The following is a 57671-nucleotide window of genomic DNA, read 5'->3' as shown; positions in this document are numbered from 1 at the left end:
ACACAGGCCTGCAGTGATGGCCGATTCTATTGGGAAGAAACCCATCAGCCAGCCACCGATCGCCGCGCCGAGCACCGCACCGATAACGATAATGGCGGCGATAACAACGTTAGCGAAGGTGATGGCGTTGATAATTTCCTGTAGGTCGGTGTAGCAGACGCCGACCCCGACCATCAGCACCCACAGCAGCTGTTTGGAGAAGAAATCAGACAAGCGTTTAGCACCGGCTTTGATTTCCGGTGAGCACAGCCCGGAGGCGTTCAGCGCGGCGACGATCAGCACCATCCACGCGAAATAGTGAATAGCCACACCGCCAATGCTGGGCAGAATTTTCTTCGCCACGACGTAGGCCAGCAGGAAGCAGGTAGTGGACAGCACCAGACCGACGGCGGTTTCGCGATGGGTGATTTGTCCCGCTTTCTCATCTTCTTCCACTTTGAACGAGGCTTTACGCACCAGTTCCCCTTCGCCGCTCAGCCAGGTGTGTTTTTTGCCGATGATATCGAGGACGGCGGCAAAGACGATGGCGAAGATGTTAGCGATGGTCAGAATAGCGATAGCGGTTGAGTAATACTCTTCGCGAGAACGACCGGTGACGGAGTGGTAAATCTCCGACAGGGGGACCGCGCCCGCGCCGTTGCCGCCACCCATGATCGGCAGGACGTACAGCATCATGATGCGATCCACTGGAATACCGAACACCAGGCCGATAGCGATGCCAAAAATAGACGCGCCGACAATGCCCATCAGGATAGTTGGAATATAGCCGAGCAGTGATTTCAGCAGCAGGCGGCGGTTTACCGACAGAATTGCTCCGGTAATTAATACCGCGATGAATAAGTTAAGGAAGTTACTCTTATCCATAACGTTGCTGATAGCATCGATTTCTTTCTGCGTAAAAATACCGGCATAGACAAAATAAGCCGCCACCAGGAAAATCATCACCGGAGCGCCACCGATATATTTGTTGAATATTGGCAGGCGGTTGCCAATTTCCCCGAATATAGCGCCGATAATAAACATGATGGCAAAGCCGCCGACGATATCGGTGGGTAAAGCGTTATAAAAATGTGAAAGTAATAGTGTAATTAACGCAAATGCGTAAAGGGGGAGCGGCATGCCGAAGATTTTAAATCCCAGCAGATCGCTAACGCCCTTTTTCTCCGTCGCCGGAGCCTGACTCATGTTAGTCATAAACGTTATCCTGTTTATTGATGGAGTAGTAAGACCGGCGCATAGTAATAAATAGATCCAGGGGTAAGGTGTGATTATCTTCACTGAATACTCGTGTTTTTTATTAATTTAATTGTTTTTATGATTCTGAATTAATTAACAACATAAAAACCATAAAGCCAATTAAGCCACGAGAAAAACTGTGACTTAAATACAAGAATCCATAGCCGAACGCTGGCGAAATACAGTTCGTTTTGAAATGACGAAGCGCTAAAAAATGACACTGATATTAAAACGCGTTCAGCTATTAAAAGATAAACCGCGGCGAGAGGCGATCGATCGGTTTCTCCGCCAGCATCAACTGTCGTTAGAGGCCGACTGCGAAATGGCGATTATCGCCGAGTATCAGCAGCGGCTGGTCGGCTGCGGTGCTATCGCCGGCAATGTGCTGAAATGCATCGCCATCGATCCCTCGCTGCAGGGGGAGGGGCTGAGCCTTAAATTACTGACCGAGCTCCTGACGCTGGCCTATGAGCTGGGGCGCAGCGAACTGTTTTTGTTCACTAAACCTTGCAATGCCGCGTTATTTTCCGGCGCCGGCTTCTGGCCGATAGCCCAGGCGGGCGACCGCGCCGTGCTAATGGAAAATAGCCGCGAACGGCTGACTCGTTACTGTCGACAGCTGGCGATGTACCGTCAGCCGGGAAGAAAAATCGGCGCTATCGTGATGAATGCCAATCCCTTCACCCTTGGCCACCGCTGGTTGGTAGAACAGGCGGCCAGCCAGTGCGACTGGCTGCATCTGTTTGTGGTCAAAGAAGATGCGTCCTGCTTTTCCTATCACGATCGCTTCAAGCTCATTGAACAGGGGATTACCGGCATCGATAAGGTGACGCTGCATCCCGGTTCGGCGTATCTGATCTCGCGGGCGACGTTCCCCGGCTATTTCCTGAAAGAGCAGGGGGTGGTTGATGACTGCCACAGCCAGATTGACCTGCAGCTCTTCCGCGAGCGCCTGGCCCCGGCGCTGCAGATTACCCATCGCTTTGTCGGCACCGAGCCGCTGTGTCCCCTGACCCGTAATTACAACCAGCGCATGAAGTCACTACTGGAAGCGCCAGGCGACGCGCCGCCCATTGAAGTAGTTGAGCTTGCGCGAATCGAAAAAAATGGTGGACCCGTGTCGGCCTCCCGAGTGCGCGAACTCTATCGACAGCGCAACTGGCAGGCGGTCGCGGCGCTGGTACCGCCGGGAACCCTCTCTTTTCTGATGCAACTGGCGGAAAGCGAACATCAAACCGCCTGATTTATACGCCCTAACTAAGGATTTTCCCCTATGGAAATGAAGATTGACGCCCTGGCCGGCACGCTGGAGTCCAGCGATGTGATGGTCAGGATTGGACCGGCGGCGCAGCCGGGCATTCAGCTGGAAATCGACAGCATTGTGAAACAACAGTTTGGCGCTGCGATTGAGCAAGTAGTGAGAGAAACGCTGGCTCAGCTTGGCGTGAAACAGGCCAACGTGGTGGTCGATGATAAAGGCGCGCTGGAATGTGTTTTGCGAGCTCGCGTACAGGCCGCGGCGCTGCGCGCGGCGCAACAGACCCAATTACAATGGAGCCAGCTATGAAACCACGTCGCAGTATGTTGTTCATCCCTGGCGCCAATGCCGCCATGTTAAGCACGTCATTCGTCTACGGCGCCGATGCGGTGATGTTCGACCTGGAAGATGCCGTTTCGCTGCGCGAGAAAGATACCGCTCGTCTGCTGGTGTATCAGGCGCTGCAGCATCCACTGTATCAGGATATCGAAACCGTGGTGCGCATTAACCCGCTGAATACGCCGTTCGGTCTTGCCGACCTTGAAGCGGTAGTCCGCGCGGGCGTGGATATGGTGCGTCTGCCGAAAACCGACAGCAAAGAAGATATCCATGAGCTGGAAGCGCATGTTGAGCGGATTGAACGCGAGTGCGGCCGGGAAGTGGGCAGCACCAAGTTAATGGCGGCGATTGAGTCGGCGCTGGGCGTGGTGAACGCGGTGGAGATCGCCCGCGCCAGCCCGCGTCTGGCGGCGATCGCGCTGGCGGCCTTCGATTACGTCATGGATATGGGCACCTCTCGCGGCGACGGTACTGAACTGTTCTACGCCCGCTGCGCTGTACTGCATGCCGCCCGCGTTGCCGGCATCGCCGCCTATGACGTGGTGTGGTCGGATATCAATAACGAAGAGGGCTTCCTGGCGGAAGCGAATCTGGCCAAAAACCTCGGTTTTAACGGCAAATCGTTGGTTAACCCACGACAAATTGAACTCCTGCATCAGGTCTATGCCCCGACGCGCAAAGAGGTCGATCACGCGCTGGAAGTGATTGCCGCGGCGGAAGAAGCCGAAACGCGAGGTCTGGGTGTGGTATCGCTGAACGGCAAGATGATCGATGGACCGATTATCGACCATGCTCGCAAAGTGGTGGCGCTCTCGGCTTCCGGTATTCGTGATTAAGGGGAATAAGATGAAAGAGACAGTAGCAATGCTTAATCAGCAGTACGTGATGCCGAATGGACTGACACCTTATGCCGGCGTAACGGCGAAAAGTCCCTGGCTGGCGAGCGAGAGCGAAAAGCGCCAGCGCAAAATCTGCGATTCGCTGGAAACGGCAATCCGTCGCTCCGGCCTGCAAAACGGCATGACCATCTCGTTTCACCACGCGTTTCGCGGCGGTGACAAAGTCGTCAATATGGTAGTGGCGAAGCTGGCGGAAATGGGTTTTCGCGATCTGACGCTGGCATCCAGTTCTCTGATCGACGCCCACTGGCCGCTGATCGAGCATATTAAAAATGGCGTGATCCGCCAGATCTACACCTCCGGCCTGCGCGGCAAGTTGGGCGAGGAGATCTCCGCCGGTTTAATGGAAAACCCGGTGCAGATCCACTCCCACGGCGGTCGCGTACAGCTGATTCAAAGCGGCGAGCTGTCGATTGATGTCGCGTTTCTCGGCGTTCCTTGCTGCGATGAGTTTGGCAACGCCAACGGCTTTAGCGGTAAATCACGCTGCGGTTCTCTGGGCTACGCGCGCGTCGATGCCGAGCACGCTAAATGCGTGGTGCTGCTCACCGAAGAGTGGGTGAATTATCCTAACTATCTGGCCAGTATTGCCCAGGATCAGGTGGATCTGATAGTCCAGGTAGATGAAGTCGGCGATCCGCAAAAAATTACCGCGGGTGCCATCCGTCTGACCAGCAACCCGCGCGAGCTGCTGATCGCCCGCCAGGCGGCGAAAGTCGTTGAGCACTCCGGTTACTTTAAAGAGGGTTTCTCGCTGCAGACCGGTACCGGCGGCGCCTCGCTGGCAGTAACTCGCTTCCTTGAAGATAAAATGCGCCGTAACGGCATTACCGCCAGCTTCGGCCTCGGCGGTATCACCGGGACGATGGTCGATTTGCACGAAAAAGGGTTGATCAAAACGCTGCTCGATACCCAGTCCTTCGATGGCGACGCGGCGCGTTCGCTGGCGCAGAACCCGAACCATGTCGAGATCTCCACCAATCAGTATGCCAGCCCGGGCTCCAAAGGCGCCTCCTGCGAGCGCTTAAACGTGGTGATGCTCAGCGCGCTGGAAATTGATATCGACTTTAACGTTAACGTGATGACCGGTTCTAACGGTGTGCTGCGCGGGGCGTCCGGTGGCCATAGCGATACCGCCGCCGGTGCGGATTTGACCATTATTACCGCGCCGTTAGTTCGCGGCCGTATTCCCTGCGTCGTGGAAAAGGTGCTGACCCGCGTCACGCCGGGGGCCAGCGTGGATGTGCTGGTCACTGACCACGGCATTGCGGTCAACCCGGCACGTCAGGACCTGATCGACAATTTGCGCAGCGCAGGCATTCCGCTGATGACCATTGAGGAACTGCAGCAGCGTGCTGAGCTGTTGACTGGCAAGCCGCAGCCGATCGAATTCACCGATCGGGTGGTGGCGGTGGTGCGCTATCGCGATGGTTCGGTCATCGATGTGATTCGTCAGGTGAAAAACAGCGACTAAACACAGAGGGGAAAGGCCATGAGCGACGTGTTAATTAATCCTGCGCGTGTGCGGCGCGTGAAGCCACTGAGTGCCGAAGAGGTGGTCAGCGCGGTAGAGCGCGCGCTGTTGACCGAAGTTCGCCTGACCCCAAAGCCCGGGTTGGTGGATATTCGTAACGCTGGCGCGCACTGGGATATGGATCTGGCCTCGTTTGAGGCCAGCACCGCGGTGGTGGCTCCGTGGATGGAGAAATTTTTCATCATGGGCCACGATACTGCGGCGGTCGCGCCGGAGCAGGTATTGATGATGCTGCGCCCGGTAGGGATGGCCTGTGAGAACGATATGCTGGAGGCCACCGGCGGGGTGAATACCCATCGCGGGGCGATCTTCGCTTTTGGCCTGCTCAGCGCGGCGGCGGGCAGGCTGGTGTCGAAAGGTGAGCCGATAGAGCAGCACCGGCTTTGCGACCAGGTGGCGCGCTTCTGTCGCGGCATGGTTATGCAGGAGTTGTCTTCTGCTGGCGGGGAACGGCTCAGTAAAGGCGAGGCTCATTTTCTGCGCTATGGTCTCTCCGGGGCCCGCGGCGAGGCGGAGAGCGGTTTCCTGACGGTGCGTACCCAGGCCATGCCAGTCTTTACCCGCATGATGGAAGAGACCGGCGACAGTAATCTGGCGCTACTGCAAACCCTGCTGCATCTGATGGCGTGGAATGATGACACCAACCTGGTCTCGCGCGGCGGGCTTGCCGGGCTGAACTTTGTCCAGCAGGAGGCGCAGCGACTGCTGTGGCAGGGCGGCGTGCTGGCGGACGGCGGCCTGGAGGCGCTGCGACAGTTTGACGATGAGCTGATTGCCCGCCATCTCAGCCCCGGCGGCAGCGCCGATCTGCTGGCGGTGACCTGGTTTTTATCCGCGTTTCCCGCCGGCGCGCTTTTCCCGCTGTAACCCACTGCAATACCGCCTTCGCCCGCACTGTACGGGCGAAGGCGCCATCATTAGCCTTCCCGGTTGTCATCCGGTAAACACGGAATCGCGGCACAATCGTATAGTTTTTACTGATATCGTCCGCCGTTTGTCATAAATTTCTAATTATCGGCGTTTTTGAGTAGCGGCCCGCTGACGGGCTGGTTACTCTGAAAACAATTTACGTAATGTTAACAAAAGAGAATAGCTATGCATGATGCACAAATCCGCGTGGCCATCGCCGGCGCGGGCGGCCGGATGGGACGCCAGTTAATTCAGGCTGCATTGCAGATGGAAGGCGTGGCGCTGGGCGCGGCGCTGGAGCGCGAAGGGTCAAGCCTGGTGGGCAGCGACGCCGGCGAGCTGGCGGGCGCCGGCAAAGCGGGCGTCGCGGTGCAGAGCAGCCTGGCGGCGGTAAAAGATGATTTCGACGTGTTGATCGATTTTACCCGCCCGGAAGGCACGCTGAACCATCTGGCGTTTTGCCACGAGCATGGCAAAGGGATGGTCATCGGCACCACCGGTTTTGACGACGCTGGCAAACAGGCGATTCGCGATGCCGCGCAGGACATTGCCATTGTCTTCGCCGCTAACTTTAGCGTTGGCGTCAATGTCCTGTTGAAGCTGCTGGAGAAGGCGGCGAAGGTGATGGGCGACTATACCGACATCGAAATTATCGAAGCGCACCACCGGCATAAAGTGGATGCGCCGTCAGGCACCGCGCTGGCGATGGGCGAAGCGATCGCCGGGGCATTGAACAAAGATCTTAAGGACTGCGCGGTCTACAGTCGTGAAGGCTACACTGGCGAACGCGTCCCGGGCACCATCGGCTTCGCGACCGTTCGCGCGGGCGATATCGTCGGGGAGCATACGGCAATGTTTGCTGACATCGGTGAGCGTATTGAAATCAGCCATAAAGCGTCCAGCCGCATGACCTTTGCAAATGGCGCCGTTCGTTCAGCATTATGGCTGAAAGACAAGAAAAATGGCCTGTTTGATATGCGTGATGTGCTGGATCTGAATAGTTTATAACGATTATTACCCATCGTGATGTGGTTATTGCTATCAATAAGTTATTGATGCAAAGGGCAATATTTTGTTGCCCTTTTTTATTTTTACGTATTAAGGTGGATGTTTTGAGTTTAACGCGTAAAAAATACAGTATTAGCGTATTTTTTAGTGAATGAAATGTAAATTTTGACCATCTGGTCCACTTTTTTGCCGAGCATCGCTCTGTTTTACACTCTTCCACATCCGCAAGCGTTTTCTCAGCCAGGTTTGTTGATCTTTTTGGCGTAAAAATCACGTGTTACGCACCAGTGGCGTAAAATGACATTAAAAATCTCCGCTTTAAGTTGACTTTTATCCGACATCTCTCCAGAATGCCGCCGTTTGCCAAAAATCTGCGGGCAACAGATTTGCATTGATTCAGATCGTGTTTATGAATTAATATGCAAATAAAGTGAGTGGATATTCTCTGGAGGATGTTTTGATTAAGTCAGCGCTATTGGTTCTGGAAGACGGAACCCAGTTTCACGGTCGGGCCATCGGGGCAACCGGCACGGCGGTTGGGGAAGTCGTTTTCAATACTTCAATGACCGGTTATCAAGAAATCCTCACTGATCCTTCCTATTCCCGCCAAATCGTCACTCTTACTTATCCTCATATTGGTAATGTCGGCACCAACGCCGCCGATGAAGAATCTTCTCAGGTACATGCGCAGGGTCTGGTTATTCGCGACCTGCCGCTGATTGCCAGCAACTTCCGCAGTACTGAAGACCTCTCTTCTTATCTGAAGCGCCATAACATCGTGGCGATTGCCGATATCGATACCCGCAAGCTGACGCGTCTGCTGCGTGAGAAAGGGGCGCAGAACGGCTGCATCATCGCGGGCGACAGCCCGGATGCCCAGCTGGCGCTGGAAAAAGCGAAAGCGTTCCCGGGCCTGAACGGCATGGACTTGGCGAAGGAAGTGACCACCGCAGAAACCTATAGCTGGACGCAAGGCAGCTGGACCCTGGCGGGCGACCTGCCGGAAGCGAAAGCGGAAAGCGAGCTGCCGTTCCACGTTGTGGCATATGACTTCGGCGCGAAACGCAACATCCTGCGCATGCTGGTTGACCGCGGCTGCCGCCTGACGGTGGTGCCGGCGAAGACCTCCGCCGCGGACGTGCTGGCGCTCAATCCGGACGGTATCTTCCTCTCCAACGGCCCTGGCGACCCGGCGCCGTGCGATTACGCTATCGAGGCGATTGAAAAATTCCTTGAGACCGATATTCCGGTATTCGGCATCTGCCTTGGCCATCAGCTACTGGCGCTGGCGAGCGGTGCCAAGACCATTAAGATGAAGTTCGGCCACCACGGCGGCAACCACCCGGTAAAAGATATTGATAACAACGTGGTGATGATCACTGCCCAGAACCACGGTTTCGCTGTAGATGAGGCGACGCTGCCGGCCAACCTGCGCGTGACCCATAAGTCGCTGTTCGACGGCACCCTGCAGGGGATCCATCGTACCGACAAACCGGCGTTCAGCTTCCAGGGGCACCCTGAAGCGAGCCCGGGGCCGCACGATGCCGCGCCGCTGTTCGACCACTTTATCGAGTTAATTGAGCAATACCGTCAGTCCGCGAAATAATCAGGAGTAAAAGAGCAATGCCAAAACGTACAGACATAAAAAGTATCCTGATTCTGGGCGCGGGCCCGATTGTTATCGGTCAGGCGTGTGAGTTTGACTACTCCGGCGCCCAGGCCTGTAAAGCGCTGCGCGAAGAGGGCTACCGCGTTATCCTGGTGAACTCTAACCCGGCGACCATCATGACCGACCCGGAAATGGCCGATGCCACCTACATCGAGCCGATTCACTGGGAAGTGGTGCGTAAAATCATCGAAAAAGAGCGCCCGGATGCGGTGCTGCCGACCATGGGCGGCCAGACGGCGCTGAACTGCGCGCTCGAGCTGGAGCGTCAGGGGGTACTGGCTGAATTCGGCGTGACCATGATTGGCGCCACCGCCGATGCGATTGATAAAGCCGAAGACCGTCGCCGTTTCGATATCGCAATGAAAAAAATCGGCCTCGACACCGCGCGCTCTGGTATCGCCCACACGATGGAAGAGGCGCTGGCGGTTGCCGCCGACGTTGGTTTCCCGTGCATCATCCGTCCGTCCTTCACCATGGGCGGCACCGGTGGCGGTATCGCCTATAACCGCGAAGAGTTCGAAGAAATCTGCGAACGCGGCCTGGATCTCTCTCCGACCAACGAACTGCTGATCGATGAATCGCTGATCGGCTGGAAAGAGTACGAGATGGAAGTGGTGCGCGATAAGAACGATAACTGCATCATCGTCTGCTCCATCGAAAACTTCGACGCCATGGGGATCCACACCGGTGACTCCATCACCGTTGCCCCGGCGCAGACCCTGACCGACAAAGAGTACCAGATCATGCGTAACGCCTCGATGGCGGTGCTGCGTGAAATCGGCGTCGAAACCGGCGGCTCTAACGTGCAGTTCGCGGTCAACCCGAAAAACGGTCGCCTGATCGTTATCGAAATGAACCCGCGCGTCTCCCGCTCCTCGGCGCTGGCCTCTAAGGCCACCGGCTTCCCGATTGCTAAAGTGGCAGCCAAGCTGGCGGTAGGTTATACCCTTGACGAGCTGATGAACGACATCACCGGCGGCCGCACCCCGGCTTCCTTTGAACCGTCCATTGACTACGTGGTCACTAAAATCCCACGCTTTAACTTCGAAAAATTCGCCGGCGCCAACGACCGTCTGACCACCCAGATGAAGTCTGTCGGCGAAGTGATGGCGATTGGTCGTACCCAGCAGGAATCCTTGCAGAAAGCGCTGCGCGGTCTGGAAGTGGGCGCTACCGGCTTCGACCCGAAAGTGAGCCTCGACGATCCGGAAGCGCTGACCAAAATCCGCCGCGAGCTGAAAGATGCCGGCGCTGAGCGTATCTGGTATATCGCTGACGCGTTCCGCGCGGGCCTCTCGGTTGACGGCGTCTTCAACCTGACCAACATCGACCGCTGGTTCCTGGTACAGATTGAAGAGCTGGTCCGTCTGGAAGAGAAAGTGGCGGAAGTGGGCATCAACGGCCTCGACGCTGACTTCCTGCGCACCCTGAAGCGTAAAGGCTTTGCCGATGCGCGTCTGGCGAAGCTGGCGGGCGTGCGGGAAGCGGAAATCCGCAAGCTGCGCGACCAGTATGACCTGCACCCGGTCTACAAGCGCGTGGACACCTGCGCTGCGGAATTTGCTACCGATACCGCCTACATGTACTCCACTTATGAAGAAGAGTGTGAGTCCAACCCGTCCGTTGACCGCGATAAAATCATGGTCCTCGGCGGCGGCCCGAACCGTATCGGTCAGGGTATCGAATTCGACTACTGCTGCGTACACGCCTCGCTGGCGCTGCGCGAGGACGGTTACGAGACCATCATGGTCAACTGTAACCCGGAAACCGTCTCTACCGACTACGACACCTCCGACCGTCTGTATTTTGAGCCGGTGACCCTGGAAGACGTGCTGGAAATCGTGCGCATCGAGAAGCCAAAAGGCGTTATCGTCCAGTACGGCGGCCAGACCCCGCTGAAGCTGGCTCGTGCCCTGGAAGCTGCCGGCGTGCCGGTTATCGGTACCAGTCCGGACGCTATCGACCGGGCGGAAGACCGTGAGCGCTTCCAGCACGCGGTTGACCGTCTGAAGCTGAAGCAGCCGGCGAACGCCACCGTCACCGCCATTGAGCAGGCGGTAGAGAAAGCGAAAGAGATTGGCTACCCGCTGGTGGTGCGTCCGTCTTATGTGCTCGGCGGCCGGGCGATGGAGATCGTCTATGACGAGCAGGATCTGCGCCGCTACTTCCAGACCGCGGTCAGCGTCTCCAACGACGCGCCGGTGCTGCTGGATCGCTTCCTCGACGATGCGATTGAAGTGGATGTCGATGCCATCTGCGATGGCGAAATGGTGCTGATTGGCGGCATCATGGAGCATATCGAGCAGGCAGGCGTTCACTCCGGTGACTCCGCCTGTTCCCTGCCGGCCTACACCCTGAGCAAAGAGATTCAGGATGTAATGCGCGAGCAGGTGCAGAAGCTGGCCTTCGAGCTACAGGTTCGCGGTCTGATGAACGTTCAGTTCGCGGTGAAAGATAACGAAGTTTATCTGATTGAGGTCAACCCGCGTGCGGCGCGTACCGTACCGTTCGTCTCCAAAGCCACCGGCGTCCCGCTGGCGAAAGTGGCGGCGCGCGTGATGGCCGGTAAGACACTGGCGCAGCAGGGCGTGACCAAAGAGATCATCCCGCCGTATTACTCGGTGAAAGAGGTGGTCCTGCCGTTCAATAAATTCCCGGGCGTTGACCCGCTGTTAGGGCCAGAAATGCGCTCCACCGGGGAAGTGATGGGCGTCGGCCGCACCTTTGCCGAAGCGTTCGCCAAAGCGCAGCTGGGCAGCAACTCGACCATGAAGAAACAGGGTCGCGCACTGCTCTCCGTCCGCGAAGGCGATAAAGAGCGCGTGGTTGACCTGGCGGCGAAGCTGCTGAAGTTTGGCTTCGAGCTGGATGCGACTCACGGTACGGCGATTGTGCTGGGTGAAGCGGGCATTAACCCGCGTCTGGTGAACAAGGTGCATGAAGGTCGTCCGCACATTCAGGACCGCATCAAGAATGGCGAATATACCTACATCATCAACACCACCGCAGGTCGCCAGGCGATTGAAGACTCCAAGCTGATTCGCCGCAGCGCGCTGCAGTACAAAGTGCATTACGACACCACCCTGAACGGCGGCTTTGCCACCGCGATGGCGCTGAACGCTGACGCCACCGAGAAGGTGATTTCGGTTCAGGAAATGCACGCGCAAATCACTAAATAAGCTTCCCGGCCTGGCCGGATAGCAACAATCCTGGGCTGACGACATCGTCAGCCTATTTTTTTGGCCGCAGCCATCTTCAGAGAGTTCTGCTTTTAACCCCCTGTCGGGTCAGGCTAACTATAGTTAGCACCATAACGATACCTATTGATGAAAAGACAGGAGGATACAATGCGGAACAATATTCTGGTGGCATCCGCACTGGCAGCGACGGCAATCATGTTCGTGGCCGGCTGCTCATCGAATCAGTCAATCAAAACCACCGACGGCAAGACCATTGTCACCAGCGGTAAACCGCAGGTGGATGATGACACCGGCCTCGTCTCATACAAAAATGCCGAAACCGGCCGCGTGGAGCAGATTAACCGCGACCAGGTGAAGTCCATGGACGAGCTGGATAACTAAGGCCTGACGTTAACCCTCAGGGCGCGCGTTGCGTAAGCCCTCGCGACATAAATCACAGTTATCATTGTAAGCGGTTCGCTTAACTGTCTACACTCTTGCTGATTACGACAAGAGCAAACGCAGGCCAATCAATGATTCTGATAATTTATGCGCATCCTTATCCGCAGCATTCTCATGCGAATAAGCGAATGCTTGAACAGGCAGGGACGCTTGAAGGCGTAGAGATACGCTCCCTCTATCAACTCTATCCCGACTTTAATATCGATGTCGCCGCCGAGCAGGCGGCGCTGGCCCGTGCCGATCTGGTTATCTGGCAGCATCCTATGCAGTGGTATAGCGTACCGCCGCTGCTCAAGCTGTGGATGGACAAGGTGCTGTCGCACGGCTGGGCCTATGGTCACAACGGTATTGCCCTGCGCGGTAAATCGCTGATGTGGGCGGTCACTACCGGCGGCGGTGAAAGCCACTTTGATATCGGTTCGTTTCCCGGTTTCCCGGTGCTGGCGCAGCCTCTGCAGGCAACCGCGCTTTACTGCGGGATGAAGTGGCTGCCGCCGTTCGCTATGCACTGCACCTTTATCTGCGATGATGAAACGCTGCAGGCGCAGGCCCGCCGCTATCGTCAACGCTTAATCGACTGGCAGGAGGCACACCAGAATGGATAGCCATACGCTGATACAGGCGTTGATTTACCTCGGCGCCGCGGCGCTGATTGTGCCCATCGCCGTCCGTCTGGGGCTGGGGTCAGTGCTGGGCTATCTGATCGCCGGCTGTATTATCGGCCCGTGGGCGCTGCGGCTGGTGACCGATGCCGAGGCGATTCTGCACTTTGCCGAGATTGGCGTGGTGCTGATGTTGTTCGTCATTGGTCTGGAGCTCGATCCGCAGCGCTTATGGAAGCTGCGCGCCTCGGTGTTTGGCGGCGGCGCACTGCAGATGGTGGCCTGCGGGGTGTTGATCGGTCTGTTCTGCATGCTGCTGGGCCTGCGCTGGCAGGTGGCCGAGCTGATTGGTATGACTCTGGCGCTTTCCTCAACCGCGATCGCTATGCAGGCGATGAATGAGCGCAATCTGACGGTGTCGCAGATGGGGCGCAGCGCCTTTGCGGTGCTGCTGTTCCAGGATATCGCCGCGATCCCGCTGGTGGCGATGATCCCGCTGCTGGCGGCCAGCGGCGGCGCCACTTCGCTGATGGCTTTTGCCCTCTCCGCGCTGAAAGTGGCCGCAGCGCTGGCGCTGGTGGTGGTCCTTGGGCGATATCTGACCCGCCCGCTGCTGCGCTTTGTCGCCCGTTCTGGTCTGCGCGAAGTGTTCAGCGCCGTGGCCCTGTTCCTGGTCTTCGGCTTTGGCTTATTGCTGGAAGAGGTGGGGCTGTCGATGGCGATGGGGGCGTTTCTCGCCGGGGTGCTGCTGGCCAGCTCCGAATATCGTCATGCGCTGGAGAGTGATATTGAGCCGTTTAAAGGACTGCTGTTGGGGCTGTTCTTTATCGGCGTCGGCATGTCGATTGATTTCGGCACCCTGGTCACCCATCCGCTGCGTATTGTGATTTTGCTGGTCGGTTTCCTGGCGATAAAAATGCTGATGCTGTGGCTTATCGCCAGGCCGCTTGGCGTACCGCGCGCCCAGCGCCGCTGGTTTGCGGTGCTGCTGGGGCAGGGGAGTGAGTTCGCGTTTGTGGTGTTTGGCGCCGCGCGGATGGCGGATGTACTGGACGGCGAATGGGCAAAAGCGTTGACCCTGGCGGTGGCCCTGTCGATGGCGGCAACCCCCATTCTGCTGGTGCTGCTGACCCGTCTGGAGAAATCGTCCAGCGGCCAGGCGCGTGATGCTGACGAGATTGATGAAGAGCAGCCGCGGGTGATTGTCGCCGGCTTTGGCCGCTTCGGGCAGATTGCCGGGCGATTGCTGCTCTCCAGCGGGGTGAAGATGGTGATCCTCGATCATGACCCGGACCATGTCGATACCCTGCGCAAATTTGATATGAAGGTTTTCTACGGCGATGCCACCCGGGTCGATCTGCTGGAGTCGGCCGGGGCCGAAAAGGCGGAAGTGCTGATCAATGCCATTGACGATCCGCACGTCAGCCTGGAGCTGGTGGCGAGGGTAAAAGAGCATTTTCCGCATCTGCAGATCATCTCCCGCGCCCGCGATGTCGATCATTACATTCAGCTGCGCCAGGCTGGTGTCGAGGCCCCGGAGCGTGAAACCTTCGAGGCGGCGCTGAAGTCCGGCCGAATGACGCTGGAGGCGCTGGGGCTCGGCGCCTATGAAGCGCGCGAGCGGGCCGATCTGTTCCGTCGATTCAACCTGCAGATGGTCGAAGAGATGGTGGCGATGGCGGAAAACGATGCCGCGTCGCGGGTGGCGGTCTTCAAGCGGACCAGCGATATGCTGACCGGCATCATCAACGAAGATCGTCATCATCTGTCGCTGGTGCAGCGTCATGGCTGGCAGGGTACGGAAGAGGGCAGGCACACCGGGGATATCGCCGATGAGCCGGAAAATAAGCCCTCAGCCTGAGGCTGACCAGTAACATTTTGTTTTCGTTTGGATCCTCTTCTGGCGGCCCACGGTGTGAACGTGGGCTTGCCAGCAAATCAGAAAATTTTCTTATTCTTTACCCTCCGGCCAGTCGACGAAGTTGTACGCTTTCCGTATAGTGGCGACAATTTTTTGCACTCGGGAATGAATGAATGATCAGTCTGATTGCGGCGTTAGCGGTAGATCGCGTCATTGGTATGGAAAACGCCATGCCATGGAACCTGCCTGCCGATCTCGCCTGGTTCAAACGCAACACGTTAAATAAGCCGGTGGTGATGGGGCGTCTGACCTGGGAATCCATTGGGCGCCCATTGCCGGGGCGTAAAAATATCGTGATCAGCAGCAAACCCGGCAGCGACGATCGCGTGCAGTGGGTCTCCTCCGTAGAAGAAGCAATTGCCGCCTGCGGCGATGTGGAAGAGATTATGGTGATCGGCGGCGGCCGGGTGTATGAGCAGTTCCTGCCGAAAGCGCAGAAGCTCTACTTGACCCATATTGATGCGGAAGTGGAAGGCGATACCCATTTCCCGGATTACGATCCGGACGAATGGGAGTCGGTGTTCAGCGAGTTTCATGACGCCGACGCGCAGAACTCCCATAGCTACTGCTTTGAGATCCTCGAACGCCGTTAAGCGGGCAGGATAGCGATAAAAAAACCCCGGTCGCGTCTGGCGTGACCGGGGTTTTCTTTTGCATGAATTGCGCGACGATGGCGCACTCAGTATCTCGTCATGTTTCCCATCGCTGGCTTCGTCTTCCTGGAGTGCTGCCCGGGCTACAAATGGCAAGGAAATGTAGGTCGGGTAAGGCGTTAGCCGCCACCCGACAAAACGACGCCGCAGGTAGCCCGGATAAGGCGCAACGCGCCGCTATCCGGGAAGAGTCAGGACGCGACGGCTTCGCCTTCGTCGAGGCTTTTCTGCCGGTTTGACGGCTGGGTGAAGTACTGCTTATCTTCCCAGCGCAGGCAGGTAAGTTCCCCGCCCCAGCAGCAGCCGGTATCCAGGGCGTAAATCCCCTCCGGCGTGCCGCGTCCCTCCAGCGAAGCCCAGTGGCCAAAGGCAATGCTGTAGGCATTGCTGACCGGGCCGGGAATGGCAAACCACGGCTTCAGCGGCGCCGGGGCGTCCTCGGGCGCTTCCTTCGAATACATATCCAGCTGGCCGTTCGGGAAACAGTAGCGCATGCGGGTAAAGGCGTTAGAGATAAAGCGCAGGCGCGCCAGGCCGCTCAGCTCGTTGCTCCAGTGGTTCGGCATGTCGCCGTACATGGCATCGAGGAAGAAAGGATAGGAGTCGCTGGAGAGCACTGCTTCAACATCGCGCGCGCACTGCTGGGCGGTCTCCAGATCCCACTGCGGCGTAATGCCGGCATGGGCCATCACCAGCTTTTTCTCTTCATCCACCTGCAGCAGCGGCTGGCGACGCAGCCAGTTGAGCAGCTCATCGGCATCCGGCGCTTCCAGCAGTGGTTTCAGACGATCCTTCGGCTTGTTGCGGCTGATACCGGCAAAGACCGCCAGCAGGTGTAAGTCATGGTTGCCCAGCACCAGTCGTACGCTGTCGCCCAGAGATTTGACATAGCGCAGGACCTCCAGCGATCCCGGGCCTCGGGCCACCAGATCGCCGGTCAGCCACAGCGTATCTCTCCGCGGATCGAATTCAACCTGCGCTAATAATGCGATCAGTTCATCGTAGCAACCGTGAACGTCGCCAATAAGGTATGTTGACATTGTTTTAATGAATGAGCGTTGGAACTGCGAGACGGAAAACAGGGATCTCAATACGGAACGGCGCGCCGTCGATATCGATCATCTCATAATGACCCTGCATGGTTCCCAGCGGCGTTTCAATCACTGCGCCGCTGGTATATTGATATTCACCGCCGGCGGGAATATGCGGTTGCTCGCCGACCACCCCTTCACCCTGAACTTCAGTCTCACGACCGTGGCCGTTAGTGATGAGCCAGTAGCGGCCAAGCAGCTGAACCTGACTCCGCCCCAGGTTGCGAATGGTGACGGTGTAAGCGAAGACGTAGCGCTCTTCTTCCGGGGAAGACTGCGATTCGATATAGACGCTCTGTACCTGGACACACACCCGGGGCGAATGAATCATGGTTAGCTCTCCTTCGTTGGCAGATTGTCAGACAGCCAGTTGGCCATCAGGCAGTACTGCGCCACGGAAATATTTTCGGCGCGCATGGCCGGGTCGATGCCCAGCTCGGTCAGCACTTCCACGCTGAACAGATTGCCGAGACTGTTGCGGATAGTCTTGCGGCGCTGGTTGAACGCTTCGGTGGTGATGCGGCTCAGCACCCGGATCTCTTTGACCGGATACGGCATGGTGCTGTGCGGCACCAGGCGTACCACCGCGGAGTCGACCTTAGGCGGCGGGGTAAACGCGCTCGGCGGCACTTCGAGTACCGGGATCACCTGGCAATAATATTGTGCCATCACGCTTAACCGACCATACGCCTTACTGTTCGGTCCGGCAACCAGACGATTCACTACTTCCTTCTGCAGCATAAAGTGCATATCGGCAATGGCATCAGTATAGCTGAACAGATGGAACATCAGCGGGGTCGAGATATTGTACGGCAGGTTGCCGAAGACGCGCAGCGGCTGGCCCATTTTCTCCGCCAGTTCGCCAAAGTTCATGGTCATCGCATCCTGCTGATAGATGGTCAGCTTTGGACCGAGGAACGGATGCGTCTGCAGGCGAGCCGCCAGATCGCGGTCCAGTTCGATGACGGTCAGCTGGTCAAGGCGTTCGCCGACCGGCTCGGTCAGGGCCGCCAGGCCGGGGCCGATTTCAACCATCGCCTGGCCTTTCTGCGGGTTAATCGCCGAGACGATGCTGTCGATCACAAACTGATCGTTGAGGAAGTTCTGCCCGAAGCGTTTACGGGCTAAATGGCCCTGATGGACTCGATTATTCATTGGGTATTAACAATCATTTTGATGGCGAGATTAAGCGCCGTGATAAAACTGCCGACGTCCGCTTTCCCCTGACCCGCTAATTCCAGTGCGGTGCCGTGGTCGACGGAGGTACGAATAAAAGGTAAACCGAGCGTAATGTTCACGCCGCGGCCAAAGCCCTGGTATTTTAGCACGGGCAGGCCCTGATCGTGGTACATCGCGAGTACCGCATCGGCATGATCAAGATATTTCGGCTGAAAGAGGGTGTCTGCCGGCAGCGGACCGCTGAGGTTCATCCCCTTTGCGCGCATCTCTTCCAGCACCGGAATGATGGTGTCTATCTCTTCTGTTCCCATATGGCCGCCTTCGCCAGCGTGCGGGTTAAGCCCGCAAACCAGCACATGCGGCTGGCCAATGCCAAATTTCGTGCGCAGGTCGTGATCGAGAATGGTGATGATCTCGCGCAGTAGCTCGGGGGTAATCGCTTCGCTGATGGCTTTCAACGGCAGATGGGTGGTGACCAGCGCCACCCGCAGCTCCTCGGTCGCCAACATCATCACCACTTTGCTGGCCTTCGCGCGCTCTTCAAAGAACTCGGTATGACCGGTAAAGGCGATACCGGCGTCGTTGATGTTGCCTTTATGCACCGGGCCGGTCACTAACGCCGCAAACTCGCCGCTAAGGCAGCCGTCGCAGGCGCGCGCCAGCGTCTCCACTACGTAGGCGCCGTTTTGCACATTCAGCACGCCGGGCTCCGCCGGGACGTTTAGCGGCACGTTCAGCAGCGTCAGGGTACCGGCGCGCTGAGGAACAGGAGGTTGCGCGGGATCGTAAGGGAGGAGAGATAAAGGAAGACCGAGCCGCTTGGCTCGGTCAGTTAACAGGGCGCCATCGGCGCAAATCACCAGCTCAACTGGCCAGTCGCGCTGGGCAAGCTGCACGACCAGGTCAGGGCCAATCCCGGCGGGTTCGCCGGGAGTGATAACAACTTTACGGGTTTCAGGCATCGATATTAGTTGCTCAGAATTTTAACATACGCACTGGCGCGCTGTTCCTGCATCCAGGTTGCCGCTTCTTCAGAGAATTTGCGGTTCATCAGCATGCGGTAAGCACGATCTTTCTGCGCGGCGTCGGTTCTGTCGACCTGACGGCTATCCAGCAGTTCGATCAGGTGCCAGCCAAAGGAAGAGTGCACCGGTCCGCTGGTCTGCCCTTTGTTCAGACGCATCAGCGCATCGCGGAACGCCGGGTCAAAGATGTCCGGCGTGGCCCAGCCTAAATCACCGCCCTGGTTTGCCGAGCCCGGATCTTCCGAATAGGTTTTCGCCGCTTGAGCAAACGTGATTTTCCCGCTCTTAATCTCGGCTGCGATCTGTTCCAGCTTAGCCTGAGCCTGGGCGTCGTTCATGATCGGCGACGGTTTCAGCAGAATATGACGGGCGTGAACCTCGGTAACGGAGATATTCTGGGTACCACCGCGCAGGTCGTTGACTTTCAGAATGTGGAAACCAACGCCGGAACGAATCGGACCGACGATATCCCCTTTCTTCGCGGTGCTTAACGCCTGAGCGAAAATGCCCGGCAGCTCCTGGATACGGCCCCAGCCCATCTGGCCACCCTTCAGCGCCTGTTGGTCAGCGGAGTAGGTGATCGCCAGTTTGCCGAAGTTGGCGCCGTTGCGCGCCTGCTCAACGATGGAGTTTGCTTGCTCCTGGGCCGCGGCGACTTCATCAGAGGTCGGGTTCTCCGGCAACGGGATCAGGATGTGGCTCAGGTTGAGCTCGGTGCTGGCGTCGTTCTGGTCGCCGATCTGTTTCGCCAGCGCTTCCACTTCCTGCGGCAGCACGGTGATGCGACGACGCACTTCATTGTTACGCACTTCCGAAATCAGCATCTCTTTACGGATCTGGTTACGGTAGGTGTTGTAGTTGATGCCTTCATAGGCCAGACGGCTGCGCATCTGATCCAAGGTCATATTATTTTGTTTGGCGATGTTGGCGATAGCCTGATCGAGCTGGTCGTCAGAGATCTTCACGCCCATCTTCTGTCCCATCTGTAACACGATCTGGTCCATGATCAGTCTTTCGAGGATTTGATGGCGCAGGGTGGCGTCATCCGGCAGCTGTTGGCCAGCCTGACCAGCATTGAGCTTAACCGATTGCATCAAACCATCGACGTCGCTTTCCAGCACGACGCCATTATTGACGACGGCCGCTACTTTATCGACCACCTGGGGGGCAGCGAAACTGGTATTCGCGATCATGGCGATACCGAGAAGCAGCGTTTTCCAGTTCTTCATACTTTTTCCATTTCGATTAACCGCAAATGCGGATGATGTTGTAAACCAGCCGCATCACAGGGAGCTCTGGTACGGTAAAATGTTCGAGCGCAGCATCTGCTGGGTGCCGAGGCCGTAGTTAGAGCTCAGACCGCGCAATTCGATATTGATTCCGAAGGTGTTATCGTATTTGCTCTCGCCGCCGTTGTCGTTGCTGTTCCAGCCGTTGACTTTACGTTCGTAGCCAAGACGGATGGCGTAGCAGCAGGAGTTATACTGCACACCCAACATCTGGTTTGCTGCTTTCCGGGTATTAGTATCGTAGTAGTAGGCCCCGACCACGGACCAGCGATCGACAATCGGCCAACTGGCGGTCATCCCCACCTGCGAAATACCCTGTTTATATTGTGCCGCGGTGGAATATGACGGCAGCGTGGCCTGAATATATTCCGGGCTGGCGTAACGATAGTTAAGCTGGACTAAGCGGTTCTCATCGCGACGGTATTCAATGGTGCCGTTACCAGTGGCAACGTTATCCAGACGCGTATCGTACTGGATCCCTCCGCGCAGACCCCATTCATCGGCAATGCGCCAGTAGGTATCGCCGGCCCAGACCAGTGAACCCGTGGTATCGTTGTTCTCCCAGTTGATGTTGTCATCACCGGTGCGTGACTCGGTGAAATAGTAGATTTGACCAACGGAAATATTAAAACGTTCCACCGCGGCGGCATCGTACACGCGCGAGGTGAGCCCGGTGGTGACCTGATTAGCCGACGCGATGCGGTCCAGACCGCTATAGGTACGGTCGCGGAACAGACCGGTGTAATCCGACTGCAACAGCGTGGAGTCGTAGTTGCCGATTTCACTCTGATCGCGGTACGGCACGTACAGATACTGCACGCGCGGTTCCAGCGTTTGGGTGAATCCCTCCTGCAGGTCGCGTTCAAAGACCATTTTGCCGTCGACTTTAAACTGCGGCATTACGCGGCTGACGGACTCTTTATAGTCAGTGCCGTTGGCGGCATTGTACTTATCGAGGTTGCTTTGCTGGTAGTGAGTCGCCAGCAGCTTGGCTTCGGTATTCAGACTGCCCCAACCGTTGGACAGCGGCAGGTTGATCGTCGGTTCGAAGTGAACGCGGGTCGCTTCCGGCATGTTGTTATTCGAGTTAACAAAATGGGCAACCTGTCCATAGAGATGGGTATCGAACGGACCGACATCATTCTGGTAGTAGTTGACGTCGAGCTGCGGCTCAGCCGAATAGGAGTTGCTCGATTCGCGGTCAAAGACCTGGAACTGTTTGGTCGATACCGTGGCGTCAAAGTTCTGGTTGACGTAACCGGCGCTGAATTTCTGCGTCGCATAGCCGTCGGTACTGGAACCATATTTCGAGCTGAAGTCGTTGAAGTAGTCAGGATCGCTGACCTTGGTGTAGTCAGCGTTCAGACGCCATACCTGATCGATAACCCCTGAGTGGTTCCAGTAGAACAGCCAGCGGCGGCTGTTGCTGTCGCTCGAGTGGTCGTCTTCGTAGACTTTATCCGACGGCAGGTAGTCGAATTCAGTTAAGCCGCTGCCGAGCTGGGTCAGATAGCGGAACTCGTTTTCCCACATCACGCCGCCGCGTTTGTTCATATAGTGCGGAGTAATGGTGGCATCGAAGTTTGGCGCGATGTTCCAGTAGTACGGCAGGGAGAATTCCACGCCGTTTTTGGTGCTGTATTTCGCGTTCGGGATCAGGAAGCCTGAACGACGCTTATCGCCCACCGGCAGCTGCAGGTAGGGGCTATAGAAAATCGGCACAGAGCCAAGCTTGAAGCGGGCGTTCCAGATCTCGGCAACCTGCTCTTCGCGATCGTGGATAACTTCGCTGCCGACGACGCTCCAGGTGTCGGAGCCCGGCAGACAGGAGGTAAAGCTGCCGTTTTCGAGAATGGTATAGCGGTTTTCACCGCGCTGTTTCATCAGGTCGGCGGTGCCGCGTCCCTGGCGTCCGACCATTTGATAATCGCCCTGCCAGACGTTGGTATCTTTGGTATTCAGATTCGACCAGGCTTTTGGCCCTTTGAGGATCACCTGGTTATCGTCGTAATGCACGTTGCCCAGCGCGTCCACCGTGCGCACCGGCTGCGCCTGGCCCGCGGCCTGCTGCTGGTGCAGCTGAACTTCGTCGGCGCGGAGGCGACTATTCCCCTGGTTAATATCGACGTTGCCGGTAAAGACGGCGTTGTCCGGGTAGTTGCCCTTCGCATGATCGGCGTTAATCGTCACCGGCAGATCGCCAGGACGACCTTCCACGAGCGGACGATCATAGCTTGGCACGCCAAGCATACATTGCGTTGCGAGATCGGCAGCGAGGCCTTGTTGGCTATACAAGGCGCTGGCAATCATCGTAGCCAGGAGGCTGGGAATACGTTTTTTCATACGTTGTATTTATTGTTCCATCATCTTGTGACAGCGGCTTGCAAACGGTCAGAGCCTAACTTACTCAACATTATCACGCTAGTGTTAATCCTGCCCGTTTCGAGCCCGAGCGTTAGGCACCCTGTTGAATGACGAGTATGATAAAGCAAATTATAGGCTATGTCCCACAATTGACCGAGGCGCGAGTGCCGGGTAACGTGCGGTCATATTCGAGCTTAACGGCGATAAACAGTTGGGGAGTCTATGCAGTATTTGGGTAAAGTGATTGGCGTGGCAGTGGCTTTGCTGATGGGTGGTGGGTTCTGGGGCGTGGTGCTTGGCTTTCTGGTCGGCCATATGTTTGACCGGGCGCGCAGCCGCCGGTTAAATCTCTTCGCCAATCAGCAGGAGCGTCAGTCGCTCTTCTTTTCCACCACCTTCGAAGTGATGGGGCACCTGACCAAATCCAAGGGCCGCGTTACCGAAGCGGATATTCATGTCGCCAATGTGCTAATGGATCGCATGAACCTGCATGGCGCCTCGCGCACCGCGGCGCAGCAGGCGTTTCGCGACGGTAAGGCCGACAACTATCCCCTGCGCGAGAAAATGCGTCAGCTGCGCAGCGTCTGCTTTGGCCGTTTCGATCTGATTCGGATGTTTCTGGAAATTCAGCTGCAGGCGGCGTTCGCTGATGGCGAACTGCATCCTAACGAACGGGAAGTGCTGTTCGTCATTGCCGACGAGCTCGGCATCTCCCGCGCCCAGTTCGATCAATTCCTGCGGATGATGCAGGGCGGCGCCCAGTTTGGCGGCGGTTCGCAGCAGCGCTCTTATGGCCAGCATGGCGGCAACGCCGGCTGGCAGCAGGCGCAGCGTGGGCCGACCCTCGAAGATGCCTGCAATGTGCTGGGAGTAAAACCGACCGACGACGCGGCGACGGTGAAGCGCGCCTATCGCAAGCTGATGAACGAACATCATCCGGACAAGCTGGTAGCGAAAGGTCTGCCGCCGGAGATGATGGAGATGGCCAAACAGAAGGCCCAGGAGATCCAGAAGGCCTGGGAGCTGATCAAAGAGCAGCGCGGCTTCTGACGTTTCCAGCCCCTCCCGTCCGGCGAGGGGTTTTAACTTTTGACCTTAGCGCGGCGATACAGCCGCCGCGGATGGCCAATTTTTCCGTACAGCATCTCCACTTCCAGAAAACCGGTCTCAACGCCGTGCTCCAGATAGCGACGGGCGGTGGTTTTGCTGAGCCCGGCGGCGCTGACCACTTCATCAACGGAAAAACAGTGCGCTTCCCGGTCGCTAAACAGTCCCTGCACCAGCGCCAGCGTTTTCTCTTCAATCCCCTTGCTGCCGCTATCCACGCGATAGTTCTTCGCCTGCAGTTGATAGAGGGAATCGACGTTTTGCTGATCGACGATTTTCCACTCCCGTTGCTGATCGTAGAACTGGATAAAGCGCTCCAGCGACTGGCTCAGCCGCTTCCATGATACCGGCTTAAGGATATAGTCGAAGGCGCCGTTGCGGATGGCCTGGCTGCAGGTTTCCATATCGCTGGCGGCGGTGATAAAGATCACCGAGCATTGGCTGGTCGCCAGCGCCGGGTCGGTCATCAGCGTGACGCCTTTGCCGTCCGGTAAATAGTTATCCAGCAGCACCAGCTGCGGCGGCGTGGCGTGAAGCAGCTGCCGCGCCTGGGCGAGGGAGGCCGCCATGCCTGCCAGCCGCAGTCGCGGGTGTTTTTGCACAAGCTCGGCGTGCAGGCGCGCCAGTTCGCTCTCATCTTCAATGATTAGCACATCGACCAGGTCATGATGCATCGTGGGCCTCCGGTTGCGGACAGGCGTGCGCGTCGGCCGGGATAAATAGGGTGAAGATCGTTCCCCGCGGCGCGTTATCGGCGACTTCGATGGTGCCGCCCGCCTGAGTGACATAATGTTCAATAAGATACAGACCAATGCCGTGATCGCCACGGGTTTTGGTGGTGACGCCGCGTTCAAAAATGCGCTCGCGGATATCGGGGCGGATGCCGACGCCGCGGTCGGCCACTTCGATAATCAACTCCCGGGCGTTGAGCTGGATCAGGACTTCCACCGGCTCATGCGGCAGCTCGGCACGCTGCGTGGCTTCGATGGCGTTATCCAGCAGGTTGCCGATGATGGAGATCAGCTCGGATTCCATCAGCGACGGCAGGGGGCGGTCGATGCGGCAGGCCGGGTCGAAGCTCAGCGCCACGCCTTTTTCGCGGGCGCGGGTGGCTTTGCCGAGCAGCAGACCGCATAGCGTCGGCGAGTGGAAGTGCGAGGAGATAAAGTCCAGTAGCTCCTGAGCATGTTCCGACTGGGCCTGAATATAGCGGATCGCTTCGTCATAATGGCCCATATGCAGCAGGCCGGAGAGGGTAGTCATCCGGTTGAGCTGCTCGTGGCGCATGATGCGCAGATTGTCGACATAGCGCTTCACCTGGCTCAGCTGGGCGGTGAGGGCATTGATTTCATTGCGGTCACGGAATGTGATCACCCAGCCCTGCAGGGTATTCTCCAGCATAATGCGCACCCGACTGGCGAGCACGGTCAACTGGTTGAAGCGGCACAGCTCATCGTGGGTATCGCGTTCGAGCATGTCGCCGCTGGCGAAAAAGGGCTGCGGCGAAATGACGCTGTCGATCGACTGACCGCGCAGCTGGCGGGCGGGCTGGCTGAGCCCCAGCAGGCTGCGGGCGGCATGGTTTATCACCTCAATACGCCGCTGGCGATCGATGACGATCACCCCCTCAAAGATCGACTCCATCATCGCCTTTTGCTGGCGAACCAGCAGGCCAATTTCCCGCGGCTCGAGCGAAAAAATCTGCTTCTTGATGCTGCGGGTAAAGTACCAGGAGAAGATAAACAGGGCGATGAGCAGCAGGACGGCGGCGATAAAAATATTGATCACTTTAGTCAGAGTAATGCTGTCGAGATAGCTGGTGAGGTAGCCGACGGAGACAATACCGATCACTCGCCCTGCGTCATCAACGATGGGCGTTTTGCTGCGCAGCGAGACCCCGAGGCCGCCTTTGCGAATGGTGGTGATGGATTTTCCTTCCAGTACCGCCTGGTTGTCGCCGCCGACCAGTCGGGTGCCGACCCACTCCGGATGGACGGAATGAAACAGATGAACTCCCTGACGGTCGCCGATGACGATAAAGCTGGCGTCGCTATGGGCGGCGATTTGCTGCATAAACGCCTGAATCGCCTGTGGGTCGTGCCGGCTGACCTGTTGACGTAAATTCGGCATCAGGGCTATCTCTTCGGCCTGTATTTTGGCCCGGGCGCTCATCTCCTGATAAAGCTGGCGGCTGGCGTCAAAATAATAATAAATGCCCAGTGCGATAAAAAGGACCGAGAAAAAAGCGACCAGAGAAATAAACAGCTTATATTGAAAAGATAATTTCATAGGCCCCGGACGACGTATTAACCATACCGGCACTCTAACATTTTTCTGTCACGTGACGTAAATGTTAAGGGAAAGTTGTGATCAGCGGCGCAGGTGCGGGCTGCCGCCAGCGGTCGCGGCGGAAATAGGCGGCCGGCGGGAAATAAAAACCATAAAAACCACAGTCATAAATCAGAGATATATCACTCCCGGGCAGTTCAGCGAATAAAAACCATAAAAACCATAGTGACCATTAAAACTTCTTTTTTAATTTGGGAAGCTTCACATTAACGACGCCGCTGTCCCTTTACGCTGAAAATGAATAATAACGACAGGGCTGAATTTATGAGCACCACAGACAATGCATTCTCTGCAACCCTTGAACCGATCGATACGCCGAAAACCACGCTCAAGCAGCGCTGGTGGCATATTATGGATAACTGGAAGGTGGGGATCGTCCCGCTGCCGCTGTTTCTGCTGGCCGGAGGACTGATTGCCCTCGACTGCCTTGGCGGCAAACTGCCGAGCGATATCGTGGTGATGGTGGCCACCCTGGCTTTCTTTGGCTTCGCCTGCGGCGAGTTTGGTAAACGCCTCCCGGTGCTGGGGAAACTCGGTGCGGCGGCGATCTGCGCCACCTTTATTCCTTCCGCGCTGGTCCACTATGGTCTGCTGCCTGACGTGGTTATTGAATCCACGACCAAATTCTATAAATCCACTAACATCCTCTATCTCTATATCTGCTGCATCATTGTCGGCAGCATCATGAGTATGAACCGCACCACGCTGATTCAGGGCTTTCTGAAGATCTTCTTCCCGATGCTGTGCGGCGAAGTGGTCGGCATGCTGGTGGGCATCGGCGTCGGCACGCTGCTGGGCATGGAGCCGTTCCAGGTGTTCTTCTTTATCGTGCTGCCGATTATGGCCGGCGGCGTGGGAGAGGGGGCGATCCCGCTGTCAATGGGTTATGCCGCGCTGATGCATATGGAGCAGGGCGTGGCCCTGGGCCGGGTATTGCCGATGGTGATGCTTGGCAGCCTGACGGCGATCGTCATCTCCGGCTGCCTCAACCAGCTCGGCAAGCGCTTCCCGCATCTGACCGGCGAAGGGCAACTGATGCCGAACCGCAGCCATGAAACCCGCAGCCTCAGCGAGAGCGAAGGCGTGAGCGGTAAGACCGACGTTGGGACCCTCGCCTCCGGCGCGCTGCTGGCGGTACTGCTGTATATGATGGGGATGCTCGGCCACAAACTGATTGGTCTGCCGGCGCCGGTAGGCATGCTGTTCCTCGCGGTGCTGTTAAAGCTGGCTAACGTGGTGTCTCCGCGTCTGCAGGAGGGGTCGCAGATGGTGTATAAATTCTTCCGCACCGCGGTCACCTACCCGATCCTCTTTGCCGTCGGCGTGGCGATCACCCCGTGGCAGGAACTGGTAAACGCCTTCACTTTAACCAACCTGCTGGTGATCGTCAGTACCGTCTCCGCGCTGGTGGCGACCGGTTTCCTGGTTGGTAAAAAGATAGGGATGCACCCGATCGATGTGGCGATTGTTTCCTGTTGCCAGAGCGGGCAGGGCGGCACCGGCGATGTGGCGATCCTGACCGCCGGCAACCGCATGAGCCTGATGCCGTTCGCGCAGATCGCTACCCGCATCGGCGGGGCGATAAATGTCTCGCTGGGGTTGCTGTTCCTCAGCCACTATCTGGCGTGATATAACGCTACGCTCAGCGATAAATCTGCTATTTTCCGCTACAGAACGCCGAAAATATCTGCGTTCTGTATCCTAAATGCTCCGCATTTAGCGTTACAATCAGCGCGCGATCGGCTATCGCAACCATCATCATGACAGTCCAGGCGCTGTCGTATTTATCATATGTAGGAGAGGAATTAATGTCAGTGGATACTCCCGCCCAGGCGGGCGTCAGCATCGACGCATTGCTGGCGGCGAAAGAGCAGCGTGCAGCCCGCCAGGCCGACTGGTTGGCCCATTATCAGCAGCCTGTTATTTCCCTGACCCTGGTGACCCCGGGGGCGGTGAAGGACAGCATTCGCTATCGCAATATGATGGGCGTTGCCCTCCAGGCCTGCGATCAGCTGCTGTGGAAGCACCGCTGGCAAACGCTGGATCGTCAGGTGCTATGGCTGCCGACCGGGCCAGAAGCGCTGTGGTGCGTAGCGCATCCGGCCAGCGAAATCAAAGCGATGTGCAGTACGCTGGAGCAGAGCCATCCGCTGGGACGCCTGTGGGATATCGATGTAATCTGTCCGCAGAACGGGCTGGTGGGACGCCAGTCGCTGGGCGAATCGCAGCGCCGCTGCCTGCTGTGCGATGAGCCGGCGCACGCCTGTGCGCGCAGCCGTCGTCACGACACCGATCTCGTCGTCGCCCGCGTTGAGCAGATGATTGACGCGTGGTTCGCCCGCGATTAATCGGGATTGTTTTCTGTATCCTCACTAATCCGAGTTGCACGCAGCCAACCCGCATGCAACTCGAAGTATGAGCGTTAAAAGTCGATCGGTGCGCGAAAGGTCATCGCGTTGCCGTAGGCAGGATGGGTGATGGTGAGCGTCTCGGCGTGCAGCAGCAGGCGCGGGGCCATCGCCAGCGCCTCCGGCGTGGCATAGAAGCGGTCGCCAAGGATCGGATGCCCCAGCGCCAGCATATGCACGCGCAGCTGGTGCGACCGTCCGGTAATCGGCTTCAGGCGCACGCGGGCGGTGTTATCCTCTGCGTACTCCAGTACCTCATATTCGGTTTGCGCCGCTTTGCCGGTTTCATAGCACACCTTCTGCATTGGCCGGTTCGGCCAGTCGCAAATCAGCGGTAAATCCACGAGGCCTTCCGCCGGCTGCGGATGGCCCCAGACGCGGGCGACGTACTGCTTCTTCGGCTCGCGCTCGCGGAACTGACGCTTCAGTTCACGCTCGGCGGCTTTATTCAGCGCCACCACAATCACGCCGCTGGTGGCCATATCCAGGCGATGCACCGATTCGGCCTGCGGGAAGTCGCGCTGAATGCGCGTCATCACGCTGTCTTTATGCTCCTCAAGACGACCGGGGACGGACAACAAGCCGCTCGGCTTGTTGACCACCATGATGTGCTCATCCTGATACAGGATCACCAGCCAGGGATCCTGCGGCGGATTGTAGTTTTCCATCGCCATGTTCGCGTTCCGTTACTGGTGAGTGACGACGATCAGACGCAGCGCGTCCAGACGCCATCCGGCCTGCGCCAGCGCATCCATCACCTGCTGACGGTTGCTTTCGATCGCCGCCAGTTCGTCGTCACGGATGTTCGGGTTCACCGCCTTCAGCGCTTCCAGACGGGAAAGCTCAGCCGTCAGCTTTTCATCGGCTTCGTTACGCGCCGCGTCGATCAGCCCCTGCGCCGCTTTGGCGATCTGCGCTTCACCCTGCTGCAGAATCGCGTGAACGTCCTGCTGCACCGCATTGACCAGCTTGCTACCGGTATGGCGGTTGACCGCGCTCAGCTGGCGGTTGAAGCTTTCGAACTCCACCTGCGCGGCGAGGTTGTTGCCGTTTTTATCCAGCAGCATGCGAACCGGGGTCGCCGGCAGGAAGCGGTTGAGCTGCAGCTGCTTCGGCGCCTGCGCTTCGACGACATAGATCAGCTCCAGCAGCAGGGTGCCGACCGGCAGCGCCTTGTTCTTCAGCAGCGAAATGGTGCTGCTGCCGGTATCGCCGGAAAGGATCAGGTCCAGACCGTTGCGTATCAGCGGGTGTTCCCAGGTAATAAATTGCGCATCTTCACGCGACAGCGCCACGTCACGTTCGAAGGTGATGGTGCAACCGTCTTCCGGCAGGCCCGGGAAATCCGGCACCAGCATATGGTCGGAAGGGGTGAGGACGATCAGGTTTTCACCGCGGTCGTCCTGGTTGATGCCGACGATATCGAACAGGTTCATCGAGAAAGCGATCAGGCTGGTGTCGTCATCCTGCTCTTCGATGCTCTCCGCCAGGGCCTGGGCTTTCTCGCCGCCGTTGGAGTGGATCTCCAGCAGACGGTCGCGGCCCTGCTCCAGCTGCGCCTTCAGGGCATCATGCTGTTGGCGGCAGGATTTGATCAGATCGTCAAAGCCGTCGATGGATTCCGGCGCCGCAAGATAGTTGATCAGTTCATCGTGCACGCTGTCGTAGACGGTGCGACCGGTCGGGCAGGTATGTTCGAAGGCGTCGAGCCCTTCGTGATACCAGCGCACCAGCACCGACTGCGCGGTTTTTTCCAGGTACGGAACGTGGATCTGGATATCGTGCGCCTGGCCGATACGGTCGAGACGACCGATACGCTGCTCCAGCAGATCCGGGTTAAACGGCAGGTCGAACATCACCAGGTTGCTGGCGAACTGGAAGTTGCGTCCTTCGGAGCCGATCTCGGAGCACAGCAGCACCTGGGCGCCGGTGTCTTCTTCAGCAAACCACGCCGCGGCGCGGTCGCGTTCGATAATCGACATCCCTTCATGGAACACCGCGGCGCGGATGCCTTCGCGCTCGCGCAGCACCTGCTCCAGCTGCAGGGCGGTGGTGGCCTTAGCGCAGATTACCAGCACCTTCTGCGAGCGATGGCTGGTCAGGTAGCCCATCAGCCACTCGACGCGCGGGTCGAAGTTCCACCAGGTACCGGTATCACCTTCAAATTCCTGATAGATCTGCTCCGGATAGAGCATGTCGCGCGCGCGCTCTTCCGCGGTTTTGCGCGCGCCCATAATGCCGGACACTTTGATGGCCGTCTGGTACTGGGTCGGCAGCGGCAGACGAATGGTGTGCAGCTCGCGTTTCGGGAAACCTTTGACGCCGTTACGGGTATTACGGAACAGCACGCGGCTGGTGCCGTGGCGGTCCATCAGCATCGAGATCAGCTCCTGGCGCGCGGCCTGGGCATCTTCGCGATCGCTGTTGGCGGCCTGCAGCAGCGGCTCGATATCCTGCTCGCCGATCAGATCGCCCAGGGTATTGAGTTCGCTATCGCTCAGCTTGTTGCCCGCCAGCAGCAGCGCGACGGCGTCGGCCACCGGACGGTAGTTCTGCTGTTCTTCGACAAACTGTTCAAAATCGTGGAAGCGGTTCGGATCCAACAGACGCAGGCGCGCAAAATGGCTCTCCATTCCCAGCTGTTCCGGCGTCGCGGTCAGCAGCAGGATACCCGGCACGCGCTCAGCCAGCTGTTCAATAGCCTGATATTCACGGCTCGGCGCCTCTTCGCTCCACACCAGGTGGTGCGCTTCGTCGACCACCATCAGGTCCCACTCGGCGTCGCACAGGTGCTCCAGGCGCTGCTTGCTGCGACGCACGAAGTCTAAAGAGCAGATCACCAGCTGTTCGGTTTCGAACGGATTGTAGGCATCGTGCTGCGCTTCGGCGTAGCGCTCGTCGTCGAACAGCGAGAAACGCAGGTTGAAACGGCGCAGCATCTCCACCAGCCACTGGTGCTGGAGGGTTTCCGGGACCACGATCAGCACGCGCTCTGCGGCGCCGGAGAGCAGCTGCTGGTGCAGGATCATCCCGGCTTCAATGGTTTTACCTAAGCCCACTTCATCGGCCAGCAGGACGCGCGGCGCGTGACGACGGCCCACATCGTGGGCAATATGCAGCTGGTGCGGGATCAGGCTGGTGCGCTGGCCGCGCAGGCCGCTCCACGGCATGCGGTACTGTTCGCTCTGGAACTTGCGCGCGCGGTAGCGCAGGGCAAAGCGATCCATGCGGTCGATTTGGCCGGCGAACAGGCGGTCCTGCGGTTTGCTGAATACCAGTTTGCTGTCGAGCAGCACTTCACGCAGGGTGACGTTCGCTTCCTGGGTGTCCAGGCGGGTGCCAGTGTAGGACAGCAGCCCGTTCTCTTCATTCACTTTGTCAACGTGGAGCTGCCAGCCTTCATGGCTGGTGATGGTGTCGCCCGGGTTAAACATTACGCGGGTGATCGGGGAATCGTTGCGAGAGTACAGACGGTTTTCGCCGATGGCGGGGAAAAGGAGAGTGACCATGCGCGCATCCAGCGCTACCACCGTCCCTAATCCTAGTTCGCTCTCTGTGTCGCTAATCCAGCGTTGACCAAGTGTAAAAGGCATATATGTTCGGCTCTTTAGTTCTTTAATTGCAGGCAATAGTTGATCATCTCCATGAACAATCGGAGATGCGTCAAAATTGGGGCCAGGAATGGAAAGGGCGCTATATTACTGGATGGCAGAACGTTCGTCACGTTCTCCTCACGCTTCATTTTTAGGCTTTCGTGCCCGTGGAATGGGTGACAAAAAATCAAAATAGCCCCAACTGTCCTGTCACTATTGTAGCAAAGTCATCGTTGACGAAGGGCAGGATCCCTTCCGCCACCGGCTGCAACTGCTTTGTTAAATAGTGATCGTAATCGAGCGGCGACTGCTGGTAATCCACCGGCTCCGTGCCGCTGGTGGTCCAGACGTATTTGATGGTGCCGCGCTGCTGATACTGCTGCGCCCGCCCAAGCTTCAGGTTGTGTTCATCGGCAAGCCGGGCGGCGCGCACGTGCGGCGGTACGTTGCGCTGATACTCCGCCAGCGGCCGGCGCAGGCGTTTGCGATAAACCAACTGTTCGTCGAGCTCGCCGTTCATCAGCCTGGCGATAGTCTCCCGCACATAATCCTGATACGGCTGGTTGCGGAAGATGCGCAGGTATAACTCCTGTTGAAACTGCTGGGCCAGCGGCGTCCAGTCGGTGCGTACCGTCTCCAGCCCCTTAAACACCATGCGCTGGGCATCGCCCTCCTGAATCATCCCGGCATAGCGCTTCTTGCTGCCGGTATCGGCGCCGCGGATCGTCGGCATTAAAAAGCGGCAGAAGTGGGTTTCATACTCCAGCTCCAGGGCGCTGGTAAGCTGGCTTTTGCTAAGCTCCTGCGCCCACCAGGCGTTGACATCGCTGACCAGCTCGCGGCCGATCTCCGCCGCCTGGGCTTCGCTATGCGGGCGCTTCAGCCAGACGAAGGTGGAGTCGGTATCGCCGTAGATAACGTCATAGCCTTTGGCTTCAATTAACGCTTTGGTCTGGCGCATGATCGCATGGCCGCGCATGGTGATCGACGAGGCGAGACGCGGGTCGAAGAAGCGGCAGGCGCTGGTCCCCAGCACGCCGTAAAAGGCGTTCATAATGATCTTCAGCGCCTGGGAGAGCGGCTTATTGTGCTGGCGTTTGGCTTCATCCCGGCCGTGCCAGATCTGGCTGACAATCCCCGGCAGGCAGTGCTTATCTCGCGAGAAGCGGGCGCCGAGGAAGCCCTCGATACTGTGCTGGTCATCGGGTTGCGCCAGCCCTTCAACCAGGCCGACCGGATCGATTAAAAAGGTACGAATAATCGACGGATACAGGCTTTTATAGTCCAGCACCAGCACCGAGTCATACAGGCCGGGGCGGGAGTCCATCACGTAGCCGCCGGGGCTCGCCTGCGGCGGTACGTCGCCGAGATTCGGCGCCACGTAGCCCAGGCGGTGCATGCGCGGGAAATAGAGATGGCTGAAGGCGGCGACCGAGCCGCCGTGGCGGTCGGCGGGCAGACCGTTGACCGTCGCCCGTTCGAGCAAAAACGGCATGATCTCCGTTTTGTGGAAGATCCGCGTCACCAGCTCGCAATCCTGCAGGTTATAGATGGCCAGCGCCGGTTTGTCTTCATGAAAGCGGCGATCGATCTCATCCATCCGATCCCATGGGTTGTCGATGGCTTTGCCTTCTCCCAGCAGCTCGCGGGCCACCGCCTCCAGCGAAAAGGAGGAGAAATTCCAGAACGCCGATTTTAGCGCGTCGATGCCGTCGATAATCAGCCGCCCGTTGGCCTGGGCGAAAAAGACGCCGTTCTTAAAGCCGTGCTCACGCCACTCCAGCTCGCTGTTGCCGCGGCCGAGCCGCAGCGGGATACGATAGCGTTCGGCGTGCTTTTGCAGAACGCGCAGATCGAACTGCACTACGTTCCAGCCGATCAGCACGTCGGGGTCGTGTTCGGCAAACCAGGCGTTAAGCTTTTCCAGCAGCAGGGGACGGCTGGCGATGAAGACCAGCTCGAAGTCGACGTCTGGCGGCGTTTCCGGTTCGGGGCCCAGCATGTAGACCACCCGCTGGCCGCAGCCTTCCAGACCGATGCAGTACAGCTCGCCGTGGCGGCTGGTTTCGATATCCAGCGACACCCATTTCAGCGGCGGACGATAGTCAGGGTTCGGCTTCATGCGCGCGTTGACCAGCTGCGAGCCGCGCGTTTCGCCTTCCACCCACACCGGGGCGGTGATAAAGCGCTCCATCAGATAGCGCTCCGGCGGGCGGATATCGCCTTCGTAAACGGTGACGCCGCTGTCGCGGAGCATCTTCTCCAGACGCATCAACTGGCGATGGGCGCGGCAGTAGAGGCCAACAATTGGCTGACGGTGGAAATCTTTCAGGGCCAGCGGGGCGAAGCGGAGCCCTTTCTCCCCCTGCAGCAGCCGTTCAGCCTGCGCCCGCTGCGCTTCGGGAATAAAGGCGACGGACTCCTGCGGCGGGAGGGTTACCTGCAGCGGACCGTCGTCGGTGGCCAGCCAGAAGGAGAGCTCGGTGCCCTGCGGAGTGTCCCGCCAGTGACGGGTGAGTAAAAATCCTGCTCGTGGCTGGGTCACGGGTATTCTCGCCGATAAAAAACCAGGCCTGATTATAGCCTGGTTTCATGAGGGGCGCTGGGGTTTTATACAGGTGTTCGGCGCTAATGTTGCCCCGGATTGCGGCTTGCGCCTTATCCCGGTTACCAGATGGCGCAGAGCCTTGGCCCTGCTAAGCGCAGCGCGAGCAGGGTGATTATTGGCCGTAGTAGGCTTTGGCCCCATGCTTACGCAGATAGTGCTTATCCAGCAGGGTCTGCTGCATAGCCGGCAGCTGCGGCGCCAGCTGGCGGCAGAAAATCCCCATATAGGCGATCTCTTCCAGCACGATGGCGTTATGCACCGCGTCTTCGGCGTTCTTGCCCCAGGCGAACGGGCCGTGGGAATGGACCAGCACGCCGGGCATCTGCGCCGGGTCGATTCGCTGCTGGCGGAAGGTTTCGACAATCACGTTGCCGGTTTCCCACTCATAGTCGCCGTTGATCTCCGCATCAGTCATTAACCGGGTGCAGGGCACCGGGCCATAAAAGTAGTCGGCATGGGTAGTGCCGGTCGCGGGAATAGATTGCCCGGCCTGCGCCCAGATGGTGGCGTGGCGCGAATGGGTATGCACAATGCCGCCCAGCGTCGGGAAAGCCTGATACAGCAGGCGATGGGTCGGGGTATCCGACGAGGGCTTTTTATTACCCTCTACCACTTCGCCGCTCTCCAGACTGACCACCACCATATCGTCGGCGGTCATCACGCGGTAATCCACGCCGGAGGGTTTGATCACGAACACCCCTTTCTCGCGGTCGACGGCGCTGACGTTGCCCCAGGTTAAGGTCACCAGATTATGCTTTGGCAGAGCCAGGTTAGCTTCCAGCACCTGGCGTTTAAGATCTTCTAACATAGTGTGCTCCGAATAGCAGGCGAGTCGGGTATCCCTCACCCCGACCCTCTCCCGGCGGGAGAGGGAGAAAGGCGGCATGGCGCCCGGTCGGTCCCCTCTCCCCAACGGGGAGAGGGGAAGGGTGAGGGGACGGCCTCTTAGCGTTTTGAACCGTAATACACTTCATTCCAGCGCAGCGCGTCCTTGAAGGACGGCAGACGGGTATCGTTGTCGATGACGGTCAGCTCGATATCATGCAGCTCGGCGAACTGGCGCATATCGTCGAGGTTCAGCGCATGGCTGAAGACGGTATGGTGCGCGCCGCCGGCGATGATCCAGGCTTCCGACGCGGTACGCAGATCCGGCTGCGCTTTCCACAGGGCGTTGGCCACCGGCAGCTTCGGCAGATCGTGCGGCGTTGGGACGGTTTCGATGGTATTGACCAGCAGACGGAAGCGGTCTCCCAGGTCGATCAGGCTGGCGACGATCGCCGGGCCGGTTTGAGTATTGAAGATCAGGCGCGCTGGATCCGCTTTGCCGCCGATGCCCAGCGGCTGAACGTCGAGGATCGGTTTCTCGGCGGTGGCGATCGTCGGGCACACTTCCAGCATGTGCGAGCCGAGCACCAGATCGTTACCATTGTCGAAGTGGTAGGTGTAATCCTCCATAAAGGAGGTGCCGCCCTGCAGACCAGTTGACATCACCTTCATGATGCGAAGCAGAGCGGCGGTTTTCCAGTCGCCCTCGCCGGCAAAGCCGTAGCCCTGCTGCATCAGGCGCTGTACGGCGAGACCCGGGAGCTGTTTCAGGCCGTGGAGATCTTCAAAGGTGGTGGTAAAGGCGTGGAAACCGCCCTGTTCGAGGAAGCGTTTCATCCCCAGCTCAATGCGCGCGGCGTCCAGCACGTTCTGGCGCTTCTCGCCGTGAACCTGCGCCGCCGGGGTCAGACGGTAGCTGCTCTCATATTCATCGACCAGGGCGCTGATATCGCCGTCGCTGATGCTGTTCACCACCTGCACCAGATCGCCGACCGCCCAGGTGTTCACCGAGAAGCCAAACTTAATCTGCGCGGCGACTTTATCGCCGTCGGTCACCGCCACTTCGCGCATGTTATCGCCGAAACGGCACACTTTCAGATGACGGGTATCCTGTTTGGAGACCGCCTGACGCATCCAGCCGCCGATACGCTGGTGGGCCTCTTTATCCTGCCAGTGGCCGGTGACCACGCTGTGCTGTTGGCGCATGCGGGCGCCGATGAAGCCGAACTCGCGGCCGCCGTGCGCGGTCTGGTTCAGGTTCATAAAGTCCATATCAATGCTGTCCCACGGCAGCGCGGCGTTGTACTGAGTATGGAACTGCAGCAGCGGCTTATTGAGGATGGTCAGGCCGTTGATCCACATTTTTGCCGGCGAGAAGGTATGCAGCCAGACCACTAACCCGGCGCATTTGTCATCGTAGTTGGCGTCGCGGCAGATATGGGTGATCTCGTCCGGGGTGGTGCCCAGCGGCTTAAGGACCAGTTTGCACGGCAGTTTGGCTTCCGCATTCAGGCTGTTCACCACATGTTCGGCATGCTTCGTCACCTGGCGCAGGGCTTCCGGGCCGTACAGATGTTGGCTGCCAATAACGAACCATACTTCATAGTTATCAAAAATCGTCATTTTCGTATCCTTAATGGGTGAGCGCTGCCTGAGATTGCGGGGCTTTTTCCGCCTTTGCAGCCGAAGGGAGATAGTGTTGTTCCGCGCTGACCGACCATTGCTGGTAGCGCTGATAGAGTTGTTCGAAACGCTGTGCCTGCGCCGGACGCGGCTGCAGGGTAGTTTCCACCTGGCTTGCCATCCGCTGTTGGGCGGCTGGAATATCCTCATAGACGCCGGCGGCGACGGCGGCGAAGATAGCCGCCCCCAGCGCGCAGCACTGATCGGAGGCGACAATCTGCAGCGGACGGTTCAGCACGTCGCAGCAGGCCTGCATGATGACCTGGTTTTTCCGCGCGATACCGCCAAGCGCCATGACGTTGTTAACCGGGATCCCCTGCTCGGTGAAGCACTCCATAATGGCGCGAGCGCCGAAGGCGGTGGCGGCGATCAGACCGCCGAACAGCGCCGGCGCGTCGGTGGCCAGGTTAAGGTCGGTGATCACCCCTTTCAGGCGCTGGTTGGCATTCGGCGTGCGGCGGCCGTTGAACCAGTCGAGCACCACCGGCAGATGCTCCAGCGATGGATTGTTGGCCCAGGCTTCGGTGAGCGCCGGCAGTAACTGTTTTTGACTGGCTTTGATTTGCTCGCGCAACGCCGGCTGCTGCTGAGCCAGCTGCTCCAGCGGCCAGCCGAGAATGCGGCCAAACCAGGCGTAAATATCGCCGAAGGCGGACTGGCCTGCCTCCATGCCGATAAAGTGTGGAACCACGCTGCCGTCGACCTGGCCGCAGATGCCTTTGACCGTGCGCTCGCCGACGCTTTCTTTATCGGCGATCAGAATGTCGCAGGTGGAGGTGCCGATGACTTTCACCAGCGCGTTAGGCTGCGCGCCGGCGCCAACGGCGCCCATGTGGCAGTCAAAGGCGCCGCCGGAGATGGCCACACTCTGCGGCAGACCCAGGCGCTGGGCCCACTCTGCGCTCAGCGTGCCGACCGGCACATCGGCCGTCCAGGTATCGGTGAACAGCGGCCAGGCCAGATGCTGGTTGATGATGGGATCAAGCTCATCGAAGAAGCTGGCCGGCGGCAGACCGCCCCAGCTCTCATGCCACAGCGATTTATGTCCGGCGCTGCAGCGGCCGCGGCGCAGATCCTGCGGACGCGTAGTACCGGAGAGCAGGGCGGGCACCCAGTCGCAAAGCTCTACCCACGAGGCGGCTGCCTGGGCGACAGCGCTATCTTCGCGGGTGACGTGGAGGATTTTGGCCCAGAACCATTCGCTGGAGTAGATCCCGCCGATATAGCGCGAGTAATCCTCTTTGCCCGGCTGGTGGCACAGGCGGGTGATCGCCTCGGCTTCCTCGACCGCGGTGTGATCCTTCCACAGGACAAACATGGCGTTAGGGTTGTCAGCGAATTCTTCGCGCAGCGCCAGCACGTTGCCCTCGGCATCGACGGGAGCCGGAGTTGAGCCGGTGCTGTCGACGCCAATGCCCACGACGTCGGCGCGCTGTTCGGCGCTCAGCGAAGCGAGCACGCTTTTCAGCGCCGCTTCCATGGACTCGATGTAATCTCGCGGGTGATGGCGGAAGCGGTTGTTAGCGCCATCGCAATACTGTCCTTCCCGCCAGCGCGGATACCACTCCACGCTGGTCGCCAGCTCTGCGCCGGACGCGCATTCCACCGCCAGAGCGCGGACTGAGTCACTACCAAAGTCGAGGCCAATCGCAATTGCCATCTTGTTACTCCATGCAGAAATCATTCATGCAGCAACAGTAGATATCCCCGGCAAAATCCGTCAGGCCGGATTCGCTAATCTTATGGATTATTTTGCTGTTACCTTGCAAAGTGTGACGCCGTGCAAATATTCGATGTGGACTTTTCTGCCGTATTTATAGACACTTTTGTTACCCGGCATATCACGGTGGAATGCACGCTACTGGCGCTTTTTTCGCTTGCTGTGCGGGTTTTTCGCCAAATTCCCACCGCCGTCGCAGTCGCGACAGGGCCGAGAGCGATAAAATGATGAATATGGACAATTGGTGCCACTGATACCTTCGGGGAGAACCACGCGTATGGCCGAAACGCAAAATGATCCGCTGCTGCCGGGCTACTCTTTTAACGCTCATCTGGTTACCGGCCTGACGCCGATTGAGGCGCAGGGATACCTGGATTTCTTTATCGACCGCCCGCTGGGTATGAAAGGCTATATTCTCAATCTGACGATCCGCGGCGAGGGGGTGATCAACAACCACGGCGAACAGTTTGTCTGCCGGCCGGGCGATATGCTGCTGTTCCCGCCCGGGGAAATTCATCACTATGGCCGCCATCCCGACGCCAGCGAGTGGTATCACCAGTGGGTCTACTTCCGCCCGCGCGCCTACTGGCACGAGTGGCTCAACTGGCCAACGATTTTTGCCCAGACCGGCTTTTTTCGTCCGGATGAACAGTGGCAGGCGCGCTTTGGCGAGCTGTTCGGCCAGATCGTTGATGCCGGGCAGGGGGCTGGGCGCTATTCCGAACTGTTGGCGATAAACCTGCTGGAACAGCTGCTGCTGCGGCGCATGGAGGCGATCAACGAATCGCTGCATCCGCCGCTGGACAACCGGGTGCGCGACGCCTGCCAGTACATCAGCGACCATCTGGCGGACAGCCATTTTGATATCGCCAGCGTCGCCCAACACGTTTGCCTGTCGCCCTCGCGGCTGTCGCACCTGTTCCGCCAGCAGCTGGGGGTCAGCGTCCTCGGCTGGCGGGAGGATCAGCGCATCAGCCAGGCCAAACTGTTGCTCAGCACCACGCGGATGCCGATCGCCACCGTTGGGCGCAACGTCGGCTTCGAAGATCAGCTCTATTTTTCCCGCGTGTTTAAAAAATGCACCGGGGCCAGCCCGAGCGAATTCCGCGCGGGTTGTGAATAAAAAGTAAAGAAAGTGAAATGATGACCCGCTTAAATGTCACAGCCAGTAAACTATTAAGACAATTGATGGCTTGACGACGGCGCGATGGCTTCGGAGAATCCGGGCTTCGTTTTTTAACCGGGTATATTATGCAAGCATTGCTCGAACACTTTATTACCCAATCCACGGTCTACTCATTGTTAGCCGTGATGCTGGTGGCCTTTCTCGAGTCGCTGGCGCTGGTGGGGCTTATCTTACCCGGCACGGTGATGATGGCTGGCCTTGGGGCGCTCATCGGCGGCGGCGAAGTTAACTTCTGGCAGGCGTGGCTGGCGGGGATTGTCGGCTGCCTGCTGGGCGACTGGATCTCATTCTGGCTCGGCTGGCGCTTTAAGAAGCCGTTGCACCGCTGGTCGTTTATGAAGAAAAACCGCGCCCTGCTGGAGAAAACCGAGCATGCGCTGCATCAGCACAGCATGATCACCATTCTGATTGGCCGCTTTGTCGGACCGACGCGTCCGCTGGTGCCAATGGTCGCCGGGATGCTCGACCTGCCGGTGGCCAAGTTCGTGCTACCGAATATTATCGGCTGCCTGCTCTGGCCGCCGCTCTATTTCCTTCCGGGCATCCTCGCCGGGGCGGCGATTGATATTCCGGCTGATGAAAACAGCGCCAGCTTTAAATGGCTGCTATTGGGGGCGGCGCTGCTGGCCTGGCTGGCGGGATGGCTGTGCTGGCGGCTGTGGCGGAGCGCGAAAACCTCAGGCGATCGGCTGACCCGCTGGCTGCCGCGCGGCCGACTGCTGTGGCTGTCGCCGCTGATGGTCGCGCTGGCGGCTACAGCGTTAACATTTGTCTTCCGCCATCCGCTGATGCCGGTCTATCTGGCGATCCTGCACAAAGTCATCGCGCGCTGATCCCCATCAAATGCGAGGCGCTGCTGTGGCCGCTTAACAGCTCGGCGGTGGCGCCATCCCAGACAATGCGCCCTTCGGCGACCACCATCGAGCGCGGCGCGATGCGCGCGGCGTCCTCTACGCTGTGGGAGACCATCAGCAGGGTGAGCTGCTGCTGCTCGCAGACATCGGCGACCAGGGACAGCATCTCCTGGCGCAGTGCCGGATCGAGCGCCGAGAAGGGTTCATCCAGCAGCAGCACCGGCTGCTGGCGCACCAGACAGCGGGCCAGCGCCGCGCGCTGCCGCTGACCGCCGGAGAGCTCGCCGGGCAGACGTTCCAGCAGCGCATCAATTCCCATCTGTCCAGCTATCGCCGTGACCTGCGCCTGCTGCTCGCGGCTCAGTTTAAGGCCTGGGTGGATCCCGAGGCTGATATTTTGTCGAATGGTCAGATGGTTAAACAGGTTATTCTCCTGAAACAACATCGAGACCGGACGCTGCGCCGGCGGCGTCGCGTTATGCGCCTCGCCGTTAATCAGCAGGCTGCCGCTGGCGGGTGGCAGAAACCCGGCGATCAGATTCAGCAGGGTGCTCTTTCCGGCGCCGCTGGGACCGAGCACCGCGATGCGCTCCCCGCGCGCGACGTCGAGGGTGAAGCGCATCGGCAGATGCTGGTATAGCCAGGTCACATCATTGAGTTTTAGCATCACGCCCCGGAAGTTTTTCAATCAGCGTAAACAACAAGAAACAGAGCAGCAGCAGGAGCAGGGCGGTGACGGCCCCGTCCTGGCTGCGGTAGGCGCCTATCTGCTGGTACAGATAGAAAGGCAGGGTGCGGAACGCCTCGTTGCCGAACAGTGCCACCACGCCGAAATCGCCAATCGACAGTACGCAGGCGAAGGCGAGCGCCTGGGCCAGCGGGCGCCGGAGAGCGCGAAGCTCGACCACCCGCAGCCGGGCAAAGCCTTCAATACCCAGCGACTGGCACAGCATGCTGTAGCGGGCGGCAATGTCGCGCATCGGGTTTTCCAGTACTTTCAGCGCATAGGGGATCGCCATCAGGGCATTAGTGAAGATGACGATGCCGTCGGCGGACTCCGGCAGGCCGATAGTGTTATTGAGCAGCAGGAAGAAGCCGGTCGCCAGCACAATTCCCGGCATCGCAAGGATCAGCATGCCGCTCAGCTCCATTGCCTGCCCGGCCAACGGCCGCTGGCGAGCGCGCAGCTCCCGGCTGCTCCATAACAGCATCATCGTCAGGGTCACGCTCAATAGCCCGGCGGCGATGGCGATGCGTAGAGAGGTGCTCAATGCCTGCCAGAGCGCTGGCTGCGCCAGCACGTCCAGCATATTACGGTTGATCCCGTCGACGATGACCGCCAGCAGCGGCGGGAGCAGCAGCAGCAGGGCGGCGCCGATCAGCAACCCGTCGCTCAGGCGGCTATGCAGGCGATCGTCAGGGTCGCGCCAGCCGCGCACATGGCTGACGCCGATGGCGACGGCTTTACTCAGACGCTGGCTAAGCAGCACCAGCCCAAGGCAGCAGAGCATCTGGATCAGCGCCAGCATTGCCGCTCGCGCCGGATCGTAGTCAAAGCTCAGCGCCTGGTAGATAGCCAACTCGATCGTGGTGGCTTTCGGGCCGCCGCCCAGCGAGAGCACGGTGGCGAAGCTGGCGAAGCAGAGCATAAAAATCAGCGCGGCGACGGCGGGAATGTGCCGGCGCAGCCACGGCCATTCGACGAGGCGGAAGAAGGCATAGCCGCGCATGCCAAGCTGGGCGGCAATTTGCCGCTGCTCGCCGGGAATGTTCTCCAGCGCCTGCAGCAGCAGGCGGGTCGCCATCGGCATATTGAAAAAGACGTGCGCCAGCAGGATGCCCTGCAGACCGTAGGGCGAGAACTCCCATTGCCAGCCGAGCGCGTGAAATAGTGAGGCCAGCCAGCCCTGGCGGCCATAGACGCTGAGGATACCGAACACCGCCACCAGCACCGGCAGGATCAGGGTCATCGCGCACAGGCGCAGCAGCAGCGTACGGCCCGGGAAGCGACGCCGATAAAGCGCGCGGGCGAGAAAGATGGCTGGTCCCACCGAGATCAGCGCTGACAGCGACGCCTGCCAGAAGGAGAAGCGGACCACATGCCACAGGTAGCTATCGCTGAAGACCGATTGCCAGCCCGCGCCGGGGGCGCTAAACCACAGCGCCAGAAACGCCGCCAGCGCGACAGCGCACAGCAGCGTAGCGGCGAACAGGCCCGGCATCAGCCCGCGAAGGTTTAGCGGCTGACGGCGCGTTGCCATGCGCTAATCCAGGTTTGACGCTCGCTGGCGACCTGCTGTGGGGTAAAGGACAGGGTGGTCTGCGGCTTCACCAGGGTATCAAACCCGGCCGGCAGGGTGACCTGGGTCACCGGATACATCCAGTTGCCGGTAGGGATGGCGTTCTGGAAGCCAGGAGATACCATAAATTTGAGGAATTTTTCCGCCAGTTCCGGCTGCTTGCTGGCGGCGGTACGCGCGGCAACTTCGACCTGCAGATAGTGGCCCTCGGCGAAGTTCGCCGCCGCATAGTTGTCTTTCTTCTCTTCAATCATGTGGTAGGCCGGCGAGGTGGTATAGCTCAACACCAGGTCGCTTTCCCCTTTCAGGAACAGGCCATAGGCTTCGCTCCAGCCTTTGGTGACGGTAACGGTTTTCGCGGCCAGCTTCTGCCAGGCCTCGGGCGCTTGATCGCCATAGACCTTTTGCATCCACAGCAGCAGGCCCAGTCCCGGGGTGCTGGTACGCGGATCTTCATAGATGACCCGCCATTTTTGCGGCCCCTCGACCAGCTCTTTCAGGCTCTTCGGTGGATTAGCCAGTTTGTTTTTGTCATAGACGAAGGCGAAATAGCCGTAGTCGTAGGGAACAAAGGTGTCATTATCCCAGCCGCCCGGCACGCTGACCGCGCTGGCGGGTACGTTGCTTTTGGCAAACAGTTTACTCTGCGCCGCGGCTTCCAGCAGGTTGTTATCAAGGCCAAGCACGACGTCGGCCTTGCTGTTTTTGCCTTCCATGCGCAGGCGATTCAGTAGCGAAACGCCATCTTCCAGCGCGACGAACTTCAGCTCGCAGCCGCACTCCGCTTCAAAGGCTTTTTTGACCGCCGGGCCGGGGCCCCAGTCGGCAGAGAAGGAGTCATAGGTATAGACGGTAAGAACAGGCTTAGCCAAAGCGGGCATGGCGACCAGCGCCAGCAGCGGGAGTAATTTTTTCAACACTTTGCACCTCAGAAAAAAGGGGTGGCAAAGGATTTTGAGTGAGCCTCAAATCCCTTCGCCGGCGTTATCCGGATCAGGTTCGACGGGTATTTTCTCAGCCCATACGCTTCATCCTTCAAGCCGCATCTGCGTTAGCTTCGCGCGTTCACCCCAGTCACATAGTTATCTATGCTCCAGGGGATTCACCCGCTTGCTGCCTTGATGCAACTTGAATGATATTGCGTATGTTTATTAGCACCCCGTTGAGAACGGCCTTAGTGTAATGATTTTGTCAGATGACGGAAAGCGCTTACGGCTCCGGCGGCGCAAACCATGCGGATTTAAAATCGAACCAGCCGAGGGTATTCATCCTCACGCCGCGCATACTGCGCTGACCCTGAATCATCAGCCAGTGGTGGATCAGCGGCACGATATGTTGCCCGGCCAGCAGCCGCTGGCTCCAGGTGGCCGGATTAAACTCTCCTGCTCGCCAGCGGCAGGCGTCTGCCTGCCAGTCAATGGGAATGCAGCGCTGAATCAGCGGGACTTCGTACAGATAGGCGAAGAGCGAAAATTCGATCGGTAAGGTGAAGTTCACGCTGTTGAGCCAGATATCGCTGACCACCTCGCCGCGATGCCAGGCATCGTACTCCAGCTCCTGGATCTCCAGCTTTACCTGATGCGCCGCCAGCAGGTCGCGCATGATCCCGCCGATCACCCGATGTTCGACGTGATCGCGGTAGTAGGTAAGGGTGACTGTCTCCAGCCCCGCCGGCTTCTCGCAGGCGTGGTTGCTGGCGTGATGCCAGCGCGGCAGCAGGCCGTAGGCGGGAAACCAGTTGCCCTGGTAGTGTTCGCCCGCATGGTAGAGCAGGTTGGCGGGCTGAAACAGATAGCTTAGCCAGCGGCGCACCGCGTCGTTGGCCCCCAGCGGGCTTCGCGAGTCGAACAGCAGGTAATAGCAGCCCTCTTCCAGGCGACTCTCTACCGCTTTTTCGCTTTCGGTATTGCCCTGCAGCGTCAGGCCGCCGTTGGGCTCTTCGCTAATCTCCGGCAGCACCCAGACGTTCACCTCATCGATCAGCGCCCGGTAGCCAAAATAGTCCTCAAAGGCATGGATCTTGAGCTGATTCTGGTTGTTACGCACCACGGCATAGGGGCCGGTGCCGACCGGCATGGAGGAAAAGTGGTTCATGGTCTGCCACTCCTGCGGCAGCACCATCGCCGGCACCTGCCCCAGCAGCCAGGGCAGCCAGCGGTCGGGCTGGCGCAGATGAATATCCAGGGTCCAGGCGGTGGGCGATTCGATGCGTTCGATATGTGAATAGAGCGGCAGGGCATTGCTGCGCTGCAGAGAGGCGATCACATCCGCCATCTCCAGCTCACGGCCATGGTGAAAATGGATGCCGGGACGGAGGAAAAAGCGCCAGTGGGTGGGGGTCAGCTGCTGCCAGTGGTGGGCAATATCGGCTTCCAGTTCCCCATTTTCCTCATTTACCCGCGTCAGGGCGCTGAATATTTGCCGGGCAATATGCGTTTCCGAACGCCGCAGCGCGCTACCTGGCAGCAAATTCTTCATCGGACGATAGTAGAGCACGCGCAGGATGTGCCGCCCCTGGCGGAAGCTGCGGCCGAGATGCGAGACCAGCATCTGGCGGACGGCAGCCTTATCGCCGACCAACTGCACCAGCTGATCGATGCGATCCTGCTCAAGGAGATCTTCGGCACGTTGCTGCTGCAGGGCGAGGCCGGTATAGAGAAAGGTTAGCCGCGAACGCTTGCCGCGGCCTGCCTCCGCTTCCCAGGTCAGCCAGCCGCGGGACTCCATCATATTGAGCAGGGTGCGCATATGGCGGCGCGAGCAGCTCAGCATTTCCGCCAGCTCGTTAAGGGTGGTCTCCTGCGACTTGCCGTCGCAGCACTGCCATAGGCGAATGAACTGTTGTTGCAGACGGCCGGAAGACATAAAAGGGGAACTCCTGCGCAAAACTCAGCAATTTATTACTTCCTATATTAAGCCAATAATGAATCCCGATGAAGCGAGGAGGTGAATATGATGAGGTCTACCGCAAAATCGTTCTACCAACGCTACTTTTCTGCGACGCAGGAAGCGTCCTGGCTGGCCCGCCTGATGGCAGGACGACAGCAGGAAATTCTGGGGGAACTGATGCAGTGGGGAGTGACGTCAACGACCTCTGATCATTGACTTGCAGACATCATGTGTGACTGAGTATTGGTGTTATACTCGTCGTTTTTCAAACTGCAGGTGCGCTGTCGATGCTTCCTGGGCCGTATGTTCTGGCTGCGTGATTCGCCTCTACGGGACTCACCTTTTCAGGGCCAGCGCGAGCGCGGCGCAAAATGGTTAACCGTTTTGTCCTGCAGCATGAAATCCATAGAGTATAGAATCACCCGCCAGCAGAAAGCCTCTGCTGGCTTTTTTCGTTTTCTTCGCGTGTGTTAAGGACATTCCATGCTGTGGTTGATGACGATGGGACGACGGCTTAACGGCGTCTATGCCGCCTTTATGCTGGTTGCTTTTATGATGGGCGTGGCGGGCGCGTTGCAGGCGCCGACGTTGAGTTTGTTTCTCAGCCGCGAAGTGGGGGCGCAACCGTTCTGGGTGGGCCTGTTCTATACCGTAAACGCCATCGCCGGGATCCTGGTTAGCCTGTGGCTGGCCAAGCGCTCCGATAGCCGCGGCGACCGGCGGCGGTTGATTATGTTCTGCTGTCTGATGGCGGTGGGTAATGCGCTGCTGTTTGCCTTCAACCGCCACTATCTGACGCTGATCACCTGCGGCGTGATGCTGGCATCCATTGCCAACGCGGCCATGCCGCAGCTCTTCGCGCTGGCGCGGGAGTACGCCGACAGCTCGGCGCGGGAAGTGGTGATGTTCAGCTCGGTCATGCGCGCCCAGCTGTCGCTGGCTTGGGTGATTGGCCCGCCGCTGGCCTTTATGCTGGCGCTCAACTATGGCTTCACCACCATGTTCTCCATTGCGGCGGGCATTTTTGTCATTAGCCTCGCTCTGATTGCCATCAAACTGCCTTCGGTTCCGCGTGTGGAACAGCCCTCGGAGGAGGCGGCGGCGCTAGCGCAGGCCGGCGGCTGGCAGGACAAGAACGTGCGTATGCTGTTTATCGCCTCCACCCTGATGTGGACCTGCAACACCATGTACATCATTGATATGCCGCTGTGGATCAGCAGCGATCTCGCGCTTCCCGACAGCCTGGCCGGGATCCTGATGGGCACTGCCGCCGGGCTGGAGATACCGGCGATGATCCTCGCCGGCTACTACGTAAAGCGCTTTGGCAAACGTAAAATGATGGTGGCGGCGGTGGCCGCCGGCGTGCTGTTTTATGCCGGACTGATCCTGTTTCATGGTCGCACGGCGCTGCTGGCTCTGCAGCTGTTCAATGCCATCTTTATCGGCATTATCGCCGGGATAGGCATGCTGTGGTTCCAGGATTTAATGCCGGGACGGGCGGGAGCGGCGACCACCCTGTTCACCAACAGTATTTCCACCGGCGTGATCCTTGCCGGCGTGATGCAGGGGGCGCTGTCCCAGAGCTATGGTCACGCCAGCGTCTACTGGACGATCGCGGCCATTTCGCTGGTGACGCTGTTTTTGACCAGCAAGGTGAAGGATATCTGACTACTCGCCCCGGCATCGCCGGGGCGACCAGGCCTACTTGAGTTCGATACGCTTAATGTCGCCGATGATAAAAATGTAGGCAATCACCCCAATCAGCGCCGTCAGGCCGACGTAGATCAGCGCGTAAAAGAAATTACCCGTGGCGGAAATAATCACACCAATTATCAGTGGTGCGATAATCGAGGCCATATTGGCACAGAAATTAAATATGCCGCCGGTGAGGCCTGCCATATTTTCCGGGGCAATATCAGAAATTAAGGTCCAGCCCAGACCGACCATCCCCTGGCCAAAAAAAGCCACCGACATGATAATAATTACGGTGCTATTGGCGCTTACCCAATTCGCCGCGATAATACAGCTGGACAGCAATAAACCGGAAATTATTGGTAACTTTCGACTGATGTTGACGGAGCCGGTTCGCTTCAACAACCGGTCGGAGATCCAGCCGCCGAAGAGGATGCCAATCGCGGCGGCAAGGAAGGGCCAGGTGGCGAAGAAGCCGACGTGCAGCCATGGAAGATGGCGCTCGTTGGCGAGGTAGCTGGGAAACCACGTCAGGAAAAAGACCAGTGTGGTGTTGCCGGCGAACTGACCCAGGCTGGCGCCGAGGATCTGGCGACAGCCCAGCAGGCGTCTGGCGTCACGCCAGTTAAATGGAACGTTCTGGATTTTATTGTTAATGCTGTTTGCGCCGATATACTCCAGCTCCGCTTGATTAGCCGTGTGCGATTCATGCGGTTCATGATAAAAACGCCACCACACTAAAGTAAATAAAATACCTAATCCGCCGGTGAGGAAAAAAAGCGTTCTCCAGCCATGATGTTCGAGAATTAAAAATAACAGCGGCGAGAAAGCGGCCAGCCCTATATATTCACCAACTGTATACGTTGCCGTTGCCCGCGCGCGCTCATGCTGAGGGAACCAGGTGCTGACGATGCGGCTGTTGGCCGGAAAGCAGGGCGCTTCGCTGACGCCGAGTCCCAGGCGCAGAAGCAGCAGGGATTTTAGGCCGAGGGTGAAACTTTGCAGCAGGGTAAACAGCGACCAGAAGAAAATTGACAGGGCATAGGTCACTTTGTTGCCAAAGCGGTCTAAAAACATCCCGCCGGGGATCTGCGCCAGCGCATAAGTCCAGGCGAAGGCGGAGAAGATGATGCCCATCATCGCCGGATCGATATGGATTTCTTTGCTTAACTGTGGCGCTACAATACCCAGGATGGTACGGTCGAGATAATTGATCATCGTTCCGACGGAAAGTAGCAGCAGAATAACTATCCGTACGCGGCTTCTTTTTTTCGCCCCCGATGTGGAAGTGAGGACTTCCTGAGAGTTTGACATACTCATAGCGAGTTCCTTTAAAGTTTAAAATATTTTTGCATATATTCTAATATGCAAAAATATCTCCAGGAGCTATAGGTAGTATCTATGAATGGCAATGCCTTGTGGCACATTCATGCCCTTCGTCAAATAATATTTGATGTAACGCCGATATTTACCCGTTCATGCGCATTATTGGTGGCTTGCATGGTATATTAGCGTCAGTGCATTTATTCTTATATTATACGGGTAAAAATAATGAACCTAAAGCAACTTTATTATTTTAAACGTCTGTCTGAAACTGAGCATTACACCGAAGCCGCCTCCAGTCTGTGCATCACCCAGCCCTCGCTAAGCCACGCGATATCGGAGCTGGAGAAGGAGTTAGGGGTCGCGCTATTCGCCAGACAGGGGCGGAACGTAAAAATTACCCAAAACGGCAAGCGTTTTTTGCCGTATGTTGAAGATGCGCTGGCCTCGCTGGAGAACGGACGCATGATATTGCAAAAAAATGGCGCTGAGAATAAAGAGAATATTCGCATCGCCTTTATTTACACGATGGGGGAGTATGTTGTTCCACAGTTAATTAATAAATATTCTCTTTCACCTGAATGTCACAATGTGACTTTTTCTTTTACTCAAGGGACATCGCTGACGCTGTTGCAGGAGCTGAAGGCCGGAAAAGTCGATCTGGCGATCTGCTCTTATATTGCCGATGAACCCGATATCGATTTTATTCCGGTGATCCAGCAGGAACTGGTGGTGGTCACGGCAAAGGATCATCCGCTGGCCCGGCTATATGAACATGAAGTCGATCTGGTGGAGACGATTCATTATCCGTATATCTATTTTTCAGAAAATAGCGGCTTACGTCCGTTTATCGATAATGTATTTATGCAGCAAAAGCTGGTGCCGGAGATCGCCTGCTATGTGGATGAGGATACGGCGATGGCCGGGCTGGTGAGTATTGACTACGGGATCGCGATTATGCCGCGCATCACCGCGCTCTCCTATTACAACGTCCATATCCTGAAGATTAAAAACACCATCCCCCCCCGCTATATCTATCTGGCGACCATGAAAGACAAGGGGCTCTCTCCGGCGCTGGAGTCATTTAAAAATGTGGTTATCCACGACAGCCAGAAGATCTGTTAACGGATGGCCCGGATGTGACCTCCGGGCCATCCGGATATCAGGAGAGAATATCCATCACTTCACGCAGCTTAGCGATGGCGATCTGCCCCGGCGCGGAGGCCTGACCAACGGTACCGAAGGTCATCGCCGAACCGAACAAGCGCCCGGTGACCCGGCTAACGCCACCGGATTTGCCCATCGACATGGTGATCAGCGGACGCGTCGCATACTTCTCTTTCATGGTCAGCGTGGCGGCGAGCAAGGTGAGTACGTCCTGCGGCGACTGCGGCATCACCGCGATCTTCGGCAGATCGGCCCCCAGATCCTGCATGCGGCGCAGGCGATAGATAATATCTTCCTGAGCGGGGGTCTTATGGAAATCATGATTACTCATGATCACCTTGACGCCCGCGGCATGCGCATCGTCAACCAGCGCGCGGATCTGCGCTTCATCATTGAACAGTTCGATATCGATAACATCAACCAGTCCACTGCGTGCGGCCTCGCGGTTGAGCGCAAAATAGGCTTCGTCGCTGAGCTCGGTTTCGCCACCTTCTTTCTTACTGCGGAAGGTAAACAGCAGCGGAAGCGCTTTCAGCGCGCCACGGATTTCCGCCAGCGCGGCCATCACCTGGGCCATCTCTCTGACCTGGGCAAAGTGGTCAACGCGCCATTCGATAATATCAGCGCCGGCATCGACCAGGCCGTGGGCGTTACCCAGTATCTCATCCAGGGTTTTACCGATCAGCGGTACACAAATGAGGGTTTCCCCTTCCTGAAAGGTGATGTTCTTTACGGTTACTGCATTTGTCATGTAGGTATCCATTATTTTTCGCGTTGTACTTCAGGCGGTGACTGCGGTGCGTGATACTTTTTGCGCCGCCCGAGCCTGCAGTTGACGATAGCCGATGTACAGGGCGATCACAAAGCCGATAACGGCGATCAGAAAATCAAACCACATAATGCTGGCAATACTGATCTGCGAAAGCTTTGCGGTGATCAACGGGATCGTGAAGCTGGCGATACTGCCGGCAGTGTAGAAGATGCCGGTTGCTTTGCCTTTTCCATTCGGGAAGCTCATCGCCATGATTGTCGCACCCAGCTGCAGCACTCCGCCAGCGGCGGCAAAGCCGATGACAAAAGCAAAGCCGGTCACCATCATCGGCGTCGGGAACAGGCACACCAACAGCAGCGAAATCATCGACAGGCCAGTATAAATAATCATCGCAATGGCCGAGCTAAACACCTCTTTGACGAAGGCGGCAGTTACAAAGACGCAGACCAGCGAGCCGACGGTATAGATGCTAAGCAGTTTAATCGCCGAGGCATAGGGCAGGCCGACGACGAACTGGCCGTACTGCGCCAGCCATTGGCTGACCAGATAGAAGGTCGCCATGCCGATATAACCGTACAGGGTGAAGATCACCATATCCAGCTTATTAGCCTGTGGCCGGACGGCTGTTTCCGCCTGTGCCGTAGGGGCTTCCTCTTTTTTCGCCGCCTGGCTGTCAGGGAACGGCATTTTAAGCAGATAAATCCCGCTCAGTACAAAGAGCGCTGCCGCAATCACGAACGACCAGCCGAACCACAGATTTGCCCATATCAGGAAGCTGATAATGAACGGCAACAGGAACTGCCCTGCAGAGACGAAGGCTTTGATCAGCACGTTGGCCCGGCTGGCAGAGTGCGGGAAAGATTCCATCAGCGCCGGATAGGTACCGGAGTCGAGGAAGCTGTTCGCCAGGCCCGCCATAATGCCGAACACGTAAGCCAGATAGATATTTTTGGTCAGCAGGATGCCGACGAAAAAGATCAGGTAACTCAGGATCCCAAGATAGATAAAGGGCTTGCGACCGAAGCGATCCGAGAGAAATCCGGTCACGATGGTCGCTAACTTACCAATACCTAACGAAGATATAACGATCGATACGCCGGCTTTGTCTGTTCCCCACTGTTCCTGAAGATGGGCCATGTTGAGGGTGATTAACAGCACCCCCATACCGTGGATCAGGTAGTTGAGGTACAGCCCTGCCGCAGTAGGGATGTATTTATTTTTCATCATTCGCCTCTTAGAACAGAATGCTCTTGATGTAATCAACCGGCATCTGTTTGCCCGTCCAGATTTCGAACGCGCGCGCGCCTTGCCACAGCATCATCCCCAGGCCGTTCAGCGTGCGGCAGCCTTTTTTCTCGGCCACTTCCAGCAGGTGGGTTTTGCGCGGGTTGTAGACGACGTCGGAGACGATCAGGTCCGGACGCAGGAAGCTGTCGTCAGGTAGCAGCATCTGGCCTTCGAACGGCTTCATGCCGACCCCGGTGGCATTGGTCAGGATCACGCTGCTGTCAATTTCGGCGCGCAGCTTGTCATGATCGTCGAGATCGAACAGATGGATCTCGCAGTCGGTGTTGTGGCGGATCTTGGCCACGGTTTCTTCTGCGTTAGCGAAGAATTTATCGCGACGGTTAAAGATGGAGATCGCCTTCACGCCATCCAGTGCTGCCTGGACGCAGAGCGCCGTTGCCGCGCCGCCGGCGCCGAGTACGGTCATCTTCTTGCCGATGATATCGATACCGGCTTCGCTAAGGGCGCGCATGTAGCCGGTGCCATCGGTGATATGTCCGGTCAGTACGCCGTCGTCGTTGACCACGGTATTGACCGCCCCGACCAGCTGTGCCGCCGGCGACAGTTTATCGAGATACTGGCAAATCTCGGTTTTGTTCGGCATAGAGACGTTAAAGCCGCGCAGCTTCATCGCCCGGAAGCCCTGCACCACGTCTTTTAGCTCCTGGTTACCGACTTCAAAAGCGAGATAGACGTAGTCCAGCCCGAGATGTGCGAAAGCCTCGTTGTGCATGGTGGGCGACATGCTGTGACGAATCGGGGTGGCGATCAGGCCAATCAGCTCAGTGTGTCCAGTAATACGTTCTGCCATGACAAAAATCCTCAATAAGTTAGAAAGGGAATTCGTTGTGCTTCGCGGCTGCCCAGCGCACCCATGTCTTCCAGTGCATCCAGTACGTTGCGGCCTTCGCGGACGCCATCGATAATGCGTCGCGCCATCACGCTGTCGCCGATGTTCATGATTTTGACGTTATTGGCATTGGCCCAGCGCTCGATCTCGTCGAGACCCGTCCGGTTGGCGCGCATCCCCAGACAGACAAAGCCGTAGTCGAAGGGAATATCGAAGGTTTGCTGTGTATTTTTCACCTGGAAATGGTCGGCAGCGACCGCCATCAGTTGGGTATTCATGTGCTGTTCGACCTGGTGCTCGTCGAGCATGGTCAACATGGCATTTTTGGTAATGATGTCGAGATCGCGGCCGGCGGCGTCCTGCATCTCGATTAGCACCGCCTGTGCGCCGCGAGCGGTAAAGTATTCGATAACGTCAAGGCCAACGGCGCCGGCGCCGACTACGGCGATGCGTTTGCCCTTGATATCGGTAAATTTCGCCAGATTGTCGATCATGCCGGTAATGGAAAAGATCTTGCCGTTCTCGACGTCAATGTTTTCCCGCAAGCCTTCAATGGGTGGCAGCAGCGGCGTTGAGCCGGTGGCGTTGACAATCAGATGCGGACGCAGGGCGGAAACTGAAGCCACGTCGGCCCGCTTGCCGATCTGCAGAATCAGGTTGTCCAGCGAGGCGATACGATTTTTCATAAACTGCGGGAAATCAGCGATGCGTTTTTTCTCCGGCAGGCGGGAGATTTCGCTGGCGAGGCCGCCGACGTGGTTTTTCGCTTCCAGCAGCCAGGTATGGCAACCAACTTCCGCCGCGGTGCAGGCGGCTTCCATCCCGGCGGTGCCGGCGCCGATGACCACCACGTTAGTGTCGCGATTCACGCGCCGCATTTTATAGGCGTCACCGTGAATAATATCCGGGTTAATCGAACAACGCAGCGGGCGCGAGCGGGCGATGCGATGGTCGGCGCAGCCGATGTTGCAGGAGATACATTTGCGCATCAGACGCTCTTTTCCGCCTTGCACTTTCTGCACCCACTCCGGCTCGGCAATCAGACCGCGGCCAATGGCGATAAGATCGGCATCGCCGCTGGCGAGGATATCTTCGGCTACCTGCGGAGTGCGAATATTGCCGGCGATGACCGTGGGTTTATGGAATTTATCGCGCACCGCGCGGGAGAGATAGCGCTTCCAGCCATCCTCCAGCGACATCTGATCGATTTGCAGATTCAGGTTGTCGTTCTGCGCCGCAGAGACGTTGATGATATCGACCTTCTCCTGGCAGAGCTCAAGAATACGCAGGGAATCTTCGAGGGTATTGCCGCCCTTGAGGAAGTCGTCGGCGCTGATGCGCAGGCTGACCGGAAAACGCGGCCCCACGCAGGCGCGAACCTTATCGACAATCAGACTCAGTATCCGAGTGCGATTTTCGACGCTGCCGCCAAATTCATCAGTGCGCTTATTAAACAGCGGCGATAAAAACTGGCTAATTAAATAGGAGTGACCGGCATGAATTTCGACGCAGTCAAAACCTGCGCGCCGAACGCGCTCCGCGGCGTCACCAAATTTCTCTACCGCATGATAAATTTCCTCATGGGTCATCGGACGCGGAATATTACCGTGCTTCTTCGACGGCGTTGTAGAAGAGGAGAGCGGCGTCTGGCCTTCCAGTCGGTAGGCATAAGCGGAAGCGCCGGCATGATTTAACTGAATGGATACGCAGGCGCCATGTTTATGCAGGGTCTCGGTTAATTTAAACAGCCGTGGAATATATTGATCGTTATCGATGCGCAGTTGGGTGGTGCCGTTGGAGGCGAAGGGGAAATCAATACAAATATTTTCGATGGTGATAAGCCCGGTGCCGCCTTTGGCCCGCAGTTCGTAGTATTCCAGCTGTTCCTGCGACACCTCGCCATTGAGCGTGGCCATATTGGTGCCCATAGGGGGCATAATAATGCGGTTTTTTAACGTCATACCGTTGATGGTCAACGGACTGAAAAGGTGCGGATAGTGGCTCATCTCTTCTCTCCACAGGAGGCCGGGAGGCCGATATGCGGGGCCCAGGCGTGTCCTTAGTTAATATTTCTCTGTGGCAAAAGATAACGAGGGGAAAAATCGAAAAATAATGCTTTTTTTTGTGCATAGCCATAGGGGTTCTCTATGAGATTAACGCTTTCTTCACATTCTTATATTTTTATATTAAATACTCGTGCCTTATTTTTACTTGCAGTGCAGGGAAAATACATAAATAGTGCTGGAGAAGGGGAGGAAAGCGGAATAATTCTTCTTTAGGCGGTAGGGCAGGGTGGGGGTAAGGTCTGACAATCAGCAAATTAAAATTGGTTTTTGTGCGTGAGATCGCAATTTTCTCCGCAATAAACTAAAAAGCCCGATCAAATGACCGGGCCCAAAGGTTAATTCATAAACGCCGGCAGCTTGCGTTCATAGTCGGAGATCGCCGCTTCATGCTGCAGCGTCAGGCCGATGCTATCCAGGCCGTTGAGCATGCAGTGGCGGCGGAAATCGTCGATCTTAAAGCTGTAGGTTTTATCCCCGGCTTTAACTACCTGCGCTTCCAGATCCACTTCAAACGTAATGCCCGGGTTGGCCTGCACCAGCTTGAACAGCTCGTCGACCTGCTCGTCGCTCAGGGTCACCGGCAGCAGCTGGTTATTGAAGCTGTTGCCGTAAAAGATATCGGCAAAGCTCGGGGCGATAACGACCTTAAAGCCGTAATCGGTCAGCGCCCACGGCGCGTGCTCGCGCGAGGAGCCGCAGCCGAAGTTTTCCCGCGCCAGCAGTATCGATGCCCCCTGGTACTCAGGAAAATTCAGCACGAACTCCGGGTTCGGCTGTTGACCTTTATCGTCGAGAAAGCGCCAGTCGTTAAACAGGTGCGCGCCAAAGCCGGTGCGGGTGACCTTCTGCAAAAATTGCTTAGGGATGATCGCGTCGGTATCGACGTTTGCAGCATCCAGCGGAACCACCAGGCCGGTATGTTGGGTAAATTTCTCTGCCATGATGGTCTCCTTACTTCAGATTACGGATATCGGCGAAATGGCCGGTAACGGCTGCCGCCGCGGCCATTGCCGGGCTCACCAGGTGCGTGCGTCCGCCGCGGCCCTGACGGCCTTCAAAGTTACGGTTGCTGGTTGAGGCACAGCGTTCGCCCGGATTCAGGCGGTCATTATTCATTGCCAGACACATAGAGCAACCAGGTAAGCGCCACTCAAAGCCGGCTTCGATAAAGATCTTATCCAGACCTTCCGCTTCCGCCTGCGCTTTCACCGGACCAGAACCCGGCACCACCAGCGCCTGGACGCCTGGCGCCACTTTACGCCCTTTAGCGATTTCCGCCGCGGCGCGTAAATCTTCGATGCGCGAGTTGGTGCAGGAGCCGATAAACACTTTATCGATAGCGACTTCCGTCAGCGGGATCCCGGATTTCAGCCCCATATAGGCCAGCGCTTTTTCGGCGCTGGCGCGTTCCACCGGATCGCTGAACGACGCTGGATCGGGGATGTTATCCGTCACCGAGATCACCTGGCCCGGGTTGGTGCCCCAGGTCACCTGCGGGGCAATTTCCGCCGCCTGCAGCGTTACCACGGTATCAAACGTCGCGCCGTCGTCGGTTTTCAGGGTTTTCCAGTACGCTACGGCATCGTCAAAATCTTTGCCTTTCGGCGCATGCAGACGGCCGCGTACGTAATTGAAGGTGGTTTCGTCCGGCGCGACCAGGCCCGCTTTGGCGCCCATCTCGATCGCCATGTTGCACAGGGTCATACGCCCTTCCATGCTCAGATCGCGGATCGCTTCGCCGCAGAACTCAACCACATGGCCGGTGCCGCCGGCGCTACCGGTTTTACCAATGATGGCCAGCACGATATCTTTGGCGGTAATGCCCGGCGCCGCTTTGCCCTGGACTTCGATTTTCATGGTCTTCGCGCGGCCCTGTTTCAGGGTCTGGGTCGCCAGCACATGCTCCACTTCGGAGGTGCCGATACCGAACGCCAGCGCACCGAACGCGCCGTGGGTAGCGGTATGGGAGTCACCGCACACGATCGTCATCCCCGGCAGGGTAACCCCTTGTTCCGGGCCCATGACGTGGACGATGCCCTGATACGGGTGGTTCAGGTCGTACAGTTCAACGCCGAACTCTTTACAGTTCTTAATCAGCTCCTGCATCTGAATGCGGGCCATCTCACCGGACGCGTTAATGTCTTTGGTCTGCGTCGAGACGTTATGATCCATGGTAGCGAAGGTTTTACCCGGCTGGCGCACCTGGCGGCCATGGGCGCGCAGGCCGTCAAACGCCTGCGGAGAGGTGACTTCGTGCACCAGATGGCGGTCGATATACAGCAGCGGGGTTTCGTTCTGCGCCTCATACACTACGTGCGCATCAAATAATTTTTCGTATAACGTCTTCGCCATGATTACACCCCTTCTGCGACATA

The 57671-nt window shown here is 57.9% G+C and carries 47 protein-coding genes (2 of these 47 running past the window's edge); 20 read left to right on the top strand and 27 right to left on the bottom strand.

What is annotated here, in order from left to right; all coding sequences use genetic code 11:
• Nucleotides 1-1194: the 5' portion of a citrate/sodium symporter CitS gene (citS, locus tag ACR809_RS21420; RefSeq protein ID WP_122051558.1), read on the bottom strand. Its footprint begins 147 nt before the window's first position; the window shows 1194 of its 1341 coding nt (coding positions 1-1194); its start codon is at nucleotides 1192-1194; its stop codon lies beyond the left edge, outside the window.
• A gap of 256 nt (nucleotides 1195-1450) precedes the next feature.
• Between citS and citC the strand changes: the two genes are divergently transcribed.
• From citC to folA, 12 genes are all read left to right on the top strand, one after another.
• On the top strand, nucleotides 1451-2479 hold the full coding sequence (gene citC / locus ACR809_RS21415; protein WP_004222626.1) for a [citrate (pro-3S)-lyase] ligase: 1029 nt from the start codon (nucleotides 1451-1453) through the stop codon (nucleotides 2477-2479).
• A gap of 30 nt (nucleotides 2480-2509) precedes the next feature.
• Nucleotides 2510-2803, top strand: a complete 294-nt coding sequence (gene citD / locus ACR809_RS21410; protein ID WP_004151373.1) for a citrate lyase acyl carrier protein — start codon at nucleotides 2510-2512, stop codon at nucleotides 2801-2803.
• Nucleotides 2800-3669, top strand: a complete 870-nt coding sequence (gene citE, locus ACR809_RS21405) for a citrate (pro-3S)-lyase subunit beta (RefSeq protein ID WP_004151372.1) — start codon at nucleotides 2800-2802, stop codon at nucleotides 3667-3669. The genes citD and citE overlap by 4 nt, the downstream gene beginning before the upstream one ends.
• Nucleotides 3670-3679: 10 nt before the next feature.
• Entirely contained in the window at nucleotides 3680-5206 is a 1527-nt protein-coding gene (citF, locus tag ACR809_RS21400) for a citrate lyase subunit alpha (RefSeq protein WP_122051557.1), read from the top strand.
• Nucleotides 5207-5224: 18 nt separating this feature from the next.
• A complete protein-coding gene (gene citG, locus ACR809_RS21395; RefSeq protein ID WP_004222628.1) occupies nucleotides 5225-6133 on the top strand; it encodes a triphosphoribosyl-dephospho-CoA synthase CitG in 909 nt (302 codons plus the stop codon).
• Nucleotides 6134-6361: 228 nt separating this feature from the next.
• Nucleotides 6362-7183: a 4-hydroxy-tetrahydrodipicolinate reductase gene (dapB, locus tag ACR809_RS21390; protein ID WP_122051556.1), complete on the top strand. Its 822-nt coding sequence runs from the start codon at nucleotides 6362-6364 to the stop codon at nucleotides 7181-7183.
• A gap of 457 nt (nucleotides 7184-7640) precedes the next feature.
• The gene (gene carA, locus ACR809_RS21385; RefSeq protein ID WP_004212571.1) at nucleotides 7641-8789 is read left to right on the top strand and encodes a glutamine-hydrolyzing carbamoyl-phosphate synthase small subunit; all 1149 of its coding nucleotides are present in this window, start codon (nucleotides 7641-7643) and stop codon (nucleotides 8787-8789) included.
• Between the two features lie 17 nt (nucleotides 8790-8806).
• A complete protein-coding gene (carB, locus tag ACR809_RS21380; protein ID WP_002888056.1) occupies nucleotides 8807-12031 on the top strand; it encodes a carbamoyl-phosphate synthase large subunit in 3225 nt (1074 codons plus the stop codon).
• Between the two features lie 168 nt (nucleotides 12032-12199).
• The gene (locus ACR809_RS21375; protein ID WP_002888059.1) at nucleotides 12200-12433 is read left to right on the top strand and encodes a YgdI/YgdR family lipoprotein; all 234 of its coding nucleotides are present in this window, start codon (nucleotides 12200-12202) and stop codon (nucleotides 12431-12433) included.
• A gap of 131 nt (nucleotides 12434-12564) precedes the next feature.
• Nucleotides 12565-13098 (top strand): glutathione-regulated potassium-efflux system oxidoreductase KefF, encoded by a 534-nt coding sequence (gene kefF / locus ACR809_RS21370; RefSeq protein WP_002888068.1) that lies wholly within the window; start codon nucleotides 12565-12567, stop codon nucleotides 13096-13098.
• Complete coding sequence (kefC, locus tag ACR809_RS21365) at nucleotides 13091-14956, top strand: glutathione-regulated potassium-efflux system protein KefC (protein WP_004145992.1); 1866 nt, start codon at nucleotides 13091-13093, stop codon at nucleotides 14954-14956. Before kefF ends, kefC begins: the two co-directional genes overlap by 8 nt.
• Before the next feature lie 173 nt (nucleotides 14957-15129).
• Nucleotides 15130-15609 (top strand): type 3 dihydrofolate reductase, encoded by a 480-nt coding sequence (gene folA, locus ACR809_RS21360; protein WP_002888320.1) that lies wholly within the window; start codon nucleotides 15130-15132, stop codon nucleotides 15607-15609.
• A 251-nt stretch (nucleotides 15610-15860) separates the two neighbouring features.
• On the opposite strand, the gene apaH is transcribed toward folA, so the two are convergent.
• From apaH to lptD, 6 genes are read right to left on the bottom strand one after another with little or no spacing between them, the layout of a single operon-like run.
• Nucleotides 15861-16709 (bottom strand): bis(5'-nucleosyl)-tetraphosphatase (symmetrical) ApaH, encoded by an 849-nt coding sequence (gene apaH, locus ACR809_RS21355; RefSeq protein WP_002888321.1) that lies wholly within the window; start codon nucleotides 16707-16709, stop codon nucleotides 15861-15863.
• A gap of 4 nt (nucleotides 16710-16713) precedes the next feature.
• Nucleotides 16714-17091, bottom strand: coding sequence for a Co2+/Mg2+ efflux protein ApaG (gene apaG / locus ACR809_RS21350; RefSeq protein ID WP_002888323.1), 378 nt, complete (start codon nucleotides 17089-17091; stop codon nucleotides 16714-16716).
• A gap of 2 nt (nucleotides 17092-17093) precedes the next feature.
• A complete protein-coding gene (gene rsmA, locus ACR809_RS21345) occupies nucleotides 17094-17915 on the bottom strand; it encodes a 16S rRNA (adenine(1518)-N(6)/adenine(1519)-N(6))-dimethyltransferase RsmA (protein WP_002888324.1) in 822 nt (273 codons plus the stop codon).
• Entirely contained in the window at nucleotides 17912-18901 is a 990-nt protein-coding gene (gene pdxA, locus ACR809_RS21340) for a 4-hydroxythreonine-4-phosphate dehydrogenase PdxA (RefSeq protein WP_004894323.1), read from the bottom strand. The genes rsmA and pdxA overlap by 4 nt, the downstream gene beginning before the upstream one ends.
• Nucleotides 18902-18906: 5 nt before the next feature.
• A complete protein-coding gene (gene surA, locus ACR809_RS21335) occupies nucleotides 18907-20193 on the bottom strand; it encodes a peptidylprolyl isomerase SurA (protein ID WP_002888329.1) in 1287 nt (428 codons plus the stop codon).
• A 54-nt stretch (nucleotides 20194-20247) separates the two neighbouring features.
• Nucleotides 20248-22596, bottom strand: a complete 2349-nt coding sequence (gene lptD, locus ACR809_RS21330) for an LPS assembly protein LptD (protein WP_004147026.1) — start codon at nucleotides 22594-22596, stop codon at nucleotides 20248-20250.
• Between the two features lie 243 nt (nucleotides 22597-22839).
• Here lptD and djlA point away from each other — a divergent pair, with 243 nt between their 5' ends.
• Complete coding sequence (gene djlA, locus ACR809_RS21325) at nucleotides 22840-23667, top strand: co-chaperone DjlA (protein WP_002888332.1); 828 nt, start codon at nucleotides 22840-22842, stop codon at nucleotides 23665-23667.
• Nucleotides 23668-23699: 32 nt separating this feature from the next.
• On the opposite strand, the gene ACR809_RS21320 is transcribed toward djlA, so the two are convergent.
• Nucleotides 23700-24398 carry a response regulator gene (locus ACR809_RS21320; RefSeq protein WP_002888337.1) on the bottom strand — a complete coding sequence of 233 codons (699 nt, stop codon included), beginning with the start codon at nucleotides 24396-24398 and terminating at the stop codon, nucleotides 23700-23702.
• Complete coding sequence (locus tag ACR809_RS21315) at nucleotides 24388-26013, bottom strand: ATP-binding protein (RefSeq protein ID WP_002888340.1); 1626 nt, start codon at nucleotides 26011-26013, stop codon at nucleotides 24388-24390. Before ACR809_RS21315 ends, ACR809_RS21320 begins: the two co-directional genes overlap by 11 nt.
• Before the next feature lie 324 nt (nucleotides 26014-26337).
• On the opposite strand from ACR809_RS21315, the gene ACR809_RS21310 reads away from it, so the two are divergent.
• Nucleotides 26338-27702, top strand: a complete 1365-nt coding sequence (locus ACR809_RS21310) for a 2-hydroxycarboxylate transporter family protein (protein WP_002888345.1) — start codon at nucleotides 26338-26340, stop codon at nucleotides 27700-27702.
• Between the two features lie 179 nt (nucleotides 27703-27881).
• A complete protein-coding gene (citX, locus tag ACR809_RS21305; RefSeq protein WP_002888347.1) occupies nucleotides 27882-28421 on the top strand; it encodes a citrate lyase holo-[acyl-carrier protein] synthase in 540 nt (179 codons plus the stop codon).
• Between the two features lie 74 nt (nucleotides 28422-28495).
• On the opposite strand, the gene rluA is transcribed toward citX, so the two are convergent.
• The 6 genes from rluA to araB all read right to left on the bottom strand — a co-directional run bounded on the left by rluA (nucleotide 28496) and on the right by araB (nucleotide 38850).
• Nucleotides 28496-29155 carry a bifunctional tRNA pseudouridine(32) synthase/23S rRNA pseudouridine(746) synthase RluA gene (gene rluA / locus ACR809_RS21300; protein WP_004145980.1) on the bottom strand — a complete coding sequence of 220 codons (660 nt, stop codon included), beginning with the start codon at nucleotides 29153-29155 and terminating at the stop codon, nucleotides 28496-28498.
• Nucleotides 29156-29167: 12 nt separating this feature from the next.
• Entirely contained in the window at nucleotides 29168-32074 is a 2907-nt protein-coding gene (gene rapA, locus ACR809_RS21295) for an RNA polymerase-associated protein RapA (RefSeq protein WP_025368447.1), read from the bottom strand.
• Nucleotides 32075-32261: 187 nt separating this feature from the next.
• Nucleotides 32262-34619 (bottom strand): DNA polymerase II, encoded by a 2358-nt coding sequence (gene polB / locus ACR809_RS21290; RefSeq protein WP_122051555.1) that lies wholly within the window; start codon nucleotides 34617-34619, stop codon nucleotides 32262-32264.
• A 175-nt stretch (nucleotides 34620-34794) separates the two neighbouring features.
• Complete coding sequence (gene araD, locus ACR809_RS21285) at nucleotides 34795-35490, bottom strand: L-ribulose-5-phosphate 4-epimerase (RefSeq protein ID WP_016531719.1); 696 nt, start codon at nucleotides 35488-35490, stop codon at nucleotides 34795-34797.
• Nucleotides 35491-35627: 137 nt separating this feature from the next.
• Nucleotides 35628-37130, bottom strand: coding sequence for an L-arabinose isomerase (araA, locus tag ACR809_RS21280; protein ID WP_004177424.1), 1503 nt, complete (start codon nucleotides 37128-37130; stop codon nucleotides 35628-35630).
• Between the two features lie 10 nt (nucleotides 37131-37140).
• Entirely contained in the window at nucleotides 37141-38850 is a 1710-nt protein-coding gene (gene araB, locus ACR809_RS21275) for a ribulokinase (RefSeq protein ID WP_012737392.1), read from the bottom strand.
• A 337-nt stretch (nucleotides 38851-39187) separates the two neighbouring features.
• Here araB and araC point away from each other — a divergent pair, with 337 nt between their 5' ends.
• Both araC and ACR809_RS21265 read left to right on the top strand, forming a co-directional pair.
• Complete coding sequence (gene araC / locus ACR809_RS21270; RefSeq protein WP_004145972.1) at nucleotides 39188-40033, top strand: arabinose operon transcriptional regulator AraC; 846 nt, start codon at nucleotides 39188-39190, stop codon at nucleotides 40031-40033.
• 128 nt (nucleotides 40034-40161) lie between these two features.
• A complete protein-coding gene (locus ACR809_RS21265; RefSeq protein ID WP_002888373.1) occupies nucleotides 40162-40929 on the top strand; it encodes a DedA family protein in 768 nt (255 codons plus the stop codon).
• On the opposite strand, the gene thiQ is transcribed toward ACR809_RS21265, so the two are convergent.
• The 4 genes from thiQ to sgrR all read right to left on the bottom strand — a co-directional run bounded on the left by thiQ (nucleotide 40916) and on the right by sgrR (nucleotide 46115).
• Nucleotides 40916-41617, bottom strand: coding sequence for a thiamine ABC transporter ATP-binding protein ThiQ (gene thiQ / locus ACR809_RS21260; protein ID WP_004145970.1), 702 nt, complete (start codon nucleotides 41615-41617; stop codon nucleotides 40916-40918). The two genes, ACR809_RS21265 and thiQ, sit on opposite strands and share 14 nt — an antisense overlap.
• Nucleotides 41601-43211, bottom strand: coding sequence for a thiamine/thiamine pyrophosphate ABC transporter permease ThiP (gene thiP / locus ACR809_RS21255; protein ID WP_004147039.1), 1611 nt, complete (start codon nucleotides 43209-43211; stop codon nucleotides 41601-41603). Before thiP ends, thiQ begins: the two co-directional genes overlap by 17 nt.
• Complete coding sequence (gene thiB / locus ACR809_RS21250) at nucleotides 43187-44170, bottom strand: thiamine ABC transporter substrate binding subunit (RefSeq protein ID WP_004147041.1); 984 nt, start codon at nucleotides 44168-44170, stop codon at nucleotides 43187-43189. Before thiB ends, thiP begins: the two co-directional genes overlap by 25 nt.
• Nucleotides 44171-44459: 289 nt before the next feature.
• Nucleotides 44460-46115, bottom strand: coding sequence for an HTH-type transcriptional regulator SgrR (gene sgrR, locus ACR809_RS21245; RefSeq protein WP_004145968.1), 1656 nt, complete (start codon nucleotides 46113-46115; stop codon nucleotides 44460-44462).
• 87 nt (nucleotides 46116-46202) lie between these two features.
• Here sgrR and sgrT point away from each other — a divergent pair, with 87 nt between their 5' ends.
• Together sgrT and ACR809_RS21235 are read left to right on the top strand one after the other, a co-directional pair.
• Nucleotides 46203-46355, top strand: a complete 153-nt coding sequence (sgrT, locus tag ACR809_RS21240; protein ID WP_002888448.1) for a glucose uptake inhibitor SgrT — start codon at nucleotides 46203-46205, stop codon at nucleotides 46353-46355.
• 267 nt (nucleotides 46356-46622) lie between these two features.
• Complete coding sequence (locus ACR809_RS21235; RefSeq protein ID WP_108452647.1) at nucleotides 46623-47807, top strand: sugar efflux transporter; 1185 nt, start codon at nucleotides 46623-46625, stop codon at nucleotides 47805-47807.
• Nucleotides 47808-47840: 33 nt separating this feature from the next.
• Here the strand turns inward: ACR809_RS21235 and ACR809_RS21230 are convergent, their stop codons facing one another.
• Entirely contained in the window at nucleotides 47841-49151 is a 1311-nt protein-coding gene (locus tag ACR809_RS21230; protein ID WP_004894292.1) for an MFS transporter, read from the bottom strand.
• A gap of 231 nt (nucleotides 49152-49382) precedes the next feature.
• Between ACR809_RS21230 and ACR809_RS21225 the strand changes: the two genes are divergently transcribed.
• A complete protein-coding gene (locus tag ACR809_RS21225; protein WP_002888455.1) occupies nucleotides 49383-50279 on the top strand; it encodes a LysR family transcriptional regulator in 897 nt (298 codons plus the stop codon).
• Between the two features lie 37 nt (nucleotides 50280-50316).
• Here the strand turns inward: ACR809_RS21225 and aroD are convergent, their stop codons facing one another.
• The 7 genes from aroD to leuB all read right to left on the bottom strand — a co-directional run.
• The gene (gene aroD / locus ACR809_RS21220) at nucleotides 50317-51072 is read right to left on the bottom strand and encodes a type I 3-dehydroquinate dehydratase (protein ID WP_004177420.1); all 756 of its coding nucleotides are present in this window, start codon (nucleotides 51070-51072) and stop codon (nucleotides 50317-50319) included.
• A gap of 30 nt (nucleotides 51073-51102) precedes the next feature.
• Nucleotides 51103-52317, bottom strand: coding sequence for an MFS transporter (locus tag ACR809_RS21215; protein WP_002888458.1), 1215 nt, complete (start codon nucleotides 52315-52317; stop codon nucleotides 51103-51105).
• Nucleotides 52318-52327: 10 nt separating this feature from the next.
• Nucleotides 52328-53191, bottom strand: a complete 864-nt coding sequence (locus ACR809_RS21210; RefSeq protein WP_002888460.1) for a shikimate dehydrogenase — start codon at nucleotides 53189-53191, stop codon at nucleotides 52328-52330.
• An 11-nt stretch (nucleotides 53192-53202) separates the two neighbouring features.
• Nucleotides 53203-55236: an oxidoreductase gene (locus ACR809_RS21205; RefSeq protein WP_080899787.1), complete on the bottom strand. Its 2034-nt coding sequence runs from the start codon at nucleotides 55234-55236 to the stop codon at nucleotides 53203-53205.
• A gap of 395 nt (nucleotides 55237-55631) precedes the next feature.
• Complete coding sequence (leuD, locus tag ACR809_RS21200) at nucleotides 55632-56237, bottom strand: 3-isopropylmalate dehydratase small subunit (RefSeq protein WP_002888481.1); 606 nt, start codon at nucleotides 56235-56237, stop codon at nucleotides 55632-55634.
• A 10-nt stretch (nucleotides 56238-56247) separates the two neighbouring features.
• Nucleotides 56248-57648, bottom strand: a complete 1401-nt coding sequence (gene leuC / locus ACR809_RS21195; RefSeq protein WP_004177417.1) for a 3-isopropylmalate dehydratase large subunit — start codon at nucleotides 57646-57648, stop codon at nucleotides 56248-56250.
• Between the two features lie 2 nt (nucleotides 57649-57650).
• Nucleotides 57651-57671, bottom strand: the final stretch of a protein-coding gene (leuB, locus tag ACR809_RS21190) for a 3-isopropylmalate dehydrogenase (RefSeq protein WP_002888487.1). 1071 nt of this gene lie beyond the right edge of the window; 21 of the gene's 1092 nt are visible here — the last part of the coding sequence; the start codon falls outside the window, past its right edge — the gene reads right to left on this strand; the stop codon is at nucleotides 57651-57653.

The organism is Klebsiella sp. CD33 (genome assembly GCF_051992865.1).
GTDB lineage: Bacteria > Pseudomonadota > Gammaproteobacteria > Enterobacterales > Enterobacteriaceae > Klebsiella > Klebsiella pneumoniae.
This window is presented reverse-complemented; position numbering and strand designations above follow the sequence as displayed.

What these genes read in the sequence shown, in the direction of transcription:
- citC (WP_004222626.1), top strand. Translation starts at nt 1,451, where the DNA reads ATGACACTGATATTAAAACGCGTTCAGCTATTAAAAGATAAACCGCGG.
- citD (WP_004151373.1), top strand. Translation starts at nt 2,510, where the DNA reads ATGGAAATGAAGATTGACGCCCTGGCCGGCACGCTGGAGTCCAGCGAT.
- citE (WP_004151372.1), top strand. Translation starts at nt 2,800, where the DNA reads ATGAAACCACGTCGCAGTATGTTGTTCATCCCTGGCGCCAATGCCGCC.
- citF (WP_122051557.1), top strand. Translation starts at nt 3,680, where the DNA reads ATGAAAGAGACAGTAGCAATGCTTAATCAGCAGTACGTGATGCCGAAT.
- citG (WP_004222628.1), top strand. Translation starts at nt 5,225, where the DNA reads ATGAGCGACGTGTTAATTAATCCTGCGCGTGTGCGGCGCGTGAAGCCA.
- dapB (WP_122051556.1), top strand. Translation starts at nt 6,362, where the DNA reads ATGCATGATGCACAAATCCGCGTGGCCATCGCCGGCGCGGGCGGCCGG.
- carB (WP_002888056.1), top strand. Translation starts at nt 8,807, where the DNA reads ATGCCAAAACGTACAGACATAAAAAGTATCCTGATTCTGGGCGCGGGC.
- ACR809_RS21375 (WP_002888059.1), top strand. Translation starts at nt 12,200, where the DNA reads ATGCGGAACAATATTCTGGTGGCATCCGCACTGGCAGCGACGGCAATC.
- kefF (WP_002888068.1), top strand. Translation starts at nt 12,565, where the DNA reads ATGATTCTGATAATTTATGCGCATCCTTATCCGCAGCATTCTCATGCG.
- kefC (WP_004145992.1), top strand. Translation starts at nt 13,091, where the DNA reads ATGGATAGCCATACGCTGATACAGGCGTTGATTTACCTCGGCGCCGCG.
- folA (WP_002888320.1), top strand. Translation starts at nt 15,130, where the DNA reads ATGATCAGTCTGATTGCGGCGTTAGCGGTAGATCGCGTCATTGGTATG.
- apaH (WP_002888321.1), bottom strand. Translation starts at nt 16,709, where the DNA reads ATGTCAACATACCTTATTGGCGACGTTCACGGTTGCTACGATGAACTG.
- apaG (WP_002888323.1), bottom strand. Translation starts at nt 17,091, where the DNA reads ATGATTCATTCGCCCCGGGTGTGTGTCCAGGTACAGAGCGTCTATATC.
- rsmA (WP_002888324.1), bottom strand. Translation starts at nt 17,915, where the DNA reads ATGAATAATCGAGTCCATCAGGGCCATTTAGCCCGTAAACGCTTCGGG.
- pdxA (WP_004894323.1), bottom strand. Translation starts at nt 18,901, where the DNA reads ATGCCTGAAACCCGTAAAGTTGTTATCACTCCCGGCGAACCCGCCGGG.
- surA (WP_002888329.1), bottom strand. Translation starts at nt 20,193, where the DNA reads ATGAAGAACTGGAAAACGCTGCTTCTCGGTATCGCCATGATCGCGAAT.
- lptD (WP_004147026.1), bottom strand. Translation starts at nt 22,596, where the DNA reads ATGAAAAAACGTATTCCCAGCCTCCTGGCTACGATGATTGCCAGCGCC.
- djlA (WP_002888332.1), top strand. Translation starts at nt 22,840, where the DNA reads ATGCAGTATTTGGGTAAAGTGATTGGCGTGGCAGTGGCTTTGCTGATG.
- ACR809_RS21320 (WP_002888337.1), bottom strand. Translation starts at nt 24,398, where the DNA reads ATGCATCATGACCTGGTCGATGTGCTAATCATTGAAGATGAGAGCGAA.
- ACR809_RS21315 (WP_002888340.1), bottom strand. Translation starts at nt 26,013, where the DNA reads ATGAAATTATCTTTTCAATATAAGCTGTTTATTTCTCTGGTCGCTTTT.
- ACR809_RS21310 (WP_002888345.1), top strand. Translation starts at nt 26,338, where the DNA reads ATGAGCACCACAGACAATGCATTCTCTGCAACCCTTGAACCGATCGAT.
- citX (WP_002888347.1), top strand. Translation starts at nt 27,882, where the DNA reads ATGTCAGTGGATACTCCCGCCCAGGCGGGCGTCAGCATCGACGCATTG.
- rluA (WP_004145980.1), bottom strand. Translation starts at nt 29,155, where the DNA reads ATGGCGATGGAAAACTACAATCCGCCGCAGGATCCCTGGCTGGTGATC.
- rapA (WP_025368447.1), bottom strand. Translation starts at nt 32,074, where the DNA reads ATGCCTTTTACACTTGGTCAACGCTGGATTAGCGACACAGAGAGCGAA.
- araD (WP_016531719.1), bottom strand. Translation starts at nt 35,490, where the DNA reads ATGTTAGAAGATCTTAAACGCCAGGTGCTGGAAGCTAACCTGGCTCTG.
- araA (WP_004177424.1), bottom strand. Translation starts at nt 37,130, where the DNA reads ATGACGATTTTTGATAACTATGAAGTATGGTTCGTTATTGGCAGCCAA.
- araB (WP_012737392.1), bottom strand. Translation starts at nt 38,850, where the DNA reads ATGGCAATTGCGATTGGCCTCGACTTTGGTAGTGACTCAGTCCGCGCT.
- araC (WP_004145972.1), top strand. Translation starts at nt 39,188, where the DNA reads ATGGCCGAAACGCAAAATGATCCGCTGCTGCCGGGCTACTCTTTTAAC.
- ACR809_RS21265 (WP_002888373.1), top strand. Translation starts at nt 40,162, where the DNA reads ATGCAAGCATTGCTCGAACACTTTATTACCCAATCCACGGTCTACTCA.
- thiQ (WP_004145970.1), bottom strand. Translation starts at nt 41,617, where the DNA reads ATGCTAAAACTCAATGATGTGACCTGGCTATACCAGCATCTGCCGATG.
- thiP (WP_004147039.1), bottom strand. Translation starts at nt 43,211, where the DNA reads ATGGCAACGCGCCGTCAGCCGCTAAACCTTCGCGGGCTGATGCCGGGC.
- sgrR (WP_004145968.1), bottom strand. Translation starts at nt 46,115, where the DNA reads ATGTCTTCCGGCCGTCTGCAACAACAGTTCATTCGCCTATGGCAGTGC.
- sgrT (WP_002888448.1), top strand. Translation starts at nt 46,203, where the DNA reads ATGATGAGGTCTACCGCAAAATCGTTCTACCAACGCTACTTTTCTGCG.
- ACR809_RS21235 (WP_108452647.1), top strand. Translation starts at nt 46,623, where the DNA reads ATGCTGTGGTTGATGACGATGGGACGACGGCTTAACGGCGTCTATGCC.
- ACR809_RS21230 (WP_004894292.1), bottom strand. Translation starts at nt 49,151, where the DNA reads ATGAGTATGTCAAACTCTCAGGAAGTCCTCACTTCCACATCGGGGGCG.
- ACR809_RS21225 (WP_002888455.1), top strand. Translation starts at nt 49,383, where the DNA reads ATGAACCTAAAGCAACTTTATTATTTTAAACGTCTGTCTGAAACTGAG.
- aroD (WP_004177420.1), bottom strand. Translation starts at nt 51,072, where the DNA reads ATGACAAATGCAGTAACCGTAAAGAACATCACCTTTCAGGAAGGGGAA.
- ACR809_RS21215 (WP_002888458.1), bottom strand. Translation starts at nt 52,317, where the DNA reads ATGAAAAATAAATACATCCCTACTGCGGCAGGGCTGTACCTCAACTAC.
- ACR809_RS21210 (WP_002888460.1), bottom strand. Translation starts at nt 53,191, where the DNA reads ATGGCAGAACGTATTACTGGACACACTGAGCTGATTGGCCTGATCGCC.
- ACR809_RS21205 (WP_080899787.1), bottom strand. Translation starts at nt 55,236, where the DNA reads ATGAGCCACTATCCGCACCTTTTCAGTCCGTTGACCATCAACGGTATG.
- leuD (WP_002888481.1), bottom strand. Translation starts at nt 56,237, where the DNA reads ATGGCAGAGAAATTTACCCAACATACCGGCCTGGTGGTTCCGCTGGAT.
- leuC (WP_004177417.1), bottom strand. Translation starts at nt 57,648, where the DNA reads ATGGCGAAGACGTTATACGAAAAATTATTTGATGCGCACGTAGTGTAT.